This window comes from Metapseudomonas otitidis, from assembly GCF_900111835.1.
GTDB lineage: Bacteria > Pseudomonadota > Gammaproteobacteria > Pseudomonadales > Pseudomonadaceae > Metapseudomonas > Metapseudomonas otitidis.
The window spans coordinates 111,173-167,454 of sequence record NZ_FOJP01000011.1; the positions used below are offsets into that span (position 1 = coordinate 111,173).

General features: G+C 68.3%; 48 protein-coding genes (1 of these 48 cut by a window edge). 23 read left to right on the forward strand and 25 right to left on the reverse strand.

What is annotated here, in order from left to right; all coding sequences use genetic code 11:
• Positions 1–105 carry the 5' portion of a LysR family transcriptional regulator gene (locus BM198_RS15590; RefSeq protein ID WP_074971138.1) on the reverse strand. 768 nt of this gene lie to the left of the window's left edge, so the window shows 105 of its 873 coding nt (coding positions 1–105); it begins with the start codon at positions 103–105; the stop codon falls past the left edge of the window.
• A gap of 133 nt (positions 106–238) precedes the next feature.
• On the opposite strand from BM198_RS15590, the gene BM198_RS15595 reads away from it, so the two are divergent.
• The 4 genes from BM198_RS15595 (at position 239) to BM198_RS15610 (ending at position 3,668) form a co-directional block, all read left to right on the forward strand.
• A complete protein-coding gene (locus tag BM198_RS15595) occupies positions 239–1,360 on the forward strand; it encodes a muconate cycloisomerase family protein (RefSeq protein WP_044407723.1) in 1,122 nt (373 codons plus the stop codon).
• Positions 1,361–1,378: 18 nt separating this feature from the next.
• Positions 1,379–1,669: a muconolactone Delta-isomerase gene (gene catC, locus BM198_RS15600; protein ID WP_074971140.1), complete on the forward strand. Its 291-nt coding sequence runs from the start codon at positions 1,379–1,381 to the stop codon at positions 1,667–1,669.
• 38 nt (positions 1,670–1,707) lie between these two features.
• Positions 1,708–2,643: a catechol 1,2-dioxygenase gene (gene catA / locus BM198_RS15605; RefSeq protein ID WP_074971142.1), complete on the forward strand. Its 936-nt coding sequence runs from the start codon at positions 1,708–1,710 to the stop codon at positions 2,641–2,643.
• 116 nt (positions 2,644–2,759) lie between these two features.
• Positions 2,760–3,668, forward strand: a complete 909-nt coding sequence (locus tag BM198_RS15610) for a LysR family transcriptional regulator (protein WP_074971144.1) — start codon at positions 2,760–2,762, stop codon at positions 3,666–3,668.
• Between the two features lie 6 nt (positions 3,669–3,674).
• Here the strand turns inward: BM198_RS15610 and BM198_RS15615 are convergent, their stop codons facing one another.
• The gene (locus tag BM198_RS15615) at positions 3,675–5,108 is read right to left on the reverse strand and encodes an MFS transporter (RefSeq protein WP_074971146.1); all 1,434 of its coding nucleotides are present in this window, start codon (positions 5,106–5,108) and stop codon (positions 3,675–3,677) included.
• A gap of 87 nt (positions 5,109–5,195) precedes the next feature.
• A complete protein-coding gene (locus BM198_RS30475) occupies positions 5,196–5,393 on the reverse strand; it encodes a hypothetical protein (protein WP_244165699.1) in 198 nt (65 codons plus the stop codon).
• Between BM198_RS30475 and BM198_RS15620 the strand changes: the two genes are divergently transcribed.
• Positions 5,388–6,029, forward strand: a complete 642-nt coding sequence (locus tag BM198_RS15620) for a helix-turn-helix domain-containing protein (RefSeq protein WP_244165700.1) — start codon at positions 5,388–5,390, stop codon at positions 6,027–6,029. The genes BM198_RS30475 and BM198_RS15620 overlap by 6 nt on opposite strands.
• A gap of 90 nt (positions 6,030–6,119) precedes the next feature.
• Positions 6,120–7,268 carry an acetyltransferase domain-containing protein gene (locus BM198_RS15625; protein ID WP_074971150.1) on the forward strand — a complete coding sequence of 383 codons (1,149 nt, stop codon included), beginning with the start codon at positions 6,120–6,122 and terminating at the stop codon, positions 7,266–7,268.
• Here the strand turns inward: BM198_RS15625 and BM198_RS15630 are convergent.
• Together BM198_RS15630 and BM198_RS15635 are read right to left on the reverse strand one after the other, a co-directional pair.
• Positions 7,265–8,920 carry a phosphoethanolamine transferase gene (locus BM198_RS15630; protein ID WP_074971152.1) on the reverse strand — a complete coding sequence of 552 codons (1,656 nt, stop codon included), beginning with the start codon at positions 8,918–8,920 and terminating at the stop codon, positions 7,265–7,267. The two genes, BM198_RS15625 and BM198_RS15630, sit on opposite strands and share 4 nt — an antisense overlap.
• On the reverse strand, positions 8,920–9,186 hold the full coding sequence (locus BM198_RS15635; RefSeq protein ID WP_074971154.1) for a PepSY domain-containing protein: 267 nt from the start codon (positions 9,184–9,186) through the stop codon (positions 8,920–8,922). Before BM198_RS15635 ends, BM198_RS15630 begins: the two co-directional genes overlap by 1 nt.
• A 146-nt stretch (positions 9,187–9,332) precedes the next feature.
• Here BM198_RS15635 and BM198_RS15640 point away from each other — a divergent pair, with 146 nt between their 5' ends.
• The gene (locus BM198_RS15640; RefSeq protein ID WP_044407692.1) at positions 9,333–9,998 is read left to right on the forward strand and encodes a response regulator; all 666 of its coding nucleotides are present in this window, start codon (positions 9,333–9,335) and stop codon (positions 9,996–9,998) included.
• Entirely contained in the window at positions 9,995–11,398 is a 1,404-nt protein-coding gene (locus BM198_RS15645) for an ATP-binding protein (RefSeq protein WP_074971156.1), read from the forward strand. Before BM198_RS15640 ends, BM198_RS15645 begins: the two co-directional genes overlap by 4 nt.
• Before the next feature lie 3 nt (positions 11,399–11,401).
• On the opposite strand, the gene BM198_RS15650 is transcribed toward BM198_RS15645, so the two are convergent.
• Both BM198_RS15650 and BM198_RS15655 read right to left on the reverse strand, forming a co-directional pair.
• Entirely contained in the window at positions 11,402–12,220 is an 819-nt protein-coding gene (locus BM198_RS15650) for a PA3715 family protein (RefSeq protein ID WP_074971158.1), read from the reverse strand.
• A 71-nt stretch (positions 12,221–12,291) separates the two neighbouring features.
• Positions 12,292–12,810 (reverse strand): hypothetical protein, encoded by a 519-nt coding sequence (locus BM198_RS15655; protein WP_074971160.1) that lies wholly within the window; start codon positions 12,808–12,810, stop codon positions 12,292–12,294.
• Positions 12,811–13,064: 254 nt separating this feature from the next.
• Between BM198_RS15655 and rloA3 the strand changes: the two genes are divergently transcribed.
• The gene (gene rloA3, locus BM198_RS15660) at positions 13,065–13,547 is read left to right on the forward strand and encodes a retropepsin-like aspartic peptidase RloA3 (protein WP_244165705.1); all 483 of its coding nucleotides are present in this window, start codon (positions 13,065–13,067) and stop codon (positions 13,545–13,547) included.
• A gap of 63 nt (positions 13,548–13,610) precedes the next feature.
• Here the strand turns inward: rloA3 and BM198_RS15665 are convergent, their stop codons facing one another.
• On the reverse strand, positions 13,611–14,552 hold the full coding sequence (locus BM198_RS15665) for an aromatic alcohol reductase (protein WP_074971164.1): 942 nt from the start codon (positions 14,550–14,552) through the stop codon (positions 13,611–13,613).
• Between the two features lie 90 nt (positions 14,553–14,642).
• Here BM198_RS15665 and BM198_RS15670 point away from each other — a divergent pair, with 90 nt between their 5' ends.
• A complete protein-coding gene (locus BM198_RS15670; protein WP_074971166.1) occupies positions 14,643–15,101 on the forward strand; it encodes a winged helix-turn-helix transcriptional regulator in 459 nt (152 codons plus the stop codon).
• Between the two features lie 175 nt (positions 15,102–15,276).
• The gene (locus BM198_RS15675; RefSeq protein ID WP_074971168.1) at positions 15,277–15,936 is read left to right on the forward strand and encodes a hypothetical protein; all 660 of its coding nucleotides are present in this window, start codon (positions 15,277–15,279) and stop codon (positions 15,934–15,936) included.
• An 813-nt stretch (positions 15,937–16,749) separates the two neighbouring features.
• Here BM198_RS15675 and BM198_RS15680 read toward each other — a convergent pair.
• The gene (locus BM198_RS15680; RefSeq protein WP_083422392.1) at positions 16,750–18,057 is read right to left on the reverse strand and encodes a patatin-like phospholipase family protein; all 1,308 of its coding nucleotides are present in this window, start codon (positions 18,055–18,057) and stop codon (positions 16,750–16,752) included.
• 291 nt (positions 18,058–18,348) lie between these two features.
• On the opposite strand from BM198_RS15680, the gene BM198_RS15685 reads away from it, so the two are divergent.
• Both BM198_RS15685 and BM198_RS29660 read left to right on the forward strand, forming a co-directional pair.
• Positions 18,349–18,777, forward strand: a complete 429-nt coding sequence (locus BM198_RS15685; protein WP_074971172.1) for an EVE domain-containing protein — start codon at positions 18,349–18,351, stop codon at positions 18,775–18,777.
• Positions 18,767–19,240: a hypothetical protein gene (locus BM198_RS29660; RefSeq protein ID WP_139233630.1), complete on the forward strand. Its 474-nt coding sequence runs from the start codon at positions 18,767–18,769 to the stop codon at positions 19,238–19,240. Before BM198_RS15685 ends, BM198_RS29660 begins: the two co-directional genes overlap by 11 nt.
• Positions 19,241–19,383: 143 nt before the next feature.
• On the opposite strand, the gene BM198_RS15690 is transcribed toward BM198_RS29660, so the two are convergent.
• The 12 genes from BM198_RS15690 to BM198_RS15745 form a co-directional block, all read right to left on the reverse strand.
• Positions 19,384–19,881, reverse strand: a complete 498-nt coding sequence (locus BM198_RS15690; RefSeq protein ID WP_074971174.1) for a BRO-N domain-containing protein — start codon at positions 19,879–19,881, stop codon at positions 19,384–19,386.
• A 569-nt stretch (positions 19,882–20,450) separates the two neighbouring features.
• Entirely contained in the window at positions 20,451–22,451 is a 2,001-nt protein-coding gene (locus BM198_RS15695) for a peptidase U32 family protein (protein WP_074971176.1), read from the reverse strand.
• 101 nt (positions 22,452–22,552) lie between these two features.
• The gene (locus BM198_RS15700) at positions 22,553–23,224 is read right to left on the reverse strand and encodes a nitroreductase (RefSeq protein WP_074971178.1); all 672 of its coding nucleotides are present in this window, start codon (positions 23,222–23,224) and stop codon (positions 22,553–22,555) included.
• 99 nt (positions 23,225–23,323) lie between these two features.
• Positions 23,324–23,734, reverse strand: a complete 411-nt coding sequence (locus tag BM198_RS15705; protein ID WP_074971180.1) for a GlcG/HbpS family heme-binding protein — start codon at positions 23,732–23,734, stop codon at positions 23,324–23,326.
• Positions 23,731–24,597, reverse strand: a complete 867-nt coding sequence (locus BM198_RS15710; RefSeq protein ID WP_074971182.1) for an alpha/beta hydrolase — start codon at positions 24,595–24,597, stop codon at positions 23,731–23,733. Before BM198_RS15710 ends, BM198_RS15705 begins: the two co-directional genes overlap by 4 nt.
• On the reverse strand, positions 24,594–25,940 hold the full coding sequence (locus tag BM198_RS15715) for an FAD-dependent oxidoreductase (RefSeq protein WP_074971185.1): 1,347 nt from the start codon (positions 25,938–25,940) through the stop codon (positions 24,594–24,596). The genes BM198_RS15710 and BM198_RS15715 overlap by 4 nt, the downstream gene beginning before the upstream one ends.
• 17 nt (positions 25,941–25,957) lie before the next feature.
• Positions 25,958–26,791 carry a tryptophan 2,3-dioxygenase gene (locus tag BM198_RS15720; protein ID WP_074971187.1) on the reverse strand — a complete coding sequence of 278 codons (834 nt, stop codon included), beginning with the start codon at positions 26,789–26,791 and terminating at the stop codon, positions 25,958–25,960.
• Between the two features lie 11 nt (positions 26,792–26,802).
• Positions 26,803–27,096 (reverse strand): MoaD/ThiS family protein, encoded by a 294-nt coding sequence (locus BM198_RS15725; protein WP_044407630.1) that lies wholly within the window; start codon positions 27,094–27,096, stop codon positions 26,803–26,805.
• Positions 27,097–27,126: 30 nt separating this feature from the next.
• Positions 27,127–27,534, reverse strand: coding sequence for a M67 family metallopeptidase (locus tag BM198_RS15730; RefSeq protein ID WP_044407628.1), 408 nt, complete (start codon positions 27,532–27,534; stop codon positions 27,127–27,129).
• A 10-nt stretch (positions 27,535–27,544) separates the two neighbouring features.
• Positions 27,545–28,744: a molybdopterin-synthase adenylyltransferase MoeB gene (gene moeB / locus BM198_RS15735; protein ID WP_074971189.1), complete on the reverse strand. Its 1,200-nt coding sequence runs from the start codon at positions 28,742–28,744 to the stop codon at positions 27,545–27,547.
• 2 nt (positions 28,745–28,746) lie between these two features.
• Positions 28,747–29,805, reverse strand: coding sequence for an aminotransferase class I/II-fold pyridoxal phosphate-dependent enzyme (locus BM198_RS15740; protein ID WP_074971191.1), 1,059 nt, complete (start codon positions 29,803–29,805; stop codon positions 28,747–28,749).
• Positions 29,806–29,837: 32 nt separating this feature from the next.
• A complete protein-coding gene (locus tag BM198_RS15745) occupies positions 29,838–30,773 on the reverse strand; it encodes a helix-turn-helix transcriptional regulator (protein WP_044407622.1) in 936 nt (311 codons plus the stop codon).
• Positions 30,774–31,072: 299 nt separating this feature from the next.
• Between BM198_RS15745 and BM198_RS15750 the strand changes: the two genes are divergently transcribed.
• The 6 genes from BM198_RS15750 to BM198_RS15775 are packed head-to-tail and all read left to right on the forward strand — an operon-like array spanning position 31,073 to position 42,286.
• Complete coding sequence (locus BM198_RS15750; protein ID WP_074971194.1) at positions 31,073–32,800, forward strand: CoA transferase; 1,728 nt, start codon at positions 31,073–31,075, stop codon at positions 32,798–32,800.
• 12 nt (positions 32,801–32,812) lie between these two features.
• Positions 32,813–35,527, forward strand: coding sequence for an AMP-binding protein (locus BM198_RS15755; protein WP_074971196.1), 2,715 nt, complete (start codon positions 32,813–32,815; stop codon positions 35,525–35,527).
• Positions 35,524–37,272: an ABC transporter ATP-binding protein gene (locus BM198_RS15760; protein WP_074971198.1), complete on the forward strand. Its 1,749-nt coding sequence runs from the start codon at positions 35,524–35,526 to the stop codon at positions 37,270–37,272. Before BM198_RS15755 ends, BM198_RS15760 begins: the two co-directional genes overlap by 4 nt.
• Positions 37,269–39,011: an ABC transporter ATP-binding protein gene (locus BM198_RS15765; RefSeq protein WP_074971200.1), complete on the forward strand. Its 1,743-nt coding sequence runs from the start codon at positions 37,269–37,271 to the stop codon at positions 39,009–39,011. The genes BM198_RS15760 and BM198_RS15765 overlap by 4 nt, the downstream gene beginning before the upstream one ends.
• A 31-nt stretch (positions 39,012–39,042) precedes the next feature.
• Positions 39,043–41,037: a TonB-dependent receptor gene (locus tag BM198_RS15770; protein ID WP_074971202.1), complete on the forward strand. Its 1,995-nt coding sequence runs from the start codon at positions 39,043–39,045 to the stop codon at positions 41,035–41,037.
• 1 nt (position 41,038) lies between these two features.
• Positions 41,039–42,286: an MFS transporter gene (locus tag BM198_RS15775; RefSeq protein WP_074971204.1), complete on the forward strand. Its 1,248-nt coding sequence runs from the start codon at positions 41,039–41,041 to the stop codon at positions 42,284–42,286.
• On the opposite strand, the gene BM198_RS15780 is transcribed toward BM198_RS15775, so the two are convergent.
• Positions 42,283–43,509: a M24 family metallopeptidase gene (locus BM198_RS15780; RefSeq protein WP_074971206.1), complete on the reverse strand. Its 1,227-nt coding sequence runs from the start codon at positions 43,507–43,509 to the stop codon at positions 42,283–42,285. The two genes, BM198_RS15775 and BM198_RS15780, sit on opposite strands and share 4 nt — an antisense overlap.
• A 128-nt stretch (positions 43,510–43,637) precedes the next feature.
• Here BM198_RS15780 and BM198_RS15785 point away from each other — a divergent pair, with 128 nt between their 5' ends.
• On the forward strand, positions 43,638–44,231 hold the full coding sequence (locus BM198_RS15785) for a TetR/AcrR family transcriptional regulator (protein ID WP_083422393.1): 594 nt from the start codon (positions 43,638–43,640) through the stop codon (positions 44,229–44,231).
• Positions 44,232–44,280: 49 nt separating this feature from the next.
• Here the strand turns inward: BM198_RS15785 and BM198_RS15790 are convergent, their stop codons facing one another.
• From BM198_RS15790 to BM198_RS15800, 3 genes are all read right to left on the reverse strand, one after another.
• Positions 44,281–46,359 (reverse strand): hybrid sensor histidine kinase/response regulator, encoded by a 2,079-nt coding sequence (locus BM198_RS15790; protein WP_074971208.1) that lies wholly within the window; start codon positions 46,357–46,359, stop codon positions 44,281–44,283.
• 124 nt (positions 46,360–46,483) lie between these two features.
• The gene (locus BM198_RS15795; RefSeq protein WP_074971210.1) at positions 46,484–46,990 is read right to left on the reverse strand and encodes a thioredoxin family protein; all 507 of its coding nucleotides are present in this window, start codon (positions 46,988–46,990) and stop codon (positions 46,484–46,486) included.
• A 64-nt stretch (positions 46,991–47,054) separates the two neighbouring features.
• Positions 47,055–47,939, reverse strand: a complete 885-nt coding sequence (locus BM198_RS15800; RefSeq protein ID WP_074971212.1) for a LysR family transcriptional regulator — start codon at positions 47,937–47,939, stop codon at positions 47,055–47,057.
• Between the two features lie 98 nt (positions 47,940–48,037).
• Here BM198_RS15800 and BM198_RS15805 point away from each other — a divergent pair, with 98 nt between their 5' ends.
• The 3 genes from BM198_RS15805 to BM198_RS30850 all read left to right on the forward strand — a co-directional run.
• Positions 48,038–49,000, forward strand: coding sequence for a DMT family transporter (locus BM198_RS15805; protein WP_074971334.1), 963 nt, complete (start codon positions 48,038–48,040; stop codon positions 48,998–49,000).
• Positions 49,001–49,191: 191 nt separating this feature from the next.
• Complete coding sequence (locus BM198_RS15810) at positions 49,192–50,766, forward strand: GGDEF domain-containing protein (RefSeq protein WP_074971214.1); 1,575 nt, start codon at positions 49,192–49,194, stop codon at positions 50,764–50,766.
• A 114-nt stretch (positions 50,767–50,880) separates the two neighbouring features.
• On the forward strand, positions 50,881–56,282 hold a 5,402-nt coding region (locus BM198_RS30850), incomplete at its 3' end, for a two-partner secretion domain-containing protein (RefSeq protein WP_074971216.1).

Sequence of the window (56,282 nt, forward strand, 5' to 3'; positions counted from 1 at the left end):
CTGCCGGCTCAGCGGGGGCTGGGCGATGTGCAGGCGCTCGGCCGCGCGGGTGAAGTTGAGGGTGTCCGCTACGGCCTGGAAATAGCGCAGGTGCCTGAGTTCCACGATACCTCCCGGGTATGAAAGAAGAGGGAGATGATATTGGACCTGTCGTTCCCGCTGGCGCAATGTTCGTTCACCCAAACCCAGACTTGCAGGGTATCGAGCGAGCCGAACCCTGCGCCACGGAAGCACACCCATGAGCACCCCCCTGATCGAACGGCTGGACACCTGCATCGTCGACCTGCCGACCATCCGCCCGCACAAGCTGGCCATGCACACCCTGCAGCGGCAGACCCTGGTGATCCTGCGCCTGCGCTGCAGCGACGGCGTGGAGGGCATCGGCGAGTCCACCACCATCGGCGGGCTGTCCTACGGCTACGAGAGCCCGGAAGGGATGAAGGCCAACATCGACGCGCACCTGGCCCCGGCACTGATCGGCCAGCCGGCGGACAACATCAACGCCGCCATGCAGCGCCTGGACCGGGTGGCCAAGGGCAACACCTTCGCCAAGTCCGGCATCGAGACGGCCCTGCTGGACGCCCAGGGCAAGCGCCTCGGGCTGCCGGTCAGCGAGCTGCTCGGCGGCCGCGTGCGCGAGGGCCTGGAAGTGGCCTGGACGCTGGCCAGCGGCGACACCGGCCGCGACATCGAGGAGGCCGAGCGCATGCTCGACCTGCGCCGCCACCGCCTGTTCAAGCTGAAGATCGGCGCCAACCCCCTGGAGCAGGACCTGGCCCACGCGGTGGCCATCAAGCGCGCCCTGGGCGACCGCGCCAGCGTGCGGGTGGACGTCAACCAGCACTGGGACGAGTCCCAGGCGATCCGCGGTTGCCGGGTGCTCGGCGAGCACGGCATCGACCTCATCGAGCAGCCGATCCCGCGCTACAACCGCAGCGGCCAGGTGCGCCTGAACCGCTCCAGCCCGGCGCCGATCATGGCGGACGAGTCCATCGAGAGCGTCGAGGATGCCTTCAGCCTCGCAGCCGAGGGCGCCGCCAGCGTGTTCGCCCTGAAGATCGCCAAGAACGGCGGCCCCCGCGCCGTCCTGCGCACCGCCCAGATCGCCGAGGCGGCGGGCGTGGCGCTCTACGGCGGCACCATGCTCGAAGGGGCCATCGGCACCCTGGCCTCCGCCCACGCCTTCCTCACCCTGCGCCAGTTGACCTGGGGCACCGAGCTGTTCGGGCCGCTGCTGCTGACCGAGGAGATCGTCACCGAGCCCCCCGTCTACCGCGACTTCCAGCTGCAGGTGCCGCGCACCCCCGGCATCGGCCTGACCCTGGACGAGGAGCGCCTGGCGCGCTTCCGCCGTTCCTGACTCCGGAGGACCCCGACCATGCTGTTCCACGTGAAGATGACCGTCCGCCTGCCCGCCGACATGGACCCGGAACGGGCCGCCCGGCTCAAGGCCGACGAGAAGGCCCTGGCCCAGCGCCTGCAGCGCGAGGGCACCTGGCGCCACCTCTGGCGCATCGCCGGGCACTACGCCAACTACAGCGTGTTCGACGTGCCCAGCGTCGAAGCGCTGCACGACACCCTGATGCAACTGCCGCTGTTTCCCTACATGGACATCGAGATCGACGGACTCTGCCGCCACCCCTCGTCGATCCATGATGACGACCGCTGAGCCCCGAACGCCCTGAACAAGAACAATGAGGTGACCCCATGACCGTGAAGATTTCCCAGACTGCCGAACTCCAGCGTTTCTTCGAGCAGGCGGCCGGTTTCGGCAACGACGCCGGCAACCCGCGCCTCAAGCGCATCGTCCAGCGGGTGCTGCAGGATGGCGCCCGACTGATCGAAGAGCTGGCCATCACCGATGACGAGTTCTGGAAGGCCGTCGACTACCTCAACCGCCTGGGCGCCCGTGGCGAGGCCGGCCTGCTGGTGGCAGGGCTGGGCCTGGAGCGCTTCCTCGACATGCTGCAGGATGCCCGCGACGCCGAGGCCGGGCGTACCGGCGGCACCCCGCGCACCATCGAAGGCCCGCTCTACGTGGCCGGGGCGCCGCTGAGCGAGGGTTTCGCGCGGCTGGACGACGGCAGCGAAGACGGCGTGGGCATCCCGCTGTTCCTCGAAGGCACGGTGCGCGACACCGACGGCCGCCCGCTGGCCGGCGCGGTGGTGGACCTGTGGCACGCCAACACCAAGGGCCTGTATTCCTACTTCGACTCCAGCCAGTCCGAGTACAACCTGCGCCGCCGCATCGTCACCGACGCCGAGGGTCGCTACCGCGCCCGCAGCATCATCCCCTCCGGCTATGGCTGCGACCCCCAGGGCCCGACCCAGGAATGCCTCGACGGCCTCGGCCGGCACGGCCAGCGCCCCGCGCACATCCACTTCTTCATCTCGGCCGGCGGCCACCGCCACCTGACCACCCAGATCAACCTCGCCGGGGACCGCTACCTGTGGGACGACTTCGCCTACGCCACCCGCGAAGGCCTGGTGGGCGAGGTGACCCACCTGTCCAGCGGCAGCGCCCACGGCGTGGAAGGCCCCTGCGCCGAGTTGCAGTTCGACTTCGTGCTGCAGCCGGCCAGCCACAACCAGGACGAGCAGCGCAGCCAGCGCCCCCGCGCCCTGCAGGTGCCGGGCGCCTGAGCCTCGGGCACGCCCCGGTCGCGGTGACCGGGGCGTGCCGTCAAGGCACATCCGTGCAAGCCAGGCGGGCGGGCCCATGCTTGAATAGCCCGCTCAGCCACTGCCCGGATGCGCCCATGAACCGCAACGACCTCCGCCGCGTCGACATGAACCTGCTGGTGATCTTCGAAGCCCTGATGCTCGAACCCAACCTCACCCGGGTCGGCGAGAAGCTGTTCCTTTCCCAGTCCACCGTCAGCGCCGCCCTGGCGCGCCTGCGCGATCTGTTCGACGACCCGCTGCTGATCCGCAGCGGCCGGGGCATGGTGCCCACCAGCCGGGCCCAGGAGATCTTCGCCGAGCTGCGCCCGGCCATGGACGTGATCTCCGCCGCCGTCAGCCGGGCCAAGAGCTTCGACCCCGCCACCAGCACCAACGTGTTCCGCCTCGGGCTTTCCGACGACGCCGAGTTCGGCCTGTTCCCCGCGCTGCTCAACGCCCTCCAGGAAGAGGCGCCGAATATCGTGGTGGTGGTGCGCCGGGCCAACTTCCTGCTGATGCCGGCGCTGCTCGCCTCGGGGGAGATCACCGTCGGCGTCAGCTACACCACCGACCTGCCGGCCAACGCCAAGCGCCGCAAGCTGCGCGACATCGGCGTCAAGGTGCTGCGCGGCGACGACCGCCCCGGCCCGCTGACCCTGGACGACTACTGCGCCCGCCGCCATGTGATGGTGTCGTTCTCCGGCGACCTCTCCGGCAACATCGACCAGGACCTGGCGCGCATCGGCCGCAGCCGCCAGGTGGTGCTCGCGGTGCCCCAGTTCGGCAGCCTGCGGGCGCTGCTGCGGGGCACCGAGATGATCGCCACGGTGCCGGACTACGCCGCCTGCACCCTGGTGGACGACGGCAGCCTGCGCGCCGACGACGCCCCCTTCGAGGTGGACAAGGCCGAGCTGTCCATGGTCTGGAGCGGCGCCCACGACAACGACCCCGCCGAGCGCTGGCTGCGCGAGCGCATCCACCAGTTCATGTCCCGCGAGCTCTGAGCCGGCTCAGCCCGCGCGGCGCAGGCCCAGGGCGAGGAGGGCGGTCAGCAGGCTGACCCCGGCGATGGCGACGAAGGCCGCGTGGTAGCCCGCCAGGGTCGCCACCCCGGCATCCAGCCCGGTGGCCAGTACCTGGGCGCTGGTGTGGTGGGCCAGGCTGACGAACACCGCGATCCCCAGTGCGCCGCCCAGCTGCCGCGAGGTGTTGAGCAGGCCGGAGGCCAGCGCCGTGTCCGCCGGGGCGATCCCGGCGATGGCTGCGTGCACCGCTGTGGCCAGCATCAGTCCGACCCCGGTGCCCAGCAGCAGGGTCGGGCCCGCCACATGGCGCAGCAGGTCCACCTCCTTCGGCAGCCAGGCCAGCCCGAGAAAGCCCAGCGCCGCCAGCACCCCGCCGAGGCTGGGCAGGTGGCGTATTCCCTTTGCGGCGAGCCAGCGGGCACCCAGGGCGGCGCTGGCGATGGCCAGGCAGGTCGGCAGCATGGCAAGGCCGGTGTCGCGGGCGCCCAGGCCGGCCACCTCGTGCAGCGCCAGGGCCAGGAAATACAGCGATGCGGTGAGGGTGGCGCCCAGGCTCAGCAGCAACAGGTTGCCCAGCGCCACGTTGCGCTGGCGGAACAGGCCCAGGCGCACCAGCGGCTCGCGCACCTGCGCTTCGATGATCAGGAAGGCCACGCCCAGCAGCGCCGCCAGGCCCAGCGCCAGCAGCACCCTTGGCGCGCTCCAGCCCAGGCCGACGCTGCTCACCAGGGCGTAGACCAGGGCGCTGGCGGCACCGGTGACGGTCAGCGCGCCGCCCACGTCCAGCGGCTTGGAATTTGTCGGCAAGCCAGGCGCCAGGGTGCTTGAGGCGAGCACGAACAGGCCGATGCCCAGGGGCACGTTGACGAACATCACCCAGCGCCAGCTGGCGTAGGCCGTGAGCAGGCCGCCCAGCAGCACGCCGAAGGCCGCCGCCAGCGAGCCGGAGGCGGTCCACAGGGCGATGGCGCGATCCCGCCCGGCGCCCGGCCCGTGAGCGCCGACGATCACTGCCAGGGTCGAGGTGGCCAGCACCGCCGCGCCCGCACCCTGGAAGGCCCGCGCCGCCACCAGCAGCGCCGGACCCTGGGCCAGGCCGCCGACCAGGCTGGCCAGGCTGAACAGCGCCAGGCCGGCGCGCAGCACCCGGCGCCGGCCGAGGCGGTCGGCCAGCCGTGCGGCCAACAGCATCAGCCCGCCCAGGGCCACCAGGTAGGCGTCCACCACCCACTGGCGACTGCCCGCGTCCAGCCCCAGGTCCCGGGCCATGGAAGGGAGCGCGACGTTCACGATGGCGCCGTCCATCACCACCATGAAGGAGGCCAGGCAGGCGATCAGGGTGGCGAGCCAGAGGGGCGCGCCGGGGTTGAGCAGGGCCGTGGGCGCGGGCGCCCGCTGGCCGGTGGCGAGGGTGTTCATCGGTGTCTCCTGATGAGTCCGGAAATCCGGGGTTCGCCATCAGGATCGGGGCGAGGGCGCTTGTTCCGATAACCGCATCCGGACAAGCTATGTTGCAAACCTGCCACGCCGGAGATCGCCACCATCACTGAAGCCGACCTGACGGACCTGCTCGGCGGTCCGCTGCTCATCGCCCTGCGCGGCGGCCACGAGCCCGACCACGTCTTCCGCCTGGGCAACAAGGAAACCGACTGGCACCGCCACCAGCGCGGGCAGCTCACCTGCGTCGAGACGGGCCTGGTGCACGTGCGCACCGCCCGGGGCTCCTGGGTGCTGCCGCCGTACCGCGCCGCTTGGATGCCGCCAGGGGTGCCCCATTGGGCGAGCCTGAGCGGCGTGCTGTCCGGGTGGAGCGTGCTGATCGAACCCTCGGCCTGCGCGCGGTTGCCGGCCCATCCCCAGGTGATGGGCGTGGGCGAGGTGATGCGCGCGCTGGTCAGCCGTGCGGCCAGCTGGAACCCCCGCGAGGCGCTGACCCCCGAGCGCGAGCGTCTGGTGCAGGTGCTGTTGGACGAGATCGTCGCCGCACCCACCGAGCCGCTCCACCTGCCGATGCCCACCGACCGCCGGGTGCTGCCCATCGCCCGTGGGCTGCTGGCCAACCTGGCGGACACCCGCAGCCTGGAGGCCTGGGCCGAAACCGCTGGGCTGTCGCCGCGCACCGCCCGGCGCCTGTTCATCGCCGAGACCGGCATGGCCTTCGCCGAGTGGCGGCAGCAGGCGCGGCTGGTGCACGCCCTGGAGCGCCTGGCCCAGGGCGATGCGGTGGCGGTGGTGGCCGATGCCCTGGGCTACGCCTCACCGAGCAACTTCATCGCCATGTTCCGCAAGGCTTTCGGGCAGACACCGGCGCGCTATTTCGTCGAACGGCCGGGCGGCTGAAGGCCGGGCAGATGTGGATGGGATGAGTTCTCGCTTGGCACGGATTGCGCCGAAACGTAATCTTATTACGTTTCAAAACAGAGCCCGCCCATGCCCCTCACGCCCCACACCCGCCTGCAATCCATCGACGCCCTGCGGGGCCTCGTCATCCTCTTCATGTTGCTGGACCACGTCCGCGAGACCTTCTACCTGCACCACCAGGTGGGGGACCCGATGGACGTGGCCAGCACCGATCCGGCGCTGTTCCTCTGCCGCACCCTGGCGCACCTCTGCGCCCCGGTGTTCATCCTGCTGACCGGGTTGTCCGCCTACCTGTACGGCGAGAAGCACGACGGGCGCGCAGCGGTGTCGGCCTTCCTGTTCAAGCGCGGGCTGTTCCTGGTGGTGCTGGAGCTCACCCTGGTCAACTTCGCCTGGACCTTCCAGTGGCCGCCCAGCGTGATGTACCTGCAGGTGATCTGGGCCATCGGCCTGAGCATGCTGGCGCTCTCCGCGCTGGTCTGGCTGCCGCGCCCGGCGCTGGTGGCCCTCGGTCTGCTGCTGGTGGCCGGGCACAACCTGCTGGATGGCGTGCATGCCGAGCCCGGCACCTGGGCGCACATCCCCTGGGCGGTGCTGCATGACCGGGGCTGGATCGAGCTGGGCGAGGGCCTGCGCCTGCGCACCTCCTACCCGGTGCTGCCGTGGATCGGCGTGATCGCCCTGGGCTATGCCCTGGGGCCCTGGTTCGGCCGGGGCAGCCAGGCGGAGACGCGCCAGCACCGGCTGTGGGTGACCGGCGCGGCATGCCTGCTGCTCTTCGTGCTGCTGCGCCTGGTGAACGGCTACGGCGAACGGCCCTGGGTGCCGGGCGCCGACCTGACCCACACACTGATGGCCTTCTTCAACATCACCAAGTACCCGCCGTCGCTGCTGTTCCTGGCCCTCACGCTGGGGCTCGGCCTGTGGCTGCTGCGGGCCTTCGAGCGCATCGGCCAGGCGCGCCTGGTGCCGCTGCTGGCCACCTTCGGCGCCGCGCCGATGTTCTTCTACCTGCTGCACCTCTACGTGCTGAAGCTGCTCTACCTGGCGTGCCTGGCCATCTTCGGCGCCAACCAGGGCACGCTGTTCGGCTTCGACGGCACCTGGGCGCTGTGGCTGGCCAGCGCGGTGCTGGCGGTGGCGCTGTTCCCGCCGGTGCGCGCCTTCGCCCGGTTGAAGGCGCGGCGGCGCGACCTCGCCTGGCTGAAGTACTTCTAGCCGGGCGAGCAGGCGCCTTCGTCGGGGCGTTTCAGCAGCAGGCTGAGCTGCTTCGGCGGCTGGTGCACCAGGCCGTCGTCCGACTCGCAGACGCGCTGGATGAAGTTGTCGGTGAACAGCAGCTTGCCGTGCACGAAGTGCTCGCCAGGCCGCAGGTTGGGGTTGTCGATCCGCGTGCCGAGGCGCGCCGCCAGCCAGGCGCCGACCTCGTAGTGGCTGATCCAGCGTTCGCTGGCCAGCTGCTGCAGCGGTGCCTCCGGCGCTTCGCGGGCGATGACGATCACCGGCACGTCGCTGACCTCCGGCACCAGGTCGTTGTGGCCCCAGTGGCCGTCCTCGCCCAGGCGCTGGCCGTGGTCACCGGTGATCACCAGGTAGCGCTCGCCTTCGAGCCGGTCGAACGCCTCCAGCACCTCACCCAATAGCTCGTCCAGGTAGTGGATGGCGTTGTCGTAGGCGTTGGCCTGGTCGGCGGCGCTTTGGTCCGGCCAGGGTGCGACGCGGGCCTCGTGGCGGTAGTTGTTTGCGTAGGGCAGGTGCGCGGTGCGCAGGTTGAGCACCACGAAGTTGCGCGGCCCCCAGTGCTGCTGGGCCAGCAGCTCCAGCAGGGTGCGGTCCTGGCGCTGGAGGAAGCGCAGCGGGTGGTCCTCGCGGGTGATCGACACGTCCAGGTAGCGGCTGCCCAGGTGCGCCAGCAGCTTGGACTCCTGGGAGGAGATCCAGTGGGTGCGGAAGCCGGCTTCCCGGGCGAAGCGGAACAGGTTGACCTGGCCGGTGCGCAGCAGCGGGTCCTGGCCGGGTTCGCGGATGGGGTTGAGCAGGTACGGCAGGCTCACGTCGGTGGCCACGCCGGCCGCCACGCCAGGGCGCAGCAAGGCGTCGTGGTGGTCGCGCAGGTAGGCCTGCAGGCGCGGGGTGGTGTCGCGGTCGTAGCCGAACACGCCGAGCCGGTCGCTGCGCAGGGAGTCCGCCACCACCAGCCACACATGCCTGGCGCCGCTGGGCACGGCGCTCAGGCCGTAGGGCTGGAAGGGCGCCGGGGGCAGTTGCGCGTCCTCACGCAGGGCCAGGCGCACCGCCCAGGCGGAGAAGGCGTTCAGGCTGTTGTGCAGGCCGCTGCGGGCCGGGCTGGGGACGAAGGCGTCGAGGTTGCGGTAGGTGGCGCGGTAGGGCTTGGACAGCAGCACCACGGCGATCAGCAGCAGCGCCCAGCGGCTCGAAGGCAGGCCCAGGGCCGGGCGCACCTTGAGGTGCAGGAGCAGCAGCGCCGTGTAGGGCAGGCCGACGCACACCAGCACCGGCCAGTGCTGGGTGAAGCTGTACAGCGCGGTGTCGCGCACCTCGGCCGAGTCGTTGAGCAGGGCCTGGATGTCGATGGCGCTCAGCGGTTCGCCGAAGAAGCTGATGTTGGCCAGCTGCATCACCTGCATCAGCGCGAACAGCAGCAGGATGCCCGCCACCAGCAGCCGTTGGCCGCAGAGCCAGAGGGCGGCGCTGAACAGCCAGAGCACCGCCACGTAGCCCAGCTCCAGCTCGGCCCGGTTGCTGGGGGTGAACTGCTGCTGGAGGACGTCATCCGCCAGCAGCAGGCTGCAGCTCAGGGTGGCGAGCGCCGGCAGGGCCAGCCAGCGGCGCGTCGTCGGGCTGAGCATCAGTCTTCGACCTCGGTCTTCACAGCCTTGCCGCTCACCGGGTCGTGGTAGATCTCCACCTTGCGGCGGTCCTTGTCGTAGCCGTAGATCTCGTAGCAGTTGCCGTCGGTGACCTTGAACTTGCGGATCTCGTAGCCCTGCTCGCGCAGGCTGGCCTGGAAGCGCTCCGGGTTCTGCCAGGTACTGCGCTCGGCTTCGGTGCAGGTGGGGCCGGCAACGGCACTGGCGCTGGCCAGCAACAGGGTGGGAAGCAGCAGGTATCGCATGGGTGGGGCTCCTTTTCAGTGAGGGGCCCACCTTGTGGCGCGAAGCTTAACGAAGGCTTAGGGGGTAATGGCGCGTTACATTTGCCGGCTTTCCAAGCCGCAGCGAATTCCCATCATGACCGCCACCGAACGATGGAGAGCGCCCCATGCGCGTGCTGCTGGTCGAAGATGATGCCGCCCTGGCCCAGGGCATTCGCGTGGCCCTGCGCAAGGAGGGCTACACCCTCGACTGGGTGGCCGACGGCGTGGAGGCCGGCCATGCCTTGCGCAGCGAGGCCTTCGACCTGGTGCTGCTGGACCTGGGCCTGCCGCGCCAGGATGGCCTCACCCTGCTGCGCCAGCTGCGCAGCAGGCCGGAGACCCAGGTGCCGGTGCTGGTGCTCACCGCCCGCGACGGCAAGGCCGACCGCATCCAGGGGCTGGACGCCGGCGCCGACGACTACCTGGTCAAGCCGGTGGACCTGGACGAACTCAAGGCCCGCATCCGCGCCCTGCTGCGCCGTTGCCAGGGGCGAGCGCAGCCGCTGCTGGAACATGCCGGCGTCAGCCTCGACCCGGCGACCCAGGAGGTGCGCTACCACGGGCAGACGGTGGCGATGACGCCCATGGAATACCAGCTGCTGCACCAGTTGCTGGTGCGCCCTGGGGCGGTGGTCACTCGTGAGCGCCTCAGCCACACCCTCTACGGCTGGAACGAGAGCGGCCCCGGCAACACCCTCGAAGTACTGATCCACAACCTGCGCAAGAAGCTCGACAGCGGCCTGATCCGCACTGTGCGCGGGGTCGGTTACCTGGTGGAGCGCGCGCCATGATCGCCATCCGCACCCGCATCCTCGCGCCGACCCTGGCGCTGTTCCTGATCGGCAGCCTGGTGCTGGGCCTGCTGGCGGTGCGTGACAGCCACCGGGAAATCGAAGGCATCTACGACGCCCAACTGCTGCAGACCGCCCGCCTGCTGCAGGGCGTGCTGCGACAGCCGGGCCTGGAGCGCGCCGACTGGACGAGCCTGCGCCAGGCGCTGGACCAGGCCATGGAGCGCTCCGCAGAGGGCGTGCTGACCCACCCCTACGAGATCGACGTGGCCTTCCAGATCTGGTCCCGCGATGGCCGCCTGCTGCTGCGTTCCGACGACGCCCCGGCGCTGGAGAAACCCCCGGCGGTCGGCGTGCAGGATTTCATCGTCGACGGCCACGAATGGTGCGGCGTGCTGCTCGACGACGCCGAGCAGGGCCTGCTGATCTGGGTCGGCGAGCGCGACGACCTGCGCCAGGACCTGATCCAGCGCATCGTCCAGCATGCCTTGCTGCCCAGCTTGGTGGGGTTGCCGCTGCTGGCCCTGGTGATCTGGCAACTGCTGGGCTGGGGCCTACGCCCGCTGCAGCGCCTGGCGCGGCAACTGCGCGCCCGCCCGGTGGACAGCCTGGAACCCCTGGCACGCGGCCCGCTGCCGCCCGAGCTGGAGCCGGTGCGCAGCGCCCTGGACCGCCTGCTGCAGCAACTGCGCAACCTGCTGGAGCGCGAGCGGCGCTTCATCGCCGATGCCGCCCACGAGTTGCGCACGCCCCTGGCCATTCTCGACATCCACGCCCGCAACGCCCGTCAGGCCGACAACGACCAGGAGCGCGACGAGGCCCTGGCCTTCCTCCAGCAGGGCGTGGGCCGCGCCACCCGCATCGCCAGCCAGCTGCTCACCATGGCCCGCCTGGAGCCAGAGATCGACACCCGGCAGCCCGTGGACCTGCCGGCCCTGGTGCGCGAGGAGCTGGCGGAGCTGACGCCGCTGGCCCTGCGCCAGGACGTGGAGTTGGTGCTGGAAGGGGAGCCCGCGTGCCCGGTGCAGGGCGAGGAAGCCTCGCTGTCGATCCTGTTGCAGAACCTCATCAGCAATGCCCTGACCTTCACCCCGCCCGGCAGCGAGGTGCGGGTGCAGGTGGACGCCCTCGGCCAGGGCGTGCGCCTGCGGGTCCTGGACCAGGGGCCGGGGGCCAGCGAGGCCGAATTGGCGCGCCTCTGCGACCGTTTCTACAGCGCCGGCAACCCCCAGGGTGCGGGCCTGGGGCTGGCCATCGTGGAGATGATCAGCCGCCGCCTCGGCGCTTCGTTGCGCTTGAGCAACCGCGCCGAAGGCGGCTTCTGCGTGGAGTTGCTGTTCCCGCTGTTGGGCGGCGCGCGACCAGGGGCCCCGCTGGAGGGCCTGGCCGGGCGTCGCTGAGGTTCAGTCGACGCTCAGGGTGCCCCAGAAGGTGTCGGTGGATGAGTAGGGGTAGGTCTTGCCGTCGTATTGCAGGGTCTTCTTCACCGTGCGCAGCGGCTTGTCGTCGTCGTCGCTCACCTGGGCGGAGAGGATCAGGTCGGCGAACCCGTGGCTGATCTTCGGGCCGATGGCCAGGGTCATCCGCGCGTGCTCGGAGCGGAAGCGGTCGTTGTTCACGCAACTGGTGCCCTGCACGGTGATCCACTCCCGCAGGTAGCCGGTGAATACCGGGCGCAGGGTGGCGGCCTCGCCGGGGACGAACAGCGTCAGCTCGTCGAACTGGCCCGCGTCCGGGCAACTGGGCCCACGGGCCTGGCTGCTGATCACCACGCCGAAGGCACGCACGTCCTTGGCCAGGCGGTAGCGCGCGGTGTCCAGCCAGAGGCTGTCGGCGCTGATCTCCAGCAGGGCGTCTTCTTCCAGGTTGCCTTCATGGCGCTCCAGGATGCGCCCGCTGGCGCTGTCCACCCGTGCCACCAGCAGGTGCAGCAGGCGTTCACCGGGCGTGCTACCGCTGGCGTCGCTGTCGTAGGCCAGGGCCACCACGCTCTGCCGGGCGTCGTCCGGCCAGCGCTTGCAGGCGGCGGCCACCAGCGGGCCTTCGCTGTCGTAGCTCGGCTGTTGCCAGCCTTTCTGGCCCAGTTGCTGGGCGATGCCGTTCAGCAATGCGGGTTCACAGGGCTGTGCATCGCGGGCCCAGGCGGGGTTGGCCAAGCTGGCGGCGGCCGCCAGCAGCCAGGGCAGGGCGCGTAGCAGGGGGCGATGGAGGCGACGGTCCATGTGCGGGTGTCCTGAGTGGAGAGAAGGGTGGGGCATTCTAGCGCCCGGCGGGACTTGGCGGCGTACGCCGGTCAGCCGTCGAACACCTGGCAGCCGAAGTAGAACGTCCCGGGCGGCGACGCGCTGTCGGTGCCGACGAAGAAGGCATCCGGGAAGGGGGTGTCGTCGGAAGCCTGGCCGACTTCTTTGCGGTACTGCCCGCGTCCCCAGCCGCTGGTGTCCAGTTCATCCTTGGGCACGGGCTGCACGCCGGTCCTGCCGACGAAGGCTGCCAGGTCGCCGGTGGCTTGCGTGTAGAACACCGCGCCGCTGTCGCCCCGGTACCAGAGGGCGCTGATCGGCACGCCCAGCACCTCGACCGGTTGCGGCAGGCGGTACTCCAGGTCGATCAGGCCGTCTTCGTCATGGTCCACGGCGACGATGCCGTTGGCCTTGAACAGTGCCTTCACCGCATCGTCGCGGGCATCCAGCGGGGCCTGCTGGCAGGTCAGCGCCTTCTCCAGCGCACCGGCCACCTGGGCGTCCAGCGCGAAGGCGGGTGAGCTGGCCCAGAGCAGGGCGAGGAGGGCAATGGGATTCCTGGGCTTCACGGGACGGTCTCCTTGACGGTCAGCGGGCGGGCATTCTAGCGCGCCCATGGCCGCGTACCGTGATGCGCTGGGCGCTTCCGCATCGACCCCATCAGGCGGGGCCCCGACTGTTGCAGGTGAGGATCGGCCCCTTGCGCGCGGTTTGACGAAATGTTGATGAATGGAGGGCTAGCGTGACGGCTTTCCAACCCGAGGGTCACCCCATGCCGTTGCCTCACTCCACCGTCCCTGCCATGGCCTTCCTCCTGGCAGTGATGTTGTCACCCGCAGCAACGTCGGCCACCGCACAGCCGCCCGCCCAGGTCTTCGGCTGGATCGAGGAAGGGTTGCTGCTGCCGGAAAAGGCCTCCCTGAAGATCAAGCTGGACACCGGTGCGCTGACGTCCTCCATGGATGCGAAGGACCTCCAGCACTTCCAGAAGAACGGCGAGGACTGGGTGCGCTTCAAGGTGAAGGACAGCAACACCGGCAAGCCGGTGGCCATGGCGTTCGAGCGCCGCGTGGCGCGCAACGTCAAGGTCCGGGGCGCCGGGGGTGAGGAGCGGCGCCCGGTGGTCAAGCTGCGCATGTGCATCGGTAACCGCGTCTACAACGAGGAGTTCTCCCTGAAGGACCGCGGCAAGATGCTCTACCCGGTGCTCATCGGCCGCCACACGCTCCAGCATCTGGGCGCCGTGGACGTCTCCCGGACCTTCACCACCAAACCCCGCTGCGAGGGTGATAAGTCCGGGGGCTGAGAGGGGAGGTGGCGGCAAACAATCCACCGGGCTGTTCGGCAGATCGCTTGCCCACCACTGCGCTTAGGAGTGTGCGAGGTTCTGCCTGGCCCATTCCTCAGCCGTCGTCACGGGGATTCCTTGCTGCTCGTTGAACGTGCCTGGCTTCGGCCACGCGACACCCCGGCCTTGTGCGAACACCGCGCGGTATTTCTTGATGTGGTGGGTGGGGTCCTTCTCCAACTCCAGGATCAGATGCTCGACGGTCCACACGTTGCGTTTGAAAGGGCGCCCCAGCACTCGCTCGAGCATGCCCGCGACCTGCCCATAGGTAACGGTGTCGCCTGAGAGGTAGATGATCTGGTTGCGGAAGCGCGGCTCGAAGAAAACGATCTCGGCGGTCAGGGCACCGATATCATCCGGCGTCGTGAGCGTGACGCTGTTTTCGAGGCTGCCCAGTGCGTTCAGGGTGTCGTTTTCGAAGTCGACCACCTCGAACACCGGCTCGAAAAGGAAGCTGGTGAACATGCCCGTCGAAATGATCACCCACTCGGTTTTGTCCTGGGCGCGAAGCAGCTCGCGCACATCGAGTTGCGCATCGAACAGGTCCTGGGGGCTGCCCCGGCCGATCACTTCGAAGTCCACGCCAAACTGCCAGGGGAAATAGCGCTTCACGCCCGACTTCAGCGCTGCCGTCGCCAGTTTCATGGGTGTTTCACGGCCTGCGACCATGCCTGCGCACCCTATTACGGTGTCGAACCGTGCGAACACCTCAGCGAGTTGATCGATCGAGTCGTTCACCAGGTCTGCGGCGACCATCTGGATGCCCAGACTCCGCAGCTCATCGATCTCCACCTTCTTCTCGGGCACTTGGGTGTTGATGGTCGAGTCCCTCAGCAGGACGCTGATCTGGGAGCCGGGCGCGCGCTGCGCTACGCGCGCAAGATTGCGCAAAACGGGTAGGCCGAGTTCACCGGCGCCTAGAACGAGAATTGATTGGGGAGCAAGCTGTGCCACTTCGGTCATCTCCGAATTCGTTGTCGATAAGATGAGCAAATGCTTGCATGCTTCGGCAGCACCCGTAAGAAGGCACACGCGTGATACCAGGGGGAAGAAATGACCGATCAGGAAATACTTGGACAGGCGGAAATCATCTGCCAGACGCTCCGAGAAGACGACGATGGCGTCAGGCGGGAGGTGCTCGCCCACGCAGGCAGTCGCTGGTCATTGGGCATCCTGCACGCCCTGGGCGTGTACGGCACGATGCGCCACGCGGAGATAAAACGGCAGATGGCTGGCGTAACCCAGCGGATGCTGACGAAGACGCTGCGCTCCATGGAGCGGGATGGCCTGCTGACCCGACGCGAGTTCGACGAGATTCCGCCCCGTGTCGAATACGAGCTGACGCCACTGGGCATGGGCCTGCTGGTCCGCATGTCTCCTATCTGGACCTGGGTCGTCGAGAACGTCGAAGCGTTCCGCACGGCCCGTCGCGTCTTCGATAGCCAGGAGGGCAGGAAGCCTTCCTGGCAAGTTCCCGTACCAGCACTCCCTGAACGCGACCCCTCCGAGTAATCGCATCCATTTCTGTCTTCATCACTCCCTCGCCATCCAGCAACCGCTTTACACAGGGGGCGCTTAGTACAGCTGTACGAGTTGACCCTGCCGGGCGCCAGTCGATAGATTCCGGCCCTCTTCGCAGCGGGGCCCCTCGCCCCGCAGCCCTCACCGTGGCAAGGAACGGCCCGTCATGCACAAGATCACGCCCTTACTGCTCACCAGCGCCCTGGCATTCATCTGCCTGCCCAGCCACGCCGAGTACATCGAGCCCTTCAGCTGCAGGAACGGCTACTTCCCCTCCGAGGGCAAGTTCACCAAGCTCTACACCGTCGTGGGCAAGCACCAGACGCACTTCTTCAAGGACACCGAGGGCTGCCCCGAATCGGAGGGGTGCATGCAGAAGGCCTACGTCATCGAGGGCGATGAGGTGCTGGTCAACAAGATCGAAGGCGACTGGGCCTGTGCCTGGTACCAGGGCAAGAAGCGTGAAACCGTGGGCTGGATCGTGCTGGAGAACCTCGCACCGGCCGCCGACCCCGTGCCCCAATCCACCGACTGGCTGGGCACCTGGAAGACCCCGGCAAGCTCCATCACCATCGAACAGCAAGAGCAGGGCAATGGCCTGCACGTGACCGGTGATGCCATCTGGGGCACCGGCGCCAGCGCCCACGTCGGGGAGATCGACGGCACCCTCAAGCCAGAAGGCCGCTACGCAATGACCAAGGAAGGCGACGGCAAGTACGACTGTGCTGTGGAGTTCAGCCGGGTCGGCCGCTTCCTGATCGTGGATGACAACAACAATTGCGGCGGCATGAATGTGAGTTTTGATGGGGTTTACGTCAGGGAGTAGTGGGGCAAGGTGAGTGCACCGGTTCAGCGGGGGCAGGCGCCGTTTCACGTCCTGCCCGCGCGCTCTGATTGGCCGCTCGCACCCTGCGAGAACACCCTGATTGGATCGGAGAAGCCCCCCACTTCCCGAATGCCGGAGGGACGCAGGCCCTAAACGTTGAGCGCGTTCTGCTTGGCGGCCTGAACGATGAGTTGCGTTGTGACCCAGTGACACCTGCCACGGATCAGCGACTCTGGCCAGTGCATGGCAGCGTGTGGTCGGTCGGGCGTTACTGCTGATGTTTCTGGCATGGAGATTAAAGGCACTTCCAGTCCATTCGATTGCCGTTGATGTCGAGTAACGACGGTAGAGCTTGAGATGAGAAACAAGAGGTTCCTTGGTATTGCTGGGTATGGCGTGCCTACCTGTCCGGACCAATAAGCCCCAGTCGTGAATGGAGTGAATGACCTATTAGCTAGATACCTTTAGTGAATGTTTATCGTCTAGCTAAATAGTTCGGAATTTTAAAGGGGGTATACTGACTTTATTAAATATATTTTCGCATTGCCTCGTCTGGTAAATTTCTGATATTTATTTAGGCGGCTTAAAATTTCATGCAGAGTTTTGGTTTGGCTCTTATGGGTGGTTATTGTTTGGCTAAATCAGTGGTCGAAGGTGATCTGGCTCTACTTGTATGGGTTGGAAACTGCTCTATATCTGCCTTGTTCTAAAAATTTGTGCAAAATCTGAATGCGTTCCTTGTGTGTTGTGGTAGAGGTTGTCTGTTGGTGTCATATATTTTTCGTGTGCATGAATACAGTGTGTGCCATGCTTTTAGTTGGTGGATGCGTTTATCGACTGTGTAACTGTGCCTTCCCTGATTTTTTTATATGCTTGCCAGTCAAATTTACAGAGGAAATCTGCTGCGCAACTGGCTCCCTCTATGAATAGATCGATTTTATGTTTTTCGGACATTTCGAAGTCTAGCCAGTTAAATCCCTCTGCAGGAATCCATGTAACTAGCCTGCTGTAATCGGGGTTTCGATGAATGAAATCGTAGTCTAGGGTGTGTCTTGAGGCATTGAAAATTGCCCCGAGCAAATCCAAGGGGCCTTCAATTTTCTTTAGTCTTCTGTCTAGTTCCAGCTTTACTCCGAATGTGGGTGCTTTGGGTATGGCGCTGGGGTTGTGAAATATGTCAATAGGGAAGTTTGACATTATTCCTCCGTCCATAAAGAGCACTTGGTCCGGGAGTTTTCCTTCTTCCTCGATCAAGTACCCTGCCAGCTTCTCCCATCTGGCTTCAGCATTAATGTCTTTAGGGATGCCAGTTACTTTCATTGGATGGAAGAAAAATGGTATTGACATGGAGGCTCTGGCAAAGAGCGCTGGACTGATCTTGTTCACCTCTTTCCAGTAGAGCTCGGCCATTCGTGGGAGTTCTACTTTTGTTTCTGTGGTGACGTCGGCAGTGATTATTGCCAGTCTGAATATTTCGTCTACTTGTTTTTCCCAGGTCTCCCCGGATCTTAGTTTTAACTTGGGTGCGTCATGCATTCTGTCTTTTAGATCTGAATAGTTTTTTATCTGATTGGAGAGTAATATTTTTTGCAGCCACTCATAAAACGCAATTCCGGGGTTTAGGCCGAGGTCGTTTTTAAGGTTATCTATGGTCTGAATGGCTTTGAATGCTAATTTGAAATTTCCGACTCCATTGATCCAGCTTTCAATTAGCTCTTTGGAATCTGAGTCGCCATCAACAAAATCGTAGAAATTTTGGTTGGCCAGCAAATTTAGAAGCTTGTCGCCCTTAGGCTGATTGGGTTTTCCCAGTGCCGCTATGAGTAGTGCATTTATAGAGCCGGCGGAAGTTCCGCCCAAGCCCAAAAAACGAATTCCTGCACATTCTAAGGCATAGGTATAACCTACGAGAGCAATGCCAAGCATGCCGCCGCCTTCCATAACCAAATCTACATATTGATTTCCATCGTCGTCGAGTACGTCGCTGAAATGTTTGCTCTTACAATGGGTCTGGATTTTATCCAGGATGTCCAAGGTCCGTTTGTCTTCGAGGAATAAACTGATATCCATTTTTTTGCCTTTGTTTTTTTGCTGGGTAAGTAGAAGTGTAGCGTAGATCATTTTTTGGTTTTTTAAAGTTGGCTTTAGGTGTATCTATATTTCTTTGCGCTTAGTGGTCGTGACTTATGTATTGCAGAGAGGGTAATTGTTAATTTGGTGACACAGGGTAAAGGGTGTTCGATGGCTGTTTTGCACATTTGCTAGGTGATGCTAGAGTTCTTGAGATTTCCGAAAATTAAAAATTAATAAGAGGGTACGAGGTCGTGGTGATGGATTGAAATTTGCGCTGAGTGGTCAATAAGGTTGCAAATATAATTTTCATCTAATTGCTAATATTTAAATGGAGTGGGTATGAATTACTGGATTTTTCAGTGCAAGAAGGAAAAGTACGACATATCAAGTTCTGAGGTCTTGTTTTCTGGCATGACAGGGTGGTGGAAGGCAAATCAATATAGATCGGATATGTCGGTTGGTGATGTGGTGTTTTTTTGGCTTGCTGGAGATGCACAGTACAGAGGTATATATGGAAGGGGTGAAATAACATCTAAGCCATATCAGTGGCAAAGCGAGTCTAAAAAGGGATATTCGGTTGATGTGATATGTAGTAGGAGGCTTGATCAACCCATCTTGGCTACTGATGTAAAGAGCGTCAGAGATTTGGCTAATATCCAGATTTTAAATATGCCAATGGGAAGTAATTTTCTTTTAAGTAAGAGTGAAGGTTTGATCTTGGAGGAGTTGTTTGCAAAACGTGTGAAGGAGCAAGGTCATGAGCGTTGATCTCTCGAAGTGGCGAGAAATAATAGATGCCGCCAGTAAACCTCTTTCCTTGGTTGCGTTGATGTTGCTTGTGATTATGTCTTTGTTTTTGTTTAAAAAAGATTCTGGGTATGGTGTCGTTCAGTACGCGCTTCTGGCGGTCTGTGTATTGGGCGTTCTCTTTGTGGCGGTGTATGAGATGGCATCTAGAAAATCAGCGAGTGCTCGTGAGGTCGCGGCGCTGGCAGAAACTCTAGGGGAATGTGTCGCTAGGGCATCTCATGCTCATATCTCTAACTTGGAGATTCCTCAGGAAAGAGTGGAGGCATATGCCCGACTTGCAGCTTTCGTTAAAGGTAGGTCTGGAGTGACAAATGCTGAGTTTCGGAGCGTCGTTAGTGAAGCTATTGTTTTTTATGCGTACACTCAGGGCGGGTGTAGTAAGGCTGCAATTGATGCATATATGGATGAGCTTAACTCATAGCAAACTGCTAGAGATTTCGTGAAGGCTGCTTGAGTTCTGAGCCTGTTTTCTCAGCGGGTCTGTTAATGGGGTTTCTGATCAGAAATATCAATTTCTTATATAAAAACGCCGCACTCCCATGCGGCGTTTTTCATTTCTGCACTTTAGAAAAACCGCCTCCAACTCGGCCCATCCCCCAACAGCGGGTCGTCATGCACCGCCATGAAACGCGGCAAGTCCTGCCGGGCGATCCAGGTTTCGCTTTGCCAGTGCAGCGCGGCGATGCGCTGGTTGGCCCAAGTCATGAGAATGCGCCTCGGGCTGGCGTGCGGGTCGCGGTGGTAGTCGTGGAGGGTGGGGATCACTTCGTCGCTGAGCCATTGGCTGAGGGCGCAGTGCTCGGGGTGGCCGAAGCGGTAGAGGGCGCGGTAGAGGCCGGCTTCGCTGACCAATTCCACCTCTTCGCAGCGGCCTGTGCTGTAGCGCAGAAAAGCGAAGCGGAATTGGTGGGGGTAGAGGCGTTTGGTCAGGCGGTAGGGCCGGGTGGCGGCGATCATCAGGGCGAAGTCGAGGGCGACGAACCAGGGGCGGTTGTCGATCATGACGGCGCGCAGTTGGTGGCAGTGGCGTTGGAAGGTGATGGGGGTAAATGCGTCATGCATGGCGAAGTTCCAATTAAGGTCCATTTGCTTACCGTCAGTTAGGCCAGCCGAGCCGATTACGGCTTTGCGGGTTTGGCTGAAGGCAACTCGCCTACTAATTCGGGCTGTCAACCCCGGCCACGGGATTGACCGTGACCGGCGCAGGATAGGGATGGGCAGGTGCGAGGGCAAGAGGTTCGGGCGATGCCGTTCGCGGCGTAGCCCGGACTTCAGTCCGGGAGCGGGTTCCCTGGGCTGAAGCCCAGGCTACGGGGTCCGGGGGGCTTGGGTGTTGTGGGGCGGGGTGTTGTTGGTGTAGCCCGGACTTCAGTCCGGGAGCGGGTTCCCTGGGCTGAAGCCCAGGCTACGGGGTCCGGGGGGCTTGTGTGTTGTGGGGGCGGGGTGTTGGTGGTGTAGCTCGGACTTCAGTCCGGGAGTGGGTTTCCTGGGCTGAAGCCCAGGCTACGGGGCCGGGGGCTTGGGTGTTGTTGGGGGCGGGGTGTTGGTGGTGTAGCTCGGACTTCAGTCCGGGAGCGGGTTCCCTGGGCTGAAGCCCAGGCTACGGGGGCCTGGGCGCTGCGGAGGGGCGGTCAGTGCGGGGCGCGGCGGATGGTCTTGAGCAGGTCGTCGGGGCTGATCTGGCCGACCACCTGGGACGCGGCGCTGCCGGGCTGGGGCAGGTCGAGGATGTGGCTCTTCATCTTGCCGATGACGTGCATTTCGCAGGGTTTGCAGTCGAACTTCAGGGTCAGCACTTCATCGCCGTGCACCAGCTGCATCGGCGCGACCTTGGTGCGCACGCCGGTGACGCCCTTGGCCTGCTTGGGGCAGAGGTTGAAGGAGAAGCGCAGGCAGTGCTTGGTGATCATCACCGGTACTTCGCCTGCTTCCTCGTGGGCTTCGTAGGCGGCGTCGATCAGCTGCACGCCGTGGCGGTGGTAGAAGTCCCGCGCCTTCTGGTTGTAGACGTTGTAAAGGAACGACAGGTGCGCCTCGGGGTACACCGGCGGCGGGTTGGTTTCGGCCTTGCGACCGCCACGGGGGTGGGCGGCGACGCGGGCTTCGGTGAGCTTCTCGATGGCTTCGCGGCGTAGGGCCTTGAGCTGGGAGTTGGGGATGAAGAAGGCCTGAGGCGCGGCCAGCTCCACGGCGTCGGCGTGGTACATCGTGGTGCCCAGCTGGCCGAGCAGGTCGTGCAGTTGCTCCAGGGCCTGCTCGGGCTTGTTGGCAGCGCCGAAGGGGCCGTCCAGGGCGACGCTGGCGCTGACGCCTTCCTCGCTGGTGGCGGTCAGTTCCAGGCGCTCTTCACGCAGCTTGGCAACCCAGGAGAGGCCGACGCGGCGCTCGGAGGAGGTCTTCTGCAGGGCCTGTTGCCAGTTGTGGTCGAGGTTGCGCGAGAGCGGGTGGTTGGGGCGCAGGCGGAACAGGCCCTCGGGCATCTCGTTGGGCTCGACGCGGTAGCGGTAGCGCTTCTCGCCGTCTTCCTCGAACTCGCCCTTGGGCTCGGCGATGTTGGCGCGGAAGCCCACCACTTCACGCTTGACCAACACATTGAGGCCGTCGCCGTTGGACAGCGGCTCCTGGGTCACCACCAGCAGGTCGCGCTTGTTGACCTTCTCCACATGGCCCACCAGCAGGCCGGTGAAGGTGGGGGAGTCGAAGGCGCCGATGTCGATCTTGCGGTCGGTGACGAAGTAGTCGGTGCTGCCACGGTGGAAGGTCTTGTCCGGGTCGGGCACGAAGAAGTGGTCGGTGCGGCCGCTGGAGGCGCGGGCCAGGTCCGGGCGGTTTTCGAGGATGCCGTCCAGGCGCTGGCGGTAGTAGGCGGTGATGTTCTTCACGTAGCCCATGTCCTTGTAGCGCCCTTCGATCTTGAAGGAGCGCACGCCGGCATCCACCAGGGCGCTGAGGTTGGCGCTCTGGTTGTTGTCCTTCATGGACAGCAGGTGCTTCTCGAAGGCGACAACACGGCCCTGGTCATCCTTCAGGGTGTAGGGCAGGCGGCAGGCCTGGGAGCAGTCGCCCCGGTTGGCGCTGCGGCCGGTCTGGGCGTGGGAGATGTTGCACTGGCCGGAGAAGGCCACGCACAGCGCGCCATGGATGAAGAACTCGATGGCGGCGTCGGTCTCGTCGGCGATGGCGCGGATCTGCTGCAGGTTCAGCTCGCGGGCCAGCACCAGCTGGGAGAAGCCGGCCTGGTCGAGGAACTTGGCCCGCTCCAGGGTGCGGATGTCGGTCTGGGTGCTGGCGTGCAGCTCGATCGGCGGGATGTCCAGGTCCATCACGCCCATGTCCTGGACGATCAGCGCGTCGACGCCAGCGTCGTACAGCTGGTGGATCAGCGCGCGGGCCGGCTCCAGCTCGTCGTCGTGGAGGATGGTGTTGATGGTGACGAACACGCGGGCGTGGAAGCGGTGGGCGAACTCCACCAGCTGGGCGATATCGGCCACCTCGTTGCAGGCGTTGTGCCGCGCGCCGAAGCTCGGCCCGCCGATGTAGACGGCGTCGGCGCCATGCAGGATGGCCTCGCGGGCGATGTGCACGTCACGGGCGGGGCTGAGCAGTTCGAGGTGGTGCTTGGGCAAGGACATGGTGTTTTTTCTTTATCAGGCGACACGGGCAAGGCGCGCATTGTAGCGGCAGCCCGTGGCGCCGGCACCCGTCCCGACGAGCGCGCCTACCGTTGCCCGCCTCAGAAGCCCTGGAAGCGGGCGAAGGCCTCCACCGGGGCGCGCTCGGAGCGCAGCTGGTTGACCGGCGCCTGCGGGTCGGCGTGGCCCAGGGCCATGCCGCAGTAGAGCACCTTGTCTTCGGCCAGGGCGAAGTGCCGGTGCAGGCTCTGGCGCACCATGCCCCAGGCCTCCTGCATGCAGGTGGAGAGACCGCGCTCCTGGGCCACCAGGGCGATGGACTGCATGAACATGCCCAGGTGCGCCCACTGGCCGTGGCCCATGCTGCGGTCGATGACGAAGAACAGCCCCACCGGCGCGCCGAAGAACTGGAAGTTGCGCGCCAGGGCCCGCAACCGGCCGGCCTTGTCCTCGCGGGGGACGCCCAGCAGGGCGTAGAGCGCTTCGCCCACCTGGTAGCGGCGGGTGCGGTAGGGCTCGCCGAGGGCGGCCGGGTAGATGGGGAATTCGTCTGCTTCGCCGGCCGGGTTGCGCAGCAGGGTCTCGGTGGCCAGGCGCTCGACGGCGGCCTTCTCGGCCCCGGCCACGGCGATCACCTGCCAGGGCTGGAGGTTGCCGCCGGAGGGCGACCAGCGCGCGGCATCGAGCAGGGTGTGGACGGTGGCAGCGTCCACCGACTGGTCAGTGAAGGCGCGGATGGAAGTGCGTTGCTGGAGCAGTTCGGCGACGGACATGGAAACCTCGGCAGCAGGGCGGACCGCGCCAGTGAAGCCGCCCCGGGCGTTCGCCGCAAGCAGCAGAACCGCCAGGGACGAGGGCGCGGCTGCCGGGGCTCAATCCCTGTTCAGGGCGTCGATCCCGGCCTGGGCCACCTGGGTGTCCTGGGCGGAGGTGACGCCCGAGACGGCGATGGCGCCGACCACGGTGTCGCCGATGCGGATCGGCAGGCCGCCTTCCAGCAGGCCGGTCATCGGAGTGGCGAGGAAGGACAGCCGGCCCTGGCCGAGGATCAGTTCCTCGTAGAACTGCGTCGGCCGCCGGGTCAGCGCGGCGGTGCGGGCCTTGGCAGTGGCCATCTCCACGCTCATGGGGCTGGCGTCCTCCAGGCGTTGCAGGTGCAGCAGGTGGCCGCCGTCGTCGACGATGGCCACGGTCACCGGCCATTGCTGCTGGCGGGCGAAGGCGCGGGCGGCCTGGGCCATGGCCTGGACGTCCGGGTCGCTGAGGCAGGGGCGCTGGTTCATCGCATGGGCTCCGGGGTGAGGCTGGCGAGGCAGCGGCCGAGGGGGCTGGCCGGCTCGGTGAGGTCGAAAAGGATGTCGAAGTGGTCGCGCCCTACGCAGGGCTGCACTGCGGTGACCGGCAGGTAGCGGGCCAGGTGGCGGGCCATGGCGCGGCTCTGCTGCTGGAAGGCGTCGGTTTCCCGCTCGCCCCAGGCCAGGGCCACCGGGACTTCGCAGCTGGGCACCCGGCGCAGGGGGCTGAGGGCGGCGGCACGCGCTGCCGTGAGCTGCAGCGGCTGGTCGATGTAGGTGCCGATCAGCGGCGCCAGTTCATAGATGCCGCTGACCAGCAGGGCCGCCTGGAACGGCGGCGGCCCCTCCCAGGGGTGGCTGAGCATCATCGCCACCAGGTGCGCCCCGGCGGAGCTGCCGGCAAGGACCAGATGGGGTACGCGCCCCCGTGCCAGCAGGGCCGTCCGCAGCTGGAGCAGGGCGCTGGCGACCTGCTCGACGATCTGTTCCAGGCGCGCCTCGGGGGCCAGGCGATAGCCGATCGCCGCCAGGTCGCAGCCCTGGGCGTGCAGCCCGGGGGCCGGGAACAGCGAGTCCTCGGCACTCAGCTCCTGCCAGTAGCCGCCGTGCACGTACACCAGGGTGGCCCTGGCCGCTTGGGGCGCGGGCAGCAGCAGGACCTTCTCCCGGGGCGAGGGGCCGTAGGGCAGCACCTCGGCCGGACCACAGAGGGCCTCGGCGGCGCGGCTGTCACGGTGGTAGCGCTGCAGCGTCTCGGCGAAGCCGGGCGCCAGGCTGCTCGGCGAGTAGGCCCGCTCGCGCTGCTCAAGGGGCAGGTGCAGGCCGAAGGGGTCGTCATGCAGGGCCGTCATGCCGCGCCCTCCAGGGGGTGCAGCGGGTCGAGGCGGTCGAGCAACTGGCGCTCGGCCTTGGCCAGGTCGATCTGCTCGAAGCGCTCGCAACCCTGCACGGCCTCCCGCAGCAGGCGGGCCTGCACCTCGCCCCGGGCGAAGGCCGTGGCGTAGGGCAGGCAACTGAAGGTGACCATGCTGTAGCGCGGCACGAAGCGCCCCGGGTGGCGGGCCTCCAGCCACGCGGCCAGTTGGCGCTCCAGCTGGTAGTCCGCTGCGCGCACTCGTTCGCGCATTTCCACGTAGTTCTCCAGGGCCATGGCCTGGATCGCGCCGGCATTGGGCCGGCGCTCTTCGGCGTAGGCCTGCAGGGCGGCGTCCAGGGGTTGCGGCCGGGCCAGGTGGCGGGCCAGGGCCAGCACATCCTCCAGCCCGCAGTTCATGCCCTGGCCGTGGAACGGCACCATCGGGTGAGCCGCATCGCCCACCAGTACGGCGCAGCCCTGGGCGTGCCAACGCTCCAGCCAAAGGGTGCCGAGCTGGCCGATGGGGTTGTGCTCGAAGTCCGCCTCCAGGTCCGGCAGTTCGGCGGAGAGGTCGCTGTAGTGGGTGTCGAACCAGCGCCGCGCGGTGGGGCCGTCCGGCAGTTGGGCGAAGCAGTCGGCGCTGCCGTCGTCGTGGGGCAGGAACAGCGTGGTGGTGAAGCTGCCGTCGATGTTCGGCAGGGCGATGCTCATGTGCCCGCCTCGGGGCCAGATGTGCAGGGCATCGGCCAGCAGGCGCCCGGAGGCGGGGATGTTCAGCTCCTTGTAGCCGTGGGGCTGGCGCTCGCGGCGTTCGCCCAGGGGGCCGCCTTCGGCCATGGCCCGGCGCACGCCGGAGTCGGCACCGTCGGCGCCCACCAGCAGGTCGAAGGGCCAGCGCTGGCCACCGGCGATGACCTCGCGGCGCGCCCAGTCGATACCCGCCAGCGGGGTGTCGAAGTGCAGCTGGGCGCCGGCTGCCTGTGCCGCGTCCAGCAGCAGTCGGTTGAAGCGGCCGCGCTGGATCGACCAGATGGCGTCCCCGGCTCGGCTGCTGTAGGCGTGGAATTGCTCCGGCACGCCCGGCACATGGACCCGCCGGCCGTGCATGGCCACGGCGCCGGCCAGCACGGCTGCGTCCAGGCCGGCCTGGCGCAGGGCCTGCAGGCCGCGCTCGGCCAGGGCGAGGTTGATCGACTTGCCGGCCTGGGCGGTGTGCAGGCGCGGGTCGGGGCGTTGTTCGAGCACGGTGACCTGCCAGCCCTGGCGCTGCAGCAGGCACGCCAGCAGCGGGCCGGTGAGCCCACCGCCGACGATCAGGGCGGTGCGATGTTCTGCCATCGGGAAATCTCCTGGGTTCAGAGGACGGTGCGCAGGTTCCACAGTTCGGGGAACAGCAGCGTGTCGAGGGTCTTGCGCAGGTAGTCGGCGCCGCTGCTGCCGCCGGTGCCCTGGCGACGGCCGATGACCCGCTCGACCATGCCGATGTGGCGGAAGCGCCAGTGCCTGACGTTGTCCTCCAGCGCCACCAGTTGCTCGGCCAGCTCGTAGAGGTCGCGGTGGGCGTCGGGAGCGCGGTAGACGGTGAGCCAGGCGGCCTCCACCGAGGCGTCGTAGCCGGTGGGTTCGTCGACGGCGGCCTGCAGACGCGAGGGGTCGATGGCCAGGCCGCGCGCGGCCAGCAGGCGCACCACCTCGTCATAGAGCGAGGGCGCCAGCAGCCGTGCCTGCAGGGCGCGCAGCGCTGCCGGGTCCTCGGCGTGGTCTTCCAGGTGGCGGGCGCACTTGTTGCCGAGGAGGAATTCGATTTCGCGGAACTGCACCGACTGGTGGCCGGAGGCGCTGCCCAGGGCCGGGCGCATGGCCAGGAAGTCATTGGGGGTGAGGGTGGCGAGCACGCTCCAGGCGTGGATCAGGTGCTCCATGATCCGCTGCACGCGGGTCAGCGCCTTGAAGGTGCGGGGCAGGTCCTGGCGGCCGACGTGGTGGGTGGCGAGGGTCAGCTCGTGGAGCATCAGCTTCATCCACAGTTCGGCGGTCTGGTGCTGGATGATGAACAGCAGTTCGTCCGGTACCTCCGAGCGGGGCACCTGGCTGTGCAGGATGTGCTGCAGGCTCAGGTAGTCACCGTAGCGGCCGTCGCCGGTACGGGTCGCCAGGGCGTTCCTGGCGCCGGAAAAGGGGCATCCCATGGTCGCCGCTCCTATGCCGGGTTCCGGCAGTCCTGGCCACCGGCGACGGCGGGCAGGATGGTGATCTCGTCGCCGGGGGCGACACGGGCCTCCAGGCCGCCGTGGAAGCGCACGTCCTGGTCGTTGACGTACAGGTTCATGAAGCGCACCAGGGTGCGGCCCTTCAGCAGGCGCTGCTCCAGGCCCGGCCAGCGGCGCTCCAGGTCGTCGATGACTTCACCCAGGCTGTCGCCCTGGGCGCTGACCTGGGCGGCGCCGGCCGTCAGGTCGCGCAGGGTGGTGGGGATGTGGATGGTGATGGACATGGCGGTTCCTCGTGGTCGGGGGCATGGGGTTCAGTCGAAGGCCAGCGGCTGCTCCAGGATTCGGCCGTCCTCGATGCGGAAGCAGCGCATCGACAGGTCGAAGCGGGGATCGGTGCTGACGATGAGGTGGAACACCTCGGGAAAGGCGGCGGCGTACTCCACGTCGGTGTCGCTGGGGTAGGGCCGGGATGCGGTGTGGGAGTGGTAGAGCACCAGGGGCACTTCGCCCCGGCCGTTCATCTCGCGCCACACACGCAGTTGCTGCAGGGGCTCGAAACTGAAGAAGTCCTCGGCCTGGGCAGCGTTGTGCATCGGCACCAGGCGCAGGCTGCCGGGCTCGCCGGGCACGGCGGCGATCAGCCCGCAGCATTCCAGCGGGTGCTCGGTGCGGGCCTGATGGGCGATGGCATCGCGCAGGGCGGCGGGCAGGGTGAGCATCGGGCCGTCCTCAGTAGCGGGGCTGGTCGGGGGCCACGTCGCGCACCCAGGCGAGCACGCCGCCCTGAAGGTTGCGCACGTTGTGGTAGCCGGCGGCGAGCATGGCCTCGACCACCTCGCGGGAGCGGCTGCCGCCCTTGCAACAGATCACGTAGGGCTGCTCGCGGTCGGCCAGCGGCCCCTGGCCGAGGCTTGCCAGGGCGTGGGCCTTGGGCAGCAGTTCGGCGCCTTCGATACGGACGATGTCCCACTCGTTGGGCTCGCGCACGTCGATCAGCCGGGGCGGCTGCCCGCTGCCGAGCAGGGCGTGTAGCTCCTGCGGGCTGATCACCGGCACGGGGGTGGCCGGCGCCGCGGGCTGGCCCAGGCCGCACAGCTGCGGGTAGTCCTGCAACGCGGTGATGGGCTGGCGCTGCGGATCGCGCTGCAGGGGCAGGTAGCGGTAACGCATGCGCAGGGCGTCGTAGACCATCAGCGTGCCCAGCAGGGATTCGCCGATCCCGGTCAGCAGCTTGATCGCCTCGGTGCCCATCACCGAGGCCACGGCGGCGCAGAGCACGCCGAGCACGCCGCCCTCCGAGCAGGACGGCGCCAGCTCCGGCGGGGGCGGCTCGGGGTAGAGGTCGCGGTAGTTCAGGCCGCCGCCGGGGGCGTTTTCCCAGAACACGCTGGCCTGGCCTTCGAAGCGGTAGATGGAGCCCCAGACGTAGGGCTTGCCGGCCAGGACGCAGGCGTCGTTGACCAGGTAGCGGGTGGCGAAGTTGTCGGCGCCGTCGATGATCAGGTCGTAGCCCTGGAACAGCGCCACGGCGTTGTCGTTGTGCAGGCGCAGGTCGTGCAGGTTCACCTGCACGTGCGGGTTGAGCGCGGCGAGGGTGCGCTTGGCGCTCTCGGTCTTCAGCTCGCCGAGGGTGTCCATGCGGTGGATCACCTGGCGCTGCAGGTTGGAGGCGTCCACCCGGTCGAAGTCGACGATGCCCAGGGTGCCGACACCGGCTGCTGCCAGGTACAGCAGGGTCGGTGAGCCCAGGCCGCCGGCACCGATCACCAGCACGCGGGCGTTCTTCAGGCGCTGCTGGCCGGCCAGGCCGAACTCCGGCAGCAGGATGTGGCGGCTGTAGCGGGCGCGCTCCTCGGCGCTGAGGGTGGCCTGGTCGCTGACCAGGGGGCCGAGGGTGCGGGGCAGGGGAGTCGGGGTAAAGGCAGTCATGTTCAGCTCCGGGGCAGGTCGAGGGCCTGGCTCAGGGCGTGCCGGAGCCGGGTCATTTCATCGGGGGTGCCGAGGGTCACGCGCAGCCGCTGTTCCAGGCCGGGCCAGGGGCGGCCGACGCGGATGCCGCCGGCGGCCAGGGTGGCGATCACCTCTGCGGCCGGGCGCTGGCAGTCGATCAGCACGCAGTTGCTCCGGGACGGGCTGTAGCGCAGGCCCTGGTGGTCCAGCCAGGCGCAGAAGGCCTCGCGCTGGGCCGTGTTGGCGGCCTTGCGCCGGGCGCATTCGGCCTCGTCGTGCAGGCAGGCCAGCGCGGCGGCAACGGCCGGCACCGGCACGTCGTGGGCCGGCTGGGTGTGCATGCGGTCCAGCACGGCGGGCTGGGCGATGGCATAGCCCAGGCGCAGCCCGGCGAGGCCGTGGATCTTGGAGAAGGTGCGGGTGACCACCAGGCCGGGGTGGGCGCTGACTGCCGGGATCATCGAAGGTTCGTCGCTGAACTCCAGGTAGGCCTCGTCGATCAGCACCACCGGCGGGTGGGGCAGGGCGCCGGCCTGTTCCACCAGAGCCAGCAGCGCTGCGTGGGAGGTGACGGTGCCGGTGGGGTTGTTGGGGTTGGCGATGTAGATCAGCCCGTCCTCGCTGGCGGCGAGCATGGCCTGCACGTCGTGCCCGCCGTCCGCCAGCAGGGGCACCCGGCACACCGCCCGGCCATGCAGGCGTGCGGCCTGCTCGGGCACCGGGTAGCCCGGCGCGGCCACCACCAGCGGCGCATCGGCCCGGGTGAAGGCCAGGGTGGCGTAGTGCAGGGCGCGGTTGGAACCGGGGTACAGCGAGACCCATTCCAGCGGCACGCCATGGCGCTGGGCAAGGGCCTGGCGCAGCGCCTCCACCCGCTCGAACTGGTAGCGCGAGGACAGGCCGATGGCCTCGCTGGCCGCCTGCCGCGCAGCCGGCGGTACGCCATAGGGGGATTCGTTGAGGTTGAGGCAGAGGGGCGTTTGCAAGGCGCAGGCGTCCCCTTCGCCCGCCGCGTGGCGGGCGCTGGATAGGTGGTTCATGTCAGGTTCCCGGGTTGGGCGTTCGTGGGTGGCTAGCGGCCGCTGCGTACCGACTTCGGGGTGTAGCCGAAGAACTTGAGGAAGGCGGCGCTGAAGTTGTTCGGGTGCTGGTAGCCCACCTGGTAGGCCGTCTCCGAGACCCGGTAGCCGGCGGCGAGCAGCTCCTGCGCGCGCTGCATGCGCATCTCCAGCAGGTGGTGGGCGGGGCTGGTGCCGTAGGCGTGGCGGAAGCACTCCTTGAGCTTGTATTCGCTGATGCCCAGCGCGGCGCAGAGGCAGGCGTTGTTCAGCGGCTGGCCGAGGTTGGCGCGCATGTAGGCCTCGATTCGCTCCATCACATCCAGGTCACGGCCGCTGATGCGCTCGGCCTGGGGCGTGGCGGGGGCCAGCAGGTTGAGCTGCTCGGCCAGCAGGCTCAGGGCATGGATGCGCTGGCGCAGGCCGTCGTGCTCGCCGACCCGGGGGTTCTTGAAGAAGCGCAGGTGTTCGCTGCTGCAGCTGCCGTTGTAGGCGATCTGCCGGAAGCTCTCGTTGTGGCGCAGGGCCTTGCCCAGCAGGCGGCCGCAGCGCTCGGGCCCGATGTAGCGGGTCAGGGTCGACTCCGACACCACCAGGCGCAGTTGCTGGATGGGCTCGTTGGCGGCGTAGCGACGCTCGCCGGTGCCGGCCTGGAACACCGAGACCGTGGTGTGGTTCGCCGCGAAGGGCAGGGCATTGCCGACTCGGTCGAGAAACTCGGACTGGCCGGAAAGCCCGAAGGTGATGACCAGGGTGCGGTCGTTGCCATCGTGCTCGCAGACCTCCCGCAGGATGCGGCCCGAGGAGACCCGCGAGCGCACCAGGGAGAACCCGGCCTCGCAGTCCAGCCGCTCGATCAGCGCCTGGCCCTGGGCCGATGCCGTCTGGTGGCGTGTCCATTCCTTGAGTTGCTGGGCGCTGGCCAGCTTGGGTTGTGCCAAACCGTTCATAGCAAATCACTCCTCATCACTCGCCCGGTGTGCCTGTGCGGGGCTCCATCCGGGCGCAGTGATCACCGTCCTTGACTGGGTTCGCCGACGCATCAGAGCACAGGCGAAGTGCGCAAAAAACTGCCTCGCCGGAACTGCATATGAAAATCGCCGGAGTGCATATGTAATGCGAATGATTAGCATTAATCAAGGAAGTATGATCCTCCCATCGACCTGCAACGGATTGCCGCAGGCCCTGGAGATAGAGGGGTTCGGCGCTCCGGGTGCAGGAAGCGCGAACAGGAACGAAGGAGTTGTTCATGTCGATACGGCCCCTGGAAGGCGTGACCCTGCGGCTGGCCGAAGCCCCGACCGGGCTGCAGGCCACCCGCGAGGCGCTGGCCCTGCGCATGGGCTTGCTGGGCGCGCGGGTATGCGCGGCAGCGGGTGTGCAAGGCCTGGATGGCCAACTGACGGCCTGGCTGGAGGATGCCGCCGGCGCGCGGGTCACTTTATATGTGCGTGGCTGGCCCTGCGGGGTACAGCCGGTGAGCGAGGCGCTGGCCCAGGCGGCCTGCGGGCTGGTGGGCTGGCATGGGCGCAGCGCCGGTGGGCTGTTCACCCTGGGGGTGGACTACCTTGCGGTGCTGACGGCCTCCCTGGCGTCCACCGCAGCCGTGGCCGCCCTGCTCGGGCAGCGCCGGGGCAGCAGCAGCCACGAGGTGCACCTCAGCCTGGGCGGCGCCGGCCTGCTGGCGATGGCCCAGTACCTGGCGATGGACGATGCCGGGCAGGTGCTGCCGGTGCCGGGTGGCGCCGATTGGCAGCACCCGCCTTTTACCAGTGGCGAAGGCCTGCGCTTCGAGCTGGAAGCCCTCGACCCGGAGGCCTGGCGCCGCTTCTGGGAAGGCCTGGGGGTGTCCCTGGCGGACATCGCCGCCGGCTGGCCGCCGTTCATGCAGCGCTACACCACCGCCACGGCGTGGTTGCCGCCCTCGCTGTTCCGCGCCTGTGCGCGCTATCGCCTGGCCGACCTGAACTGCCTGGCCCGGGATGCCGGGGTCAACCTCTGCACCCTGCGCCTGGCGCCCCGGGAAGACTGTGCCCAAGGCCCCTGGGCCTTTGACCCGCCCGTATCGGCCGCTGCCCTGGCGCGCGCGCCCTCCAGCGCGGCCCAGCCCCTGGCCGGCCTCGCGGGGCTGGAGGCCTGCCGGCTGATCCAGGGGCCGTTGGCGGGGCACCTGCTGCGGGAGCTGGGCATGCAGGTCACGCGCATCGAGCCGCCGGGCGGTGATCCGATGCGCGGCATGGCGCCTTTGGTGGGCGGCCTGTCCGTGCACTTTCAGGCGATCAACCGGGGCAAGCCCTGGGTCGAGCTGGACGTGCGCAGCGAAGCCGGGCAGGCCCGGTTGGGGCAGTTGCTGGAGGGCTGCGATGCCTTCCTGCACAACTGGGCGCCCGGACGCGCCGAGCGCCTGGGGCTGACTGCCGAGGCGCTGCGCCGCCATGCCCCGGGCCTGGTGTACGGCTCGGCCTCCGGCTGCGGGCGCCACCCTGGAGCGGACGACCCCCTGGGCACCGACTTCATGATCCAGGCCCACAGCGGCCTGGCCGCCCGCATCCAGCAGCACGACCGGCCGGCCGGCGCGCTGCTCACCCTGGTGGACGTGCTGGGCGGCGCTGCCCTGGCCGAGGGCCTGGTTGCCGCGCTCTACCAGCGCCACGTCCACGGCCTGGCCGGCGGCCTCGATTCCAGCATGAGCGGCGCCGCCGGCCTGCTGCTGGAGGCCGCCATTGCCGACGCGGGGCAGGTACTGGCCTGCGCCGACGGCCACCTGATGCTCGACGGTGCCGACCCCTCCGAGGTGGCGAGCCTTGGGCACCTGGCCAGTGGCGAAGCCCTGGCCCACCTGTCTGCGCGGGGCATTCCCGCCAGCCGCATCTCCCGCTGCGCCGCCGATGTCGGCGCCCACCCCTGGTTGGGCTGTGCCCTGGGCCGTGACGAATACGGCCTGCGTACCGCCAGCCCCTGGATCATCAACGCTTGAGGTCGATACCCCATGGCAAACGAACACCTGTCCGCCGTGCAGCCCCCTGTCACCGGTGACCGCTACACGGCGCCGGACTGCGTCCCCGCGCACCTTCGCGCGCACTGGCGGGCCGAGGGCATCTATCCCCACAAGAGCCTGTTCGAGTCCTTCCTCGACATTGCCCGCTCACGGCCCCTGGCGGTCGCCGTCACCGAAGGGGCGGCGAGCCTGAGCTTCGCCCAGCTGCGGGCGCGCAGCCTCAGCCTGGTCCAGGTGCTGCACCAGCTCGGCGTCGGGCCTGGCGTGGTGGTGGCGGTGAACCTGCCCAATGGCTGGCGCGCCTGCGCCGTGGACCTGGCCGTGGCGGCCCTGGGCGGCATCGTGCTGCCGTACCCCCTGGGGCGGCGCAAGCGCGACACCCTCGCCATGCTCGGCAAGTCCGCCGCGCGGGTGCTGATCTGCAAGCGCCAGGTGGGTGAAGCCGACTACGCCGCGCTGGTGGACGGCCTGCGCCCCGCGTTGCCGGCGCTGGCCCATGTGCTGGTACACGGCGAGCGCTATCAGGGCTGGCCGGATCTGGACCAGTGCTGGGAGGGGCCGGCCTGGAGCACCGAAGGCCAGCGGGTGGACCCGGATGCCGGCGCCCGGCTGATCGCCTCCTCGGGCTCCGAGTCAGAGCCCAAGCTGGTGCTGTATTCCCACAACGCCCTGGTGGGCGGGCAGAGTGCCTACCTCAACGGCCTGGCACGCCAGCCCGAGGCCATGCGGGCGCTGTTCGCCGTGCCCCTGGCGTCGCCCTTCGGTTCCCTGGGCACGCCTTGCACCCTGGCCTCCCTGGGTGGCGCGCTGATCTGCCTGGACCGCTTCGAGGCCGACGCGGTGCTGCGGCTGGTTGCCCAGCAGCGCGTTACCCACCTGTTCGCCGGGCCCAACATGGTGGACATGCTGCTGGCCAGCCCCCTGCTGCAATCGGCGGAAGGGCAGGCGCTGGATTTCAGCGCGCTGGAGGCCATCGTCAGCGGCGGCTCGGCCCTCAGCGCCCAGACCCTGGCCGGCGTGCGCCGGCACTTCGGCTGTGCCCTGGTGCAGTCCTACGGCTCGGCGGACGGCGTGGCCTGCCACACCGCCCTGGACGACGCCCCCGAGGTGACCGTGCAGACCGTCGGGCGACCTGACCCGGCGGTGGTCAGCCTGAGCATCCGCGACGAGCAGGGGCACGAATGCGCGCCAGGCGAGGTGGGGGAGATCTGGGCACGGGGGCCGATGACGCCGCTGTGCTACTACCGCGCCCCCGAACTGGACCGCCAGTACCGCCACCCGGACGGCTGGGTGCGCCTGGGCGACCGTGGACAGCTGGACGCCGATGGCCGGCTGCGCATCGTCGGGCGCCGCGCCGACACCGTGATGCGCGGCGGGCACAAGGTGAACCTGGTGGAGGTGGCGCACCTGCTGCGCGAGCACCCGGCCATCGCCCAGTGCGTGGTCCTCAATGCCCCGCTGGAGGACGGCGCCACGCGCATGCACGCCTTCGTGGTGATGAAGGCGGGGCAGCCGCCGCTGACCCTCGCCCAGGTGCGCGGCTTCCTCAATGACGAAGTGGGCGCCCAGCCCAGCCAGTTGCCCGACGCCCTGGCCTGCGTGCCGGAGCTGCCGCTGGCGCCGTCCGGCAAGGTCGACCAGGCGGCCCTGCTGCAGAGCCTGCAGGCGCCACGCCCGGCGGTCTCCGCGCAACCGGTGATCGACCTGCTGATGGGCGTCGAACGGGCCGGCGTGCTGCGGGCAGCCATCGAACTGCAGGTGTTCGACCACCTGGGCGAGGGCGCCAGCGCCCGCACCGTGGCCGAGCGCACCGGTGCCAGCGAGCGCGGCACCCGCATCCTGCTGGACGCCCTGGCCGGCCTGGGCCTGCTCCGCCAGGAGCCGGGGCAGGCCTACTACCGCCTGGGTGAGCTGGCCGAACGCTTTCTGCGGCGCAGCTCGCCGCACTATGTGGGCGGGCTGGCGCAGGTCTACACCGCCGACCTGATGTGGGATGCCTTCCGTCACTTCAAGGACGCCGTGGTGGCCGGTGGCAGCGTTCTGCCCCAGGGCCTGGAGGCCGCCAACCATCCGTACTGGGGCGAATTCTCCCGGGGCATCGCCAACACCGCGCGGGTGACCGCCCAGCGCCTGGCGCAGCAGGTGCTGCCGTGGCTGGCCCAACGGCAGCAGCCGAGCGTGCTGGACCTGGCCTGCGGCAACGGCACCTACGGCTTCACCCTGGCGGCCGAGTGCCCGGCGGTTAGCCTCTGCGGGGTGGACTGGCCAGCCAGTGCCGAGCTGTTCTGGAGCACCGCCGAGACCTTCGGGGTGCGCGAACGCACACGCTTCATCGGTGCCGACATCTTCACCGTGGAGCCGGGTGAACCGGTGGACCTGATCATCCTCAGCCAGGTCCTGCACCACTTCGACGAGGCCGAATGCCGGCGCCTGCTGGGCCGCCTGCAGGCCTGGCTGAAACCGAGCGGGCGGTTGCTCATCGCCGGTTTCATGCGCTCGGACGCGCAGGCGGAGCAGGAGCCCATTCCGCGCCTGTTCGCCGCGCAGATGCTCAGCCTGACCGAGGCCGGCGACTGCCATGCCCTGGGCGCGGTGCAGCGCCTGCTGGAGGAGCAGGGCTGGCAGCAGATCGTGTCCGCGCCGCTGCGCGGCCTGCCCATCCAGCGCATCTGGGCGGTGCGCGGCGATACCGGGGAGGTCGCATGAGCCGTGTGCTGTGGAACCTCTCGCGGCCGTTGCGCCCGGCCATCGCCCTGGCCGCTTGCGGCCAGCTCGCGGTCAGCGCCTGCAACGCCGGCCTGGCCCTTTGCCTGGCCTGGGCCCTGGCCGGCCTGTTCGAGGGCCAGCCGCTGTCGGCGCTATGGACGCCCCTGGGCGCCTTCCTCGGCCTGACGCTGCTGCGCATCGCCCTCAACGGCGGTGCCGAGGTGCTGGCCATGCGGGTCGCCGGGCTGACCCGGCAGCACCTGCGCCAGCGCCTGTTGCCCCAGGTGCTGCGGGTGGCCGGGCAGGCGCCCGGCGAGCATGACAGCGCCGGGCTGAGCACCACCCTGATCCACAACGTCGAGGCCCTGCAGGCCTACTACAGCCGCTATATCCCGGCGGTGATCGGCGCGGCCCTGGGGGGCAGCGGGCTGCTTGCGCTGATGGCGCTGTTCGACCCGCGCTCGGCCCTGGTGGCCGCCGTGGGTGCCTTGTCGCTGCCCTTCGTGGATCGCCTCTGGCTGCGCTGGCGGCGCCCCTCGGCCGGTGGGCTGTTCGCCAGCATCGGGCGCTTCTCGGCGCACCTGCTGGACAGCCTGCGTGGCGTCACCACGCTCAAGGCCTTCAACGCCCAGGACCGGCGCCGCGACGCCCTGCGCGACCAGGCCCGCGACCTGCGCCGCCAGGCGATGGAGGTGCTGCACGGCATCCTGATGCGCAATGGCGTCACCGGGTTGCTCAGCCTCGGCGGCCTGGCGCTGGTCACGCTGCTCAGCGTCCAGCGCGCCGGTGCCGGCGAGCTGTCGGCCTTCGCCCTGTTCGCTGCCGTGCTGCTGGCCCGCGAAGCGTTCCGCACCCTGGAGAAGCTGGACAAGACCTTCCACGTCGCCTGGTCGGGCAACGGCGCCGCCGCCCCGGTGGCTGAGCTGCTGGCAGCGCAGCCGCCGGTGCCCGAACCGGCCCGGCCCGAGCCGTTGCCGGCTGGCCACGAGGTGGCCTTCGAGGGCGTCACCTTCCGCTGGCCCGGCAGCCAGGCCCCGGCCTTGCAGAACCTCAGCTTCACCCTGGAACCCGGCCAGTGCGTGGCCGTGGTGGGCCCCTCCGGGGCGGGCAAGTCCACCCTGGCAGCGCTGCTGATGCGCTTCATCGCCCCCCAGGAAGGGCGCGTCACCCTTGGCGGCGTGGACATCCGTCACCTGCGCTCCGCCGACCTCTACCAGCGCGTCAGCGGGGTGTTCCAGCAGAGCGTGCTGCTGCACGGCAGCCTGGAAGACAACCTGCGCATGGGGGCGGCAGATGCCAGCCCTGAGGCCCTGGCCGAAGCCTGCCGGCTGGCCTCGCTGGAGCCCTGGGTCGCCAGCCTCCCGCACGGCCTGGCGACCCCGGTGGGCGAGGGCGGCAACCGGCTCTCCGGCGGCCAGCGCCAGCGCGTGGCCATTGCCCGTGCCTGGCTCAAGGGCGCGCCGATCCTGTTGCTCGACGAGGCCACTGCCAACGTCGACGTGGCCAGCGAGGCGCATATCGGTGCGGCCATCGAGCGCCTGCGCGGGCAGCGCTCGATGCTGGTGATCGCCCACCGCCTGGCCACCGTGCGCCATGCCGACCGCATCCTGGTGCTGGACCAGGGGCGCCTGGTGGAAAGCGGCGACCACCGCAGCCTGCTGGCCCGCCAGGGCCTGTATGCGCGCCTCTGGGCCCTGCAGCACGCCCACGAGACCCAACCCCTGAGCGAAGGAGCCCTGGCATGAAAGGCAATCCCCACGCGATCCGCGCCGGCGAAGGCAGCCGCTGGAGCGACCTGCTGCGGCTGTCGGCCGGGCAGCCGGCGCTGTTGGCGCAAACCCTGGTCGCCACCCTGGTGGCCCAGGCCGGCATGGTGGGCAGCCTGGCCCTCGGCGGCTGGTTGATCGGCCTGGTGCTGACCGATGCCCCGGCCAGCCTGTGGCAGCCGGTGGCGGCGGCGATGCTCGCCTGTGCCCTGGCCGGTGCCGGTGGGCGCTGGTGGCAGGCCCATGTCTCCCATGTGTTCGCCTTCCACCTGATCGAGACCCTGCAGGTCGGCAGCTACGAGGGGTTGGAGCGGGCCGCACCGGACGTGCAGGCCGGGGTGCGTCGAGGGGAGCAGGCCAACGTGGCGCTCAACGACGCCCAGGCCCTGGAGCACTTCTTCGCCCACACCCTCACCGATGCCATCGGCGCCGTGTTGGTGCCGCTGGTGGCGCTGCTGGCCCTGGCCGCCATCCAGCCCTGGCTGACCCTGGCGCTGCTGCCGTTCCTGGCGGCCCTGGCCAGCGTGCCGTTCTGGCTCGGCGGGCGCGCCCTGCGCCAGGGCCGGGCGATGAACGAGGCGCTGGCCGGGCTCAACGCCGAAGTGCTGGAAGGCATCGAGGCGCGCCGGGAGATCCTCCTGTTCAACCAGGAGGCGGCCTGGCACGCGCGCCTGGGTCGCCTGCTGGCCCGGCTGCGGCTGGAGCAGCGCCGCTATGCCCTGCGCAGCGGTGCCGAGCAGGGGGTGATCGAGCTGATCCAGGCACTGGCCCTGGTGAGTGCGCTGGCCTGTGGCGCCTGGCTGCTGCAGATCGGCCTGCTGGACCTGGCACAACTGCCCCTGGCGGTGATGCTGGTCGGCGCGGCCCTGCTGCCCATGGCCGACGTGGCCCGCGAGGCCGGCCAGCTCGGCGCCGTGCGCGCCAGCGCCGGGCGGGTCCTGGGGCTGTTGCGCCAGCCGCCACGGGTGCGTGACCAGGGCTGCCAGCAGCCCCAGGGCGCGCGCCTGGAGTTCGATCAGGTGCGCTTCAGCCATGGCGGTCGCCCGGTCCTGCAGGGCGTCGACTTCCTGGTCCGCCCTGGCGAAATGGTGGCGCTGGTGGGGGCTTCGGGAGCCGGCAAGACCACCTGCGCCAACCTGCTGATGCGCTTCTACGACGTCGAAGGCGGGACCATCCGCGTTGGCGGCGTGGACGTGCGTGACATCCCCCTGGCCGGGTTGCGCCAGGGCATCGCCTGGGTCGGCCAGGACGCCTACCTGTTCGACGACAGCATCGAGGGCAACCTGCGCCTGGCCCGCCCTGATGCCACCGCCGAGGAGATCGAGGCCGCCGCCCGCCAGGCCCAGGCGCACGACTTCATCCAGGCCTTGCCGGAGGGCTACCAGACCCGCTGCGGCGAGGGCGGCGCGCGCCTGTCCGGCGGCCAGCGCCAGCGCATCGCCATCGCCCGTGCGCTGCTGTCGCAGGCGCCGGTGCTGGTGATGGACGAAGCCTCCTCCAGCCTCGACGCCCATAGCGAGCACGCCCTGCAGCAGGCCCTGCTGGGCCTGCGCGGGCAGCGCACGCTGCTGCTCATCGCCCACCGCCCCAGCACCATCGCCCAGGCCGACCGGGTGGTGCTGCTCGAAGACGGGCAGGTGCGCGACCGGGGCACCCATTCGACCCTGCTGGCCCGCTGCGATGCCTACGCGCGGCTGCTGGCCCAACCCACTCAGTAACGGCGCCAGGCGCCAACAAGGAAGATTCGCGATGGTCAGAAGTCGTCGTACCCCCACCCACGTCTGGGTCAGCACCGCGCTGGCGTTGTCCTGCCCGGCCCTCCAGGCCGCAGAGGCACTGAGCCTGCCGGAGGTCAGCGTCAACGCCGAAAAGGTGCCGCGCAGCCTCGAAGCCGTGCCGGCCAGCGTCAAGGTGATCGATGGACAGACCCTGGAAGACGAGCACATCACCGGCTTCGAACAGCTGGAGGGGCGAGTGCCGGGGCTGTCGTTCCAGCCCTTCGGCCAGTCGGGCATCAACTCCCCGGTGATGCGTGGCCTCACTGCCAACTTCAATGCGCTGTCCACCTCGACGCTGATGCTGGTGGACGACGTGCCGACCCTCACCGCCCAGGGTTTCGAGAACCGCTTCATCGACATCGACCGCATCGAGGTGTTGCGCGGGCCGCAGTCGACCCTTTACGGGCGCAATGCCGAGGCCGGGGTGATCGCGGTGTACAGCAAGCCGATGGACGAGCTGGCGCGGGCCAGCGTGTCCGCCGAAGCGGGCAGCCGCGACAAGCGCGCCACGCGCTTCGCCCTGAGCAGCCCGCTGGTGGACGAGCGGCTGTTCGGCAGCGTCTCGGGCGAGTGGCAACGCCAGGACGGTTTCATCCGCAACGACGCCCTCGGCAAGCAGGCCGATGACCGCGAACGTTACAACCTCAACGCCGGTCTGCGCCTGGTGCCCCAGGAGGGCACCGACATGGTGCTGCGCTATGCGCGCCAGGCCTATGACGACGACGCCTCGCTGTGGGGCGCGCCCACGGCGCGGCGCAACCACGTGGCCTCGGGCACCGACAGCTGGAACCGCTCCTGGGGCCAGACCCTGTCGCTGAACATCGGCCACAGCCTGGGGGATGACCTGAATCTGCGCTCGATCACCGCCTACAACGACTTCCACGACCGCATCCAGCAGGACACCGACTTCCTGCCGGTCAACCTGTCGATGATTGCCCGCGACCTGCGCCTGCGCACCCTGTCCCAGGAGCTGCGCCTGGAAGGGCAGTGGGGCCTTGCCGACTGGCTGGCCGGGGTCTACGCCGACAGCTCCGAAAACGACCTGCGCAACGTCAGCCAGCGCGGCCCCTTCGTCCAGGAGCTGCGCCTGGACCAGAGCAGCCGCACGCTGGCTGCCTTCAGTCACTGGAACCTGCACCTGACGCCGGACTGGACCCTCTCCCTGGGCGGACGGGTGGAGCGCTACCGGGTGGGCATCGACCCCCGTGGCGATGCCAACCAGTCCCGGAGCTGGTCGTCGTTCTCGCCGAAGGTGGCGCTGCAGTACGCCTTCGCCGAGCAGAACCAGGTCTACCTCAGTGCCAGCAAGGGCGTACGCAACGGCGGTTTCAACGTGCTCTCGGCCGCCACCCACTACGCCGCGTTCGAGCCGGAGAAGGTCTGGTCCTACGAACTCGGCATCAAGGGCCGGACCCTGGAGGAGCGCCTGCGCTACTCGCTGGCGGCGTACTACATGGACGTCACCGACATGCAGGTGATGCAGATGCCCAGCCCGGGCGTGCAGTACATCACCAGCGCCGCCAGTGCCACGTCCAAGGGGCTGGACCTGGATGCCGAGTACCTGCTCAGCGCTCGCTGGAGCGTGCAGACCGGGCTGGCCTGGAACCGCACGCGCTTCGACAGCTTCCAGGACGGCCGCGCCCGCTACGACGGGCACCACAACCCCTTCGCCCCCGACCTCACCGGCTACCTGGGCCTGCGCTACGACGACCCGGAAGGCTGGTACGTGCAGGGCAACCTGGTGGGCAGCGACAAGGTCTACCTGGACGCCGCCAACCAGTACACCCGCAACGGCTACGCACTGGTCAACCTCAGCGCCGGCGTGCGCTACGAGCAGTGGGAGCTGAGCGGCTACGTGAACAACCTGGCTGACCGCGAGTACGACGCGGTGGGCTACCAGAACGGTTTCATCACCGTCTACAGCCCGCCCCGCGAACTCGGCGTGCGCGTGACCTGGAAGCTCTGACATGGACCGCCCGAACCCTTCCCACTGGCCCCTGCAACTGCTGCTGGGCTGGGTCAACTTCGCCATGACCGCGCCGTTGATCTACCTCTACCTCGGCTTGCCGCTGGTGATGCGCGAGCACGGCTGGAGTGGCACCGAGATCGGCCTGTTCCAGCTGGCCGGGCTGCCGGCGGTGCTCAAGTTCGTGCTTGGCGCCCCGGTGGACCGCTGGGCCCGGGGCGCGCCCGGCTACCGCCGCTGGAGCCTGGTGCTGATGGCCGGTTACGCCGCCAGTCTCGTCGGTCTGGCCTGCCTGGGCATCGAGCAGGCCGACTTCGTGCCACTGTTCGCCCTGGCCATGCTGGCCAGCCTGCTCGGCACCTGGGCCGATGCGCCGGTCAACGCCCTGGCGATCCGCTGTTTGCCGGCGGAGGAGCGCCAGCGCGCCGGCATCATCCGCTCTGCCGCCAGCTCCCTGGGGGCGGTGGTGGGCGGCGGGGTGATGCTGATGCTGCAGGCGCGTGCCGGGTGGGCCTGGCCGTTCTGGGCGCTGAGCGGCGGGCTGCTGCTGGCCGCCCTGGGCCTGTGGCTGATCCCGCGGGCCACCCTGGCGCAGGCGGATGACGTGCAGGCCCGGCAGGTGGGCGTCGGCCAATGGCTGGCCTATTTCAGCAGCACCGAGCGGCGCCGCTGGGTGGTGATGCTGATGCTCTATTTCCCCTTCATCGGCGCCGCCTGGGTCTACCTCAAGCCCTTGCTGCTGGACCATGGCCTGCCGCCCGAGCAGGTGGCGCTGGTGGCCGGCGTGCTTGGCGGTGTGGTGGGGGCCGTGGGCAGTGCGCTCGGCGGCCACCTGGCCCGGCGCAGCGGATTGCAGCGGGCCCTGCCGGCCTGCGCCCTGGCCGGCGTGGCAGCTCTTGGCGCCCTGGCCGGCACGGTGGCCAGTGGTGCCGGCGTGCCCTGGCTGGTGGCCTGCACCCTGCTGCTGGCACTGGTGATGGGCGCTTCGGCCGGCCTGCTGTTCGGGATGATGATGAACCACACCCGCGCCGGCCTGACCGCCGTCGACTACGGCCTGCAGTCGAGCCTGTTCGTACTGACCCGCACCCTGGTGCCGATGCTCGCCGGTATCCTGCTCGACCGCCTGGGCTACCTGGGCATGCTGGCGGGGTTGATCCTCTGCATGGCCGGGGTCTGGACCTGGAGCCGGCGCTTCGTCCGCCACGGGCAGGACCTTGCCGAGCGGTTGCCGGCGCAGGCGGTGCCCTAGCCGGCTTGTCGCTCCAGCCCCAGGGCGCGGCTCACCAGGTGGTGGTAGACCCGCTGGCGCAGGGAACGGCGTTGCAGCACCAGGGGTTCGTCGAGGCCGGGGGCGTGGGTCAGTGGCTCGAAGCCGTCCTCGGTGATCAGCAAGGTGTCGGAGTGGCGATAGCCGCCCACGCCTTGCAGGTAGATGCCCGGCTCCATGGAAACGACCATGCCGGCGGCCAGCACGTCGTCCGAGCCCTCCGCCAGCCAGGGGCCTTCATGGTTCCCCAGGCCGAAGCCGTGGCCGCAGCGGTGCAGGCGCTGCGCCGGGCTGCCGACGCCCTCGCGGGCGAGGAAGGCGTTGATCTGTGCGTCGATCTCCGCGCAGGCCACGCCCGGTCGCAACAGCCCGAGGCCAATGCGCCGGGCCTGGACCATCAGCGCGAACAGCTGGCGTTCCTGGCGCGTGGGCGGGGCGGTGAAGTAGGTGCGCTCGCTCTCGGCGGCGTAGCCGTTCACCCGCGTCAGCACCAGGGTCACATGGGGGCCTGCCAGCAGGCGGTCGCCAGGTGACGGCACGGCGTGGGGCATGGCGCTCAGCGGGGCGGGGAAGCTGGCCATCAGTACGTGGGTGGCGAGGGCGTCCCAGTTCGGCGTCTCGCGGATGATGGCCTGGGTCACCTGGCTGGTGCGGGCGAAGCCTTCGGCCACGGTGGCGCCGTAGTACGAATGGGCGAACAGCTCGGCCACGCCCCGGTCGGCGTAGTGGGCGGCGCGGCGGATCAGGGCGATCTCAGTGGGGGACTTGACCAGCCGCAGCTGCTCCACCGGTTCGCCCGGCCGGCCACCCTGGTCCCGCAGCCAATCGGCGACCCGTGCGGGGCATCCGGCCTCGTAGAGGAACCCGCGCGTCAGGCCGCCGTGCTCGGAGAGCACCGATTGCCAGCACTGGCCGCTCGGGGCGGGGTAGTCCCGGTAGCAGTGAAGGGCGTCCGGCCCGATGCCCCTGGCCTTGCGCAGGTGCTCCCGCTCCAGCTCCGGCAGCACCAGGCGCACCGGGCCGCGTGCCGGCAGGATGAGGAAGAACGGCCGCTCCAGCGCCTCGTAGGTGGCGCCGCACAGGTAGTAGATGCTCTCGGCCTGGGTGGCGACGAACTGCGCGGCGTCCTGCTCCCGGAGCAGCGCTTGCAGGCGTTCACGGCGGGCCAGGTATTCCTCGGTGCTGATGGACGGGGCAGGGGACATGGGCAGTTCTTTGTTGTGATTGAAGTGCGTACCAAATGGTACGCACTTTATCGCGCCGCGCAAGTTGTCCCTTGCATGGTGGGGTGGGCGGTGGAATAGTCGCGGCCTTCATTGCCACGAGAGCCCCCATGAGCGATCCGTCTGCCGCCTCGCCGCCCAGCATCAAGCGCCCGCCCATCGATGTGCTGCAGAAGGTGCTGGCCGATGTGCTGGAACACGGCTTCGCCTACCGCTCCCTGCGGGCCATCGCCGAGACCAGCGGCATCAGCCACCGCATGCTGATCTACCACTTCGGCAGCCAGGACGGCGTCTGGGCGGCCATCATCGAGCACGCCCGCAGCACCGAGCAGGCGGCCTTTGCCGAAGGCAGCGAGGCGGTGCAATGCCCCGCGACGTTGCGGACCTTCCTGGACGGGTTGTGGCAGCGCTACAGCTCGGTGGAGGCCCTGCGCTTCTACCAGCTGCACATCGAGGTCTACGGCTATGCCTTGCGTCACCGCGATGCCGCCGGAGCCTTTCTTGACGGCGTGGTGACGGGGTGGTTGGAACGCTTGCAGCAGGTCTTCCAGCGTGCCGGCTTCGACTTGCCCATGGCTCGCCAGCGCACCCGCCTGCTGCTGGCCGCCACCCGTGGCTTCCACCTGGACCTGCTCACCACCGGTGACCGCGAGGGGGTGGAGGCGGCCGTTACCGCGATGCTGGATGCGGTCACAGCGCCTTGAGTGCTATTCAAACGGCCGACTGAGCGCAGCAGCGTGCTTGTAAAGGGCTCTAGACCGCCCGCAGGCCGGCTTCGGCGGGGGCCTGGCCGGATGGTGGGGCCTTGAGCAGCAGGCGGATGCGGTTGGCCAGGGCGTCGATGGCGTAGGGCTTGGCCATGACTTCCATGCCCGGTGGCAGGGGTTCGTTGCTGAACGGGGCGTTCTGGGCGTAGCCGGTGATGAACAGCACTTTCAGGTCCGGGCGTTGCAGGCGGGCGCGGCGGGCCAGTTCCAGGCCGTTCAGGCCCCCCGGCAAGCCGACGTCGGCCAGCAGCAGGTCGACCCCCCGCTCGCCGGCCAGCAGGGCGAGGGCCCCGGGGCCGTCCGCGGCTTCGAGCATCTGGTAGCCGAGGTCTTCCAGCACTTCGCGCATCAGCTGGCGCAGGGGCGCTTCGTCGTCCACCACCAGTACGGTGGTGCGCTGCTCGGCGCGGGGGATTTCAACCGGGCGGGGTGTTGGCGCGGGCTCTGCCTCGCCGTGGTGGCGGGGCAGGTAGAGGCTGAGGCTGGTGCCCTGGCCGAGGGTGGAGGCGATGCGCACCTGCCCGCCGGATTGCCGGGCGAAGCCGTACACCATCGAGAGCCCGAGGCCGGTGCCCTGGCCCACCGGTTTGGTGGTGAAGAAGGGTTCGAAGGCTCGGCTGATGACGTCCTCGCTCATGCCGCTGCCGGTGTCGCTGACCATCAGCACCAGGTAGTCCCCCGGTTCCAGCCCGCGCTCACCGGCAGCCTGGGCGCCGAGCACGACATTGTTGCTGCCGATGCACAGGCGGCCGCCGTTGGGCATGGCGTCGCGGGCGTTGATGCAGATGTTGAGCAAGGCGCTTTCCAGCTGGTTCGGGTCCACCAGCACCGTCCACAGGTCGGGGCCGTCGACGCACTCCACCTCGATGTTCGGGCCCATGGTCCGGCTGATCAGTTCGTGCAGCGTCGCGACCAGCTGGTTGACGTCGGTGGGGCGAGGGTCGAGGGCCTGGCGGCGGGAGAAGGCGAGCAGGCGGTGGGTGAGGGTGGCAGCGCGTTCGGCGGCGCTGCGGGCGATGTCGATGTAGCGGTTCAGGTCCTCGGTGCGTCCCTGGGCGATGCGCAGGCGCAGCAGCTCCAGGCTGCCGCTGATGCCGGCGAGGAGGTTGTTGAAGTCATGGGCGAGGCCGCCGGTGAGCTGGCCCACGGCCTCCATCTTCTGGCTCTGGCGCAGTTGCTCCTCGGCCTGGCGCAGGGCGTCGGCGCGGGCGCGTTCCTCGGTGGTGTCGCGGCCGATGGCGCTGATGAAGCCGTCGCCCGAGGAGGAGGACCAGTTGATCCAGCGGTAGCTGCCATCGCGATGGCGCATGCGGCTGGCGTAGTCACGCAGGGGCTCGCCCTGGACCAGGCTGTGGATGGCGGCCCAGGCGTCGGCGAGGTCGTCGGGGTGCACCAGGTCCAGGCAGTTGCTGCCCACCAGCTCGGCTTCGCTCCAGCCGAGGATGTCCTGCGTGGCGGGGTTGGCGGCGGTGATCACCAGGTCCTGGCGCGACACCAGCATGATGTCCGGCGAGAGGTTCCACAGGCGGTTGCGGTCGCGGGTGCGCTCGGCCACCTGGCGCTCCAGGTTGTGGGTGAGCTGGCGCAACTGGCGCTCGGCGGTGACCCGGGAGGTGGTCTCGATCACCGTGTCGAGCATGCCCAGCACCCGGCCGTCGGCGTCCCGCAGCGGGCTGTAGCAGAAGGTGAAATAGCTCATCTCCGGTCGCCCGTGGCGGTCCAGCTCCACGGGGAAATCCTCGATGAAGGTGGCCTGGCCCTGGTAGGCCCGCTCGGCGATGGGGCCGATGCTGTCCCAGGCTTCGCGCCAGATGTCGTCGAAGGGCCGGCCGAGCGGCGCGTGCTTGTTGCCGAGGATGGGCACGAAACCGTCGTTGTAGATGGAGATGCGCTGCGGCCCCCATACCAGGCAGCAGGGGAAGTGCGAGGACAGGATGGTGTCGACGCTGATGCGCAGCGCCTCGGGCCAGTGCTCGATCGGGCCGAGCGGGGTGCGGGACCAGTCGTGCTGGCGCACCTGCTGGCTCATCGGCCCGGGGGCGGCGGGGAAGGGGGTAGCGTCCATGTCAGGATTCCGAGGGGCAGCAGCGAGGATGGCCGGGTCAGAGGAGTTGACCACGAAGCGGCCGGACAATTCGATTCCGCGATGCCTGTTCGCCGTGGCGGTGACGGCGAGCAGTCGCGAGGGCCTAGCGCTGCTCGGCCTGTTCGATGAGTTCGAGCACATCGGCCAGGGTGGCGTCGAGGTGTTCGCCGGCCTTGTAGGCGCGCAGCACGGCCTCGTCACCCTCGCGGACGAGGCGTGGCCGCTCGATGAACAGCCCGGCGGGCTCGAAGGCCTCGTCCAGCACCACCACCAGGGGAATGGCGATGCGCTCCAGGCCCAGACGGGTCTTGAGGTCGTCTTCGGCGCGGCCCTTGGTGATCACCGCGAGGTCGATGCGCGGCTGGCGGCGGCACAGGTCGTCCAGCACGGTGACGTTGATCTGGCAGTCCGGGCACCACATCTCGCCCACCACCAGCAGGTGGTAGCGGCGTTCGATCTGCTCGATGCGCTGCAGCAGCGGGGCGGCCGGCCCCTGGTCTTCCAGGCGCTGGGCGATGGCGGCGGCTGCGGCCGTCTCGGCCGGCAGGCCGCTGCCGACGAACTCGGTGTAGGACTGGCCGATGTCGAACAGCTCGCGATAGGTCGCCATGGGGATGCTCCGTTGAAAGTGAGGCGGCATCCCAGCAGAAAAGCCCACCCGGGGCAACTGCGCCTCACCCCGGCGACAGGTAGCCGAGCAACTGCCGGGCGTGGGAGCCGAGGCCATCGGTGCCACGGATGCACAGGCGCAGCTCGCGGGTGGCCCAGGTGTCCTCCAGGGTGACGATGGCCACCGGCAGCTCCTGGGTCAGGCGGTGGGCGGCGGCTTCCGGAAGCATGGCGATGCCGGCGCCCTGGGCCACCAGCTGGGCGATGGCGTCGAAGCTCGGGGCGCGTACCCGCACCATCAGCGGCAGGCCGTTCTGCCGGGCCATTTCCTCGACGAAGCGCTGCATGGAGCGCTCCGCCGGCAGGCACACGAAGGGGTAGCCCAGGGTGTCGCGCAGGTGGACGCTGCGCAGCGGCGCGAGGGCGTGGCCGGCAGGCACCAGCATCACCAGGCGGTCGTCGCGGAAGGGCAGGGAGATCAGCCCGCCGGTGGGCAGGTTGCCGTCGTACACGCCGATGTCGATGTCGCCGGCCTGCACGCCCCGCAGCACATCGCGGCTGGTCTGCTCGGTAAGCTGCAGGTCCACCTCGGGGTAGTCCGCCAGGAAGGGGCCGAGGGCGCCCGGCAGGAAGGAGCTGTTGGCCACGGTGGTGGCGGCCAGGTGGACGACGACGCGCTGCTGGCCGGCCAGTTCCTCCAGCAGCACCTTGAGCCCCTGGGCTTCGTTGAGCAGCGCGTGGCAGCGCTCCAGCACCAGGCGGCCTGAGGGTGTGGGCGTCATGCCGTCGGCGCGGCGGGTGAAGAGGGTGATGCCGCAGCGGGATTCGAACTGGCGCAGCCGGGTGCTGGCCGCAGAGACCGCCACGGGGAAGGTGGCCGCCGCCTTGCTCAGGCTGCCGGTGGCGGCGATGGCGCTCAGCAGGCGCAGGTCGGACAGGTCGAAGTGCATGGCGTTCTGATTTCCATAAGGGGTGGTTCTGGAAAAACCGATTCTAGCTCTCTCGCGTTCTGTCCAGAATAAGGCTCTACCTGCTGATGGCCTGCCTCATGAACGCTCTGTTTTCCCTGTACCAGCGCGGCCTGCGCAACGGCAGCCTGTTCGCCGTGCTCTCGGCGGCGGGCTTCAGCCTCAAGGCGATCTTCGTCAAGCTGTCCTACGCCGCCGCCCCGGTGGATGCGATCACCGTGCTGGCGCTGCGCATGGGGCTGGCGCTGCCGCTGTTCGCCTGGCTGCTGTGGCTGAGCCGCGGGACGGGCGAGGTGCGCCTGTCGCCCGCCGATGGGGGGCGCATCCTGCTGCTGGGGCTGGTGGGCTACTACCTCTCCAGCCTGTTCGACTTCTATGGGCTGGAGTCCATCAGCGCCGGCCTGGAGCGGCTCATCCTGTTCACCTACCCGACCCTGGTGATGCTGTTCCAGATGGTTGCCCTGCGCGAGCGCCCCGGCAGCCGCACCTTGCTGGCCATGGGCATCTGCTATGCCGGGCTGGGGGTGGCGCTGTTCCACGACGTGAGCACCTCGACCCTGGGCAGCCAGGTACTGGTGGGCTCGGCCTGGGTGTTCGCCAGCGCGGTGACCTACGCCCTCTATTACCTGGGGGCGGGGATGATGCTGCGGCGCCTGGGCTCGATGCGCCTGGCCGGCCTGGCCGGGAGCGCCTCGGCGTTGATGGTGCTGGTGCACTACGCAATCACGGCCGATATCACCCAGTTGACGCACCTGCCGGCGCAGGTGTGGCTCTATGCCGCGCTCATGGCGCTGCTCTCGACGGTGCTGCCGATCTACTGGATGGCCCTGGCGATCCAGCGCATGGGCGCGACCCAGACGGCGGCGGTGGGCAACCTGGGGCCGGTGCTGACCATCCTCGCGTCCTGGGCGGTGCTGGGCGAGGCGGTGTCGCTCTACCAGGTGGCGGGGTTGGCCCTGGTGCTGTTCGGCGTGTCCCGCCTCCGGCCTGCCGGCCCGGCGCCGAGCGCAGCGGCAGCGCCGACTTCTGTGGCGCGTGGGTGATGGCACTGCGCTGTTTCGGCCTTGGTTTCGCCTTGGCCGAAGCGTAAAATCCACACGTTTTCCGGGCTTTTACCGGGCCTGTGATGGCCTCGTCCAAAGCCCGCTTGCCCACCTTTACGATGCGATTGCCCCAAGGACCTGCTGCACGGATCGCAGTCCCCTTCGAGTGATCGCCCATCGGGACATGACCCATGCCGTTCGGGCCGCCCCCCAAGCTCAATCTGCGCAGCCTCATTCTCCTGTTCGCCCTTGCCGCGACCCTGGCGACGCTCGCCAATAACCTGCTGGTGACCTACGGCATCCAGCGCCAGGCTTTGGTGCAGAACGCCCTGGAGGCCAACCGTGCCTACGCGGCCAAGCTCGCCGCCAGCATCAATGAAAGCCTGTCCGGAGACCTGGAACGCCTGCGCTTCAGTGCCACACTGCTGGGCAACGTGCCGGGCGACACGAAGCAGATGGCACTGGAGGCCGAGCGCCTGCTGATGCAGGACCACGGCTTCAACACCGTGCTGGTGGCCAACGCCGAGGGCACCGTGGTGGCCTCCAAGCCGGACAGCCTGGGCATCAACGGCCAGGCCCTGCGCTCTCGGGAGGCCCTGCAGCAGCGCCGGGCGATGGTCAGCCCGGCATTCCGCTCCCTGGCGGGCAACCTCATCGTCTTCGTCTCCCACCCCATCTGGGGGCACGACGGCCAGTACCTGGGGCTGATCGGCGGCACCATCTACCTGGGCAAGCCCAATGCCCTGGATTCGCTCGTCAGCCAGCACTTCCACCACGACGCCTCCAACGTCTACCTGGTGGACCCGGACCGCAAGGTGCTGTTCCACCCCGACGCCAGTCGCGTTGGCGAGCGCCTGGGCGCCAACCCCATCGTCGACGCGGTGCTCAAGGGGGAGAGCGGCGCCATGCAGGCGGTCAACACGCGGGGCGTGGAGATGCTCGCCGGCTACGCCAGCGTGCCGTTGAGTGGCTGGGGCGTGGTGGCGCAGCAGCCCCTGGCCGAGACTCAGGCGGCCGTGGAAGAGCTGATGAAGCGCCTGCTGGCCGGGCTGCTGCCCATGAGCCTGCTGGGTGTGGGACTGATTCTCTGGATCTCCGCGCGTATCAGCCGCCCCCTGCGGCAACTGGCCGAGAGTGCCGCGCAGCCGGAGCGGGCGGAGAAGGCCCTGCGGGTGAAGGCCTGGTATGCCGAAGCGTGGATGATCAAACAGGCCCTGCTGGCGGGCCTGGAAGTGACCCGGGCCAAGCTCGGCCAACTGGACCTGCAGGCCAAGAGCGACCCCCTCACCGGGCTGGCCAACCGGCGCGCCATGGAAGAGCGTTTGCAGGCCTGGCAGCGGCTGGGCACGCCGTTCTCCGTCATCAGCCTGGACATCGACCACTTCAAGCGGGTCAACGACACCTTCGGCCACGACACGGGTGACGACGTGCTGCGCCAGTTCGCCGAGCTGTTGCGCCAGAGCTGCCGGGAGCGGGATCTGCCGTGCCGTGTCGGTGGCGAGGAGTTCATCCTGCTGCTGCCCGACGCACCCCTGCGCACGGCGGTGGAGGTGGCCGAGCGTTTCCGCGCCCGGCAGGAGGCCACGCCGATCGCGCCCGTTGGCCAGATCACCGTGTCCCTCGGCGTGGTGCACTGGGCACCCCAGGGCGGGCGCAGCGTGCCGGACGTGCTCAAGCGTGCGGACGCCTTGCTCTACCAGGCCAAGCAGGCCGGGCGCAACCGGGTCATGGCGGACGAGACACTGACGTTCGAGTCAATCAGTTGACGTCAAAAAGACTCGCTGTAAAAAATTTCTGACAGCCAATTCCTACACAAAAGTCGGCGTGGTATACAACGGCGGTTTTCCCGAGCCCTTTCTTGCCGTCAAAGGACTGCTGCCATGAATCGAGCCTTCTCGCTGGTCTGGAATCCCCGTCTGCGTGCCTGGTGTGTCGCCGATGAGCATGCCCGGCGGCGCAAGGCGGGGTCCGGCGCGGTCCTGGCGTGCGCGCTGCTGGCTCCGGTGGCGGCGCTGGCGGCCGACCTGCCCACCGGTGGCCAGGTGGTTTCCGGCAGCGGTGCCATCAGCCAGCCCAACGCCCAGCAGATGGTCATCGACCAGTCCAGCAACAAGCTGGCGATCAACTGGCAGAGCTTCGACATCGGCGCCGGCAAGCGCGTGACCTTCAACCAGCCCGGCAGTGACGCCATCGCCCTCAACCGCGTGGTGGGCAGCGACGGTTCGAAGATCATGGGCCAGCTGGATGCCAACGGCCGGGTGTTCCTGGTCAACCCCAACGGCGTGCTGTTCGGCAGCGGTGCCCAGGTCCAGGTCGGCGGCCTGGTGGCCTCGACCCTGGACATCGACCCGCAGGATTTCGAACGCGGCCACTACCGCTTCAAGGGCGACGGCACGCCGGCGGCCGTGGTCAACCAGGGCACCCTCAGCGCAGCCGACGGCGGCGCCGTGGCGCTGCTGGGGGGCACCGTCAGCAACCAGGGGGTGATCGTCGCCCAGCAGGGCAGCGTGGCCCTGGCGGCCGGCAATGCCATGACCCTGGATTTCGCCGGTGACGGCCTGCTCAAGGTCCAGGTGGACGAGGCGGCAGCGGATGCGCTGGTGGAGAACCACAAGCTGATCCGCGCCGACGGCGGCAAGGTGCTGCTCACCGCCGACGCGGGCGATGCGCTGCTCAAGACCGTGGTCAACAACACCGGCGTCATCGAGGCCCGCACCCTGGGCCAGAAGGACGGCAAGATCATGCTCATGGGCGACTTCGACGGCGGCGTGGTCAAGGTGGCCGGCACCCTCGACGCCAGCGCGCCCAACGGCGGCAACGGCGGTTTCATCGAGACCAGCGGCGCCCACGTGCAGATCGCCGACGACGTGAAGGTCACCACCCTGGCGCCCAAGGGCAAGACCGGCGAGTGGCTGATCGACCCCTACAACGTGACCATTTCCAACGCCACCAGCTCCGGCATGGGCGGCTTCAACGGCAACGCCAACGACAGCGTGCTCAACGTCACCACCCTCACCAATGCCCTGGCCAGCACCGGGGTGACGGTGACCACCGGCGTCGGCGGCAGCCAGGCCGGCAACATCACCGTGGACGCGCCCATCCGCTGGAGCGCCAACACGGTGCTGGCACTCAACGCCGCCGGCAGCATCATCATCAACAAGGACATCACCGCCACCGGCAACAACGCCGGGCTGTCCATGTCCTACAGCGGCAGCTACAGCCTGAACAAGGGCGCCCGCGTGACCCTGTCCGGCAGCAACGCCAGCCTCAGCCTGGCGGGCACCGGCTACGTCCTGATCCATGACATCGGCGCGTTGCAGAACATCACCAGCACGGGCTTCTACGCCCTGGGCAACGACATCGACGCCAGCGCCACCGCGGGCTGGAACGGTGGCGCCGGCTTCAACCCGCTGGATGGGGCGAGCACCAACTTCGCCGGCCTTGGCCACAGCATCGACAGGCTCACCATCAACCGCGGGTCGGAGAGCGACGTCGGGCTGTTCCGCACCGTGAGCGGCAACGTCCGTGACCTGACCCTGTCGAATGCCCGCATCACCGGCCAGATGAACGTCGGTGGTATCGCCGCCACCCTCGGCGGCACCCTCAGCAACGTCCACATGACCGGCAGCGTGTCCGGCTCCGGGACCTTCGTCGGCGGCCTGGCCGGCACGGTGAACAACGGCATCATCCGCTACTCGTCCTCTGCCGCCGACGTGACCGGCCTGACTGTGGTGGGCGGGCTGGCGGGCAGCGTGCAGAGCATTGCCATGGCCGACTCCTATGCCACCGGCTCGGTCACCGCCACGGTCAGCAACACCAGTGCGTTTGCGGGTGGGCTGCTGGGCGAGGTGATCTCCAGCGCGACCCTGACCAACACCTACGCCAGCGGCAAGGTCACCGGCTACACCACCACGGGCGGCCTGATCGGTGGCGGCTACCTGCCCACCATCACCGTCAACACCAGCTACTGGGACATCAACAGCACCGGCCAGTCCAGCTCCCTGGGTGGCGGTACCGGCCTGACCAGTGCCGTGCGCAACCAGTCGGCCTACACCGGCTTCGACTTCACCAACATGTGGGTGATGTTCGAAGGCGATACCCGGCCGATGCTGCGCAACGAATACTCCACGACCCTCTTCACCCCCCACGCCCTGCAACTGATGGGGCTGGACCTGACAGCCAATTACCGCCTGGGCACCGACCTGAGCCTGGCCAGCGCCATGGCCGCCAGCGGCGGCTACTACGGCGAGGTATGGGGCGCGTCGGGTTTCCGCCCGGTCGGCAGCAACGCACAGCAATTCACCGGCAGCTTCGACGGGCAGGGCCACAGCATCAGCGGCCTGGCCATCAACCGCGCGGCCACCGACTATGTCGGCCTGTTCGGCTACACCTCCGGCGCGACCCTGGCCAACGTCAAGCTGGTGGGCGGCAACGTCACCGGCAGAGACAACGTCGGTGCCCTGGTCGGCTACATGCAGGGCGGCACCCTCGGCAACGCATCGGCCAGCACCACGGTCAGCGGCACCAGCACCAGCGAAGCCAATACCGGCGGGCTGGTAGGCACCAACGACAGCGGCACCATCGCCGATGCCTCCGCCACCGGCAATGTCACCGGGGCTGGCTACCAGGTCGGTGGCCTGGTCGGCTTCAACGTCAACGGCGGCAGCATCACCCGCTCCTATGCCACCGGTAACGTCACCGGCACCAACACGACCGCCAACCTCGGCTATGTCGGTGGCCTGGTGGGCGCCAACGGCTACAGCGGCGACGGTGGCTCCATCAGCCAGTCCTACGCCACCGGCACGGTGAGGGCGTCGTCGGGGCCGGTCGGCGGTTTCGTCGGCCACAACGAAGGCAGCATCACCGACTCCTACGCCACCGGCGCGGTGATCGGCCAGGGCTCTGCGAGCAACATCGGCGGCTTCGCCGGGGTCAATTTCATCAACGGCACCATCAGCAACAGCTACTCCACCGGCTACGTCGCCGGCGGCACCCAGCTGGGTGGCTTCGTCGGCTACAACAACGGCTCCAATGGCGCCATCAGCAACGCCTACTGGAACACCCAGACCAGTGGCCAGTCGCAGGCCGCGTCCGGCGGCCTGGTGAACGGCATCACCGGGCGTACTACCGCGCAGCTCCAGGGTGGGCTGCCGTCCGGCTTCTCCTCGTCCATCTGGGGCACCGGCACCAACCTCTACCCGTACTTCACCTGGCGCTACAGCACCACGCCCATCGCCATCAGCGGCAAGGCCTTCAGCAATGGCGGCAGCACGGCCCTGGCGGGCGCGACGCTGACCGCCGTATCCGGCGGCATGGCCATCGGCAGCGGCAGCAGCGGGGCGGACGGCTACTACTACATCCTCAGCGATGCCAGCGGCCTGGATGCCAACGGCGCCATCGCCTACCTGGATGGCAATGCCGACACCGGCGCCGGCTTCGGCGACGTGATCGGCATCAACGGCATCCAGGGGCTGGACGTCTACAGCTCCGCCGCGCGCCTGGCCACGGGGCAGGGCAGCCTCTCGGCGACCCGCAGCCGCTACCTGGCCGCGCGCGGCAGTTATGCCGATGCCGACCTGGCGTTCCTCTCGTCCAGCGACTTCTCAGCCCTCACCAGCAGCGGCTACGGCCTCTACCTGGCTGCCAGCGCCGCCAACTACAGCCTGGACACCCACCTCGGCTCCGGCGGCCTGCTCAGCCTCGACAGCGGCGGTGCCTTCGGCATCAGCGGCACCCGCCAGCTGTCGGCAGGCGGCAACCTCAACGTGGCCGACCGCCTGACCTGGGGCGACAACGCCGGGCTGACCCTCAGCACCAGCAATGGCGGCAACGTCCTGCTGGGGGATGGCATCGACGCCGCCAGCGGCAGCCTGACCCTCTCTGCTGCCGGCACTGCGACCAGCAACGGGGGCGTCAACCTCGGCGTGCTGAATCTCACCGGTGGCACCTGGAGCCAGGTAGCCGCAAGCCTGCCCAGCTTCAGCGTCACCGACTTCCGCCTCAGCCCCGGTGCCACCTTCGTGCGCGCCCTGGGCGGTGACGGCAGTGTCGCCACGCCGTACCGCATCACCGATGTCTATGGCCTGCAGGGCCTGGCCTCCACCAGCCTGGCGGGCAGCCGCTTCGTCTTGGCGAACGACATCAATGCCTCCAGCAGCGCGCTGTGGAACAGCGGCACCGGCTTCCTCTCCATCGGCAGCCTGGCCAACCCCTTCACCGGCCGGCTCGACGGGCAGGGGCACCGTATCAGCGGCCTGGCCATCAACCGTACCGGCAGCACCTACAGCGGCCTGTTCGGCTACAACGCCGGCTACGTCGGCAACCTCAACCTGGTGGGTGGCAGCGTGGCCGGTGGCAGCTACACCGGTGCCCTGGTGGGCTACAACGCCGCCGCCGGGATGGTCGAGCGGGTCAGCAGCGACACCGCCGTCACCGGCACGGGCAACGTCGGCGCCCTGGTCGGCACCAACGCCGGGACCCTCAGCGAGTCCCTGGCCACGGGCAGCGCCAGCGGCGGCCTGAATGGCGGCGGCCTGGCCGGCAGCAACGCCAGCACCGGCACCATCCGCGACAGCTACGCCACCGGCAGCGCCCAGGGCAGCGCCACGGCAGGCGGCCTGGTCGGGTTCAACGACGGCAGCCTGCTGCGTGTCTATTCCACGGGCACGGCCAGCTCCAGCGTCGGCGCGGTCGGCGGTCTGGTGGGCAGCAATGTCGGCACCGCCACCGGCAGCTTCTGGAACACCACCACCAGCGGCCTGGCCCAGGGCGCCGGGGCCGGCAATGGCAGCGGCATCTCCGGGTTGACCAGCGCCCAGCTCACCAGCCTGGCGCCCTTCGTGGCGGCCGGCTGGAGCATCGACGACGCCGGTGGTACCGGCGCCACCTGGCGCATGTACGAGGGTCACAGCGCGCCGCTGCTGCGCAGCTTCATGACCGCCCTCAGCGTCAATGTCGGCAACGCCAGCAAGACCTACGACGGCAGCGCCACCAGCAGCACCGGCGCCCTGGTGTTCCCCATCGGCTACGACCCGGCCCTGGTTTCCGGCAGCGCCCTCTACACCGCCAACAGCGCCAACGCTGGCACCTACAGCGGCGCCAACCTGCGCGCGAGCGGGCTCTATTCCAGCCAGTTCGGCTATGACATCGAGATGCTCGCCGGCACCCTGACCATCGACAAGGCCGCGCTGACCATCACTGCCAGCAACGCCAGCAAGACCTACGGCCAGACCGCTTCGCTGAGCGGCTTCAGCACCTCGGGCCTGATTGCGGGCGACCAGGT

What these genes read in the sequence shown, in the direction of transcription:
- BM198_RS15595 (WP_044407723.1), top strand. Translation starts at nt 239, where the DNA reads ATGAGCACCCCCCTGATCGAACGGCTGGACACCTGCATCGTCGACCTG.
- catC (WP_074971140.1), top strand. Translation starts at nt 1,379, where the DNA reads ATGCTGTTCCACGTGAAGATGACCGTCCGCCTGCCCGCCGACATGGAC.
- catA (WP_074971142.1), top strand. Translation starts at nt 1,708, where the DNA reads ATGACCGTGAAGATTTCCCAGACTGCCGAACTCCAGCGTTTCTTCGAG.
- BM198_RS15610 (WP_074971144.1), top strand. Translation starts at nt 2,760, where the DNA reads ATGAACCGCAACGACCTCCGCCGCGTCGACATGAACCTGCTGGTGATC.
- BM198_RS15615 (WP_074971146.1), bottom strand. Translation starts at nt 5,108, where the DNA reads ATGAACACCCTCGCCACCGGCCAGCGGGCGCCCGCGCCCACGGCCCTG.
- BM198_RS15625 (WP_074971150.1), top strand. Translation starts at nt 6,120, where the DNA reads ATGCCCCTCACGCCCCACACCCGCCTGCAATCCATCGACGCCCTGCGG.
- BM198_RS15630 (WP_074971152.1), bottom strand. Translation starts at nt 8,920, where the DNA reads ATGCTCAGCCCGACGACGCGCCGCTGGCTGGCCCTGCCGGCGCTCGCC.
- BM198_RS15635 (WP_074971154.1), bottom strand. Translation starts at nt 9,186, where the DNA reads ATGCGATACCTGCTGCTTCCCACCCTGTTGCTGGCCAGCGCCAGTGCC.
- BM198_RS15640 (WP_044407692.1), top strand. Translation starts at nt 9,333, where the DNA reads ATGCGCGTGCTGCTGGTCGAAGATGATGCCGCCCTGGCCCAGGGCATT.
- BM198_RS15645 (WP_074971156.1), top strand. Translation starts at nt 9,995, where the DNA reads ATGATCGCCATCCGCACCCGCATCCTCGCGCCGACCCTGGCGCTGTTC.
- BM198_RS15650 (WP_074971158.1), bottom strand. Translation starts at nt 12,220, where the DNA reads ATGGACCGTCGCCTCCATCGCCCCCTGCTACGCGCCCTGCCCTGGCTG.
- rloA3 (WP_244165705.1), top strand. Translation starts at nt 13,065, where the DNA reads ATGTTGTCACCCGCAGCAACGTCGGCCACCGCACAGCCGCCCGCCCAG.
- BM198_RS15665 (WP_074971164.1), bottom strand. Translation starts at nt 14,552, where the DNA reads ATGACCGAAGTGGCACAGCTTGCTCCCCAATCAATTCTCGTTCTAGGC.
- BM198_RS15670 (WP_074971166.1), top strand. Translation starts at nt 14,643, where the DNA reads ATGACCGATCAGGAAATACTTGGACAGGCGGAAATCATCTGCCAGACG.
- BM198_RS15675 (WP_074971168.1), top strand. Translation starts at nt 15,277, where the DNA reads ATGCACAAGATCACGCCCTTACTGCTCACCAGCGCCCTGGCATTCATC.
- BM198_RS15680 (WP_083422392.1), bottom strand. Translation starts at nt 18,057, where the DNA reads ATGATCTACGCTACACTTCTACTTACCCAGCAAAAAAACAAAGGCAAA.
- BM198_RS15685 (WP_074971172.1), top strand. Translation starts at nt 18,349, where the DNA reads ATGAATTACTGGATTTTTCAGTGCAAGAAGGAAAAGTACGACATATCA.
- BM198_RS29660 (WP_139233630.1), top strand. Translation starts at nt 18,767, where the DNA reads ATGAGCGTTGATCTCTCGAAGTGGCGAGAAATAATAGATGCCGCCAGT.
- BM198_RS15690 (WP_074971174.1), bottom strand. Translation starts at nt 19,881, where the DNA reads ATGCATGACGCATTTACCCCCATCACCTTCCAACGCCACTGCCACCAA.
- BM198_RS15695 (WP_074971176.1), bottom strand. Translation starts at nt 22,451, where the DNA reads ATGTCCTTGCCCAAGCACCACCTCGAACTGCTCAGCCCCGCCCGTGAC.
- BM198_RS15700 (WP_074971178.1), bottom strand. Translation starts at nt 23,224, where the DNA reads ATGTCCGTCGCCGAACTGCTCCAGCAACGCACTTCCATCCGCGCCTTC.
- BM198_RS15705 (WP_074971180.1), bottom strand. Translation starts at nt 23,734, where the DNA reads ATGAACCAGCGCCCCTGCCTCAGCGACCCGGACGTCCAGGCCATGGCC.
- BM198_RS15710 (WP_074971182.1), bottom strand. Translation starts at nt 24,597, where the DNA reads ATGACGGCCCTGCATGACGACCCCTTCGGCCTGCACCTGCCCCTTGAG.
- BM198_RS15715 (WP_074971185.1), bottom strand. Translation starts at nt 25,940, where the DNA reads ATGGCAGAACATCGCACCGCCCTGATCGTCGGCGGTGGGCTCACCGGC.
- BM198_RS15720 (WP_074971187.1), bottom strand. Translation starts at nt 26,791, where the DNA reads ATGGGATGCCCCTTTTCCGGCGCCAGGAACGCCCTGGCGACCCGTACC.
- BM198_RS15725 (WP_044407630.1), bottom strand. Translation starts at nt 27,096, where the DNA reads ATGTCCATCACCATCCACATCCCCACCACCCTGCGCGACCTGACGGCC.
- BM198_RS15730 (WP_044407628.1), bottom strand. Translation starts at nt 27,534, where the DNA reads ATGCTCACCCTGCCCGCCGCCCTGCGCGATGCCATCGCCCATCAGGCC.
- moeB (WP_074971189.1), bottom strand. Translation starts at nt 28,744, where the DNA reads ATGACTGCCTTTACCCCGACTCCCCTGCCCCGCACCCTCGGCCCCCTG.
- BM198_RS15740 (WP_074971191.1), bottom strand. Translation starts at nt 29,805, where the DNA reads ATGAACCACCTATCCAGCGCCCGCCACGCGGCGGGCGAAGGGGACGCC.
- BM198_RS15745 (WP_044407622.1), bottom strand. Translation starts at nt 30,773, where the DNA reads ATGAACGGTTTGGCACAACCCAAGCTGGCCAGCGCCCAGCAACTCAAG.
- BM198_RS15750 (WP_074971194.1), top strand. Translation starts at nt 31,073, where the DNA reads ATGTCGATACGGCCCCTGGAAGGCGTGACCCTGCGGCTGGCCGAAGCC.
- BM198_RS15755 (WP_074971196.1), top strand. Translation starts at nt 32,813, where the DNA reads ATGGCAAACGAACACCTGTCCGCCGTGCAGCCCCCTGTCACCGGTGAC.
- BM198_RS15760 (WP_074971198.1), top strand. Translation starts at nt 35,524, where the DNA reads ATGAGCCGTGTGCTGTGGAACCTCTCGCGGCCGTTGCGCCCGGCCATC.
- BM198_RS15765 (WP_074971200.1), top strand. Translation starts at nt 37,269, where the DNA reads ATGAAAGGCAATCCCCACGCGATCCGCGCCGGCGAAGGCAGCCGCTGG.
- BM198_RS15770 (WP_074971202.1), top strand. Translation starts at nt 39,043, where the DNA reads ATGGTCAGAAGTCGTCGTACCCCCACCCACGTCTGGGTCAGCACCGCG.
- BM198_RS15775 (WP_074971204.1), top strand. Translation starts at nt 41,039, where the DNA reads ATGGACCGCCCGAACCCTTCCCACTGGCCCCTGCAACTGCTGCTGGGC.
- BM198_RS15780 (WP_074971206.1), bottom strand. Translation starts at nt 43,509, where the DNA reads ATGTCCCCTGCCCCGTCCATCAGCACCGAGGAATACCTGGCCCGCCGT.
- BM198_RS15785 (WP_083422393.1), top strand. Translation starts at nt 43,638, where the DNA reads ATGAGCGATCCGTCTGCCGCCTCGCCGCCCAGCATCAAGCGCCCGCCC.
- BM198_RS15790 (WP_074971208.1), bottom strand. Translation starts at nt 46,359, where the DNA reads ATGGACGCTACCCCCTTCCCCGCCGCCCCCGGGCCGATGAGCCAGCAG.
- BM198_RS15795 (WP_074971210.1), bottom strand. Translation starts at nt 46,990, where the DNA reads ATGGCGACCTATCGCGAGCTGTTCGACATCGGCCAGTCCTACACCGAG.
- BM198_RS15800 (WP_074971212.1), bottom strand. Translation starts at nt 47,939, where the DNA reads ATGCACTTCGACCTGTCCGACCTGCGCCTGCTGAGCGCCATCGCCGCC.
- BM198_RS15805 (WP_074971334.1), top strand. Translation starts at nt 48,038, where the DNA reads ATGAACGCTCTGTTTTCCCTGTACCAGCGCGGCCTGCGCAACGGCAGC.
- BM198_RS15810 (WP_074971214.1), top strand. Translation starts at nt 49,192, where the DNA reads ATGCCGTTCGGGCCGCCCCCCAAGCTCAATCTGCGCAGCCTCATTCTC.